Origin of the sequence: Aeromicrobium sp. YIM 150415, from assembly GCF_016918125.1 — a bacterium.
In the GTDB taxonomy this organism is placed as follows: domain Bacteria; phylum Actinomycetota; class Actinomycetes; order Propionibacteriales; family Nocardioidaceae; genus Aeromicrobium; species Aeromicrobium piscarium.
On sequence record NZ_JAERWM010000010.1, the window covers coordinates 167,947 to 224,032 of the forward strand.

Sequence of the window (56,086 nt, forward strand, 5' to 3'; positions counted from 1 at the left end):
TCAGGAAGACGATCGAGCCGGATGCTCCATCCTCGTGCTGCGCCGCGAAGGCCTGCGCCAGCAGGATCGACGCGCGCGCGTCGACCGCCCAATGACGGTCGAGCTCGACCGCCGTGAGCTCGCCGAGAGCACCGTCCGAGCCGCTGAGCGCCTGGTTGCACACCAGCGCGTCCACGCGCCCGAACTCCTCGACAGCGGCCGCGATCACGTGTTCCGGCACGCCCTCCTCGGCGAGATCGGCGTGCAGATCGACCACCCGCGCATCGCCGACGAGGTGAGTGCGCACACCGTCGAGCACGAGGCCGAGGTCATCGGAGCCCCACGGCTGCTCGTCGTCATGTGGCGAGAAGTGGTGGCAGAAGACGCTCGCACCATAGGCCGCGAGCCGGCAGGCGAGGGCGTAGCCGATCCCCGCGCGGCGGCTGACCCCGGTGACCACCACGGACCGGCCACGTAGAGGCAGTGGCTCGCGGGCCAGTTCGCTCGTGCGCGCGGGGTGCATGAGCCCAGTAGATCAGACGGGGATCGGCTACCGTCTCGAGGAATGGAGTCGCCTGTGGATGCCATCACCGAGAAGCTGATCGCGCCCGTCATCGACCATGTGCGACGGCATGATCCCGGGACGGTCGCCGGCTTCTACCTCTACGGTTCGGCGATCTCCCGGCTCCGCCCCGACAGCGATGTCGACCTGTTGCTGCTCACACGCCGCTCCCTCACCGCGGACGAGCGCGCCAATCTGATCACGCTGCTGCTGGCTCACTCCGGCTGGCCCGGCCACGCGGAGCGCTTCCCAGAAGCCGCGGACAGACGTCCGCTCGAGTTCACGAGCCTGGTCCTCGACGACATCGTTCCTCTGCTCGAATGGCCGTCGCGGGACTTCCAGTACGGCGAGTGGAAGCGCGCCGAGCTCATCGACGGAGCACTGTCACCGCCCACGAGGGATCCCGACATCGTCACACTGCTGGCCACTGCCCACGCCGGGCATCGAGCGCTGTTCGGCCCGCCCCTGGAAGAGCTCGTCCAAGCCGTCCACCCAGACATGCTGCGCCGCGCGGTCGTCGCCAGCATCCCCGGACTGCTCGACGACCTCGACGGCGACGAGCGCAATGTCCTGCTGACCCTCGCGCGCGCCGTGGTGACGGCCCGCGACGGCCGGATCGTGTCCAAGGACGCCGCGGCTGACCGGGTCGCCGCGCATCTCGACGGACATGACCGAGCACTGCTCGAACGGGCACGGGACGGCTATCGCGGCATCGTCGACGACGACTGGAGCGGTCTCACCGGCGAGGCCGCCTCGCTGGCGCGACGTCTGGCTGAGCTCGCGGTCGGCCTGGAAACCTAACGTTCGCGCTGGGCGAAGTCCGCGATGAGTTCCGCGAGAAGCTCGGGCCGGTCCTCTGCCACGAGCGTCGCCGCGTCCTCGATGACCTCCAGCCGGGAATCGGGGTAGAGCGCCTCGAGCCGGGGGCCGTGGACGGCGGGCATCAGCCGATCCTCGGCGGCCCAGACGATCAACACCGGCTTGGTGAACGATCTCCACTGCTGCGATAGCCGGAGCAGCTCGGCACGAGACGGGTTGCCGGTCGCGAAGGCGATGAAGTCACGCCGGATGCGCCGATCCGCCATCGCCGGACGGAACCAGTCGATGATCAGCTCATCGGGCAGACCGACGACCGACATACCACCGTAGCCGCGCTTCATCTGCCGGAAGACCCGCAGGCCCATCAACCGCAACAGCAGCCAGAAGCCACCAGGGATCCTGCCCGCGATGTTCATGATCTTCGCCGGACCGGGCGGGAAGTTGTCGAAGGCCTCGCAGGCCACCAGCACCAGGCCACCGATGCGGTCGCTGCGTCCGTCGTTGATGAGGAACTGACCCCCACCCCAGTCGTTCAGCACGAGCGTGACGTCGTCGAGGTCGAGCGCATCGAGGAAGTCCCCGAGGATACCGGCCACGCCACGCTGCGAGAGATCGGCACCGGAACGCATCGGCAGGCGATGACCACCGAGCGGCAAGGTGGGCGCGATGATCCTCATGCCCGGCAACAACGGGACGACCTTGCGCCAGACCCGGTGGTCCATCGGAACGCCGTGGCAGAGCACGATCACAGGGCCGTCTCCGCCGGTGTCCTCGTAAGCGAGGGGTCCGGCCTCCAGCTCGACGAACGGCATCGCTGCACCTCATCCGGTCGTTCTCTGAGTCGTCCACCATCCTCGCAGGCAACACGGCCGGCGCGGAAGGCTTCGCCCCGCAGCCACCTCGTGTTCACGCGAGCGCTGTCCGATCGTCGTCTGCCGTGCTTAGCGTCTCGCCACGTGCATCGACGACTTCTCTCCTTGACCGCCGCGGCGGCTCTGGTCCTCGGGACCTCCGCCGCGGGCGCAGCCACCACTCAGTACCCCGCCGACACCGATCCGGCCGGATCGCTGACCCCGCTCGGCACCCATCACAGCGGCCAGTTCGACGAGAGCGCCGCGGAGATCGTGGCCTTCCACGCCGGCACGCAGCGCACCTTCGTGGTCAACGCCTTGTCCGGCCAGATCGACGTGCTCGATGCCTCGGATCCGACTTCACCGGTCCAGGTGGGCACGATCGCGGCACCGGAGGGGGTGGTGAACTCCCTCTCGGTACGCGAGGACGGCCTCGTGGTCGCCGCGATCGAGGCACCGACGAAGACCGATCCCGGACACCTGCTGTTCGCCGACGCGACCACACTGCAGAACCTCGGCACCGTCGAGGTCGGCGCACAACCCGACATGGTCAGCATCTCGCCCGACGGCGCCTACGCAGTCTCGGCCGACGAGGGCGAACCCGCCGACGACTACAGCGCCGACCCGGAGGGGACGGTCAGCGTGGTCACGCTGCCCGATGAGCTCACCGCCCCGGGCCAGGAGGCCGTTCGCACCGCGACCTTCCACAACTGGGAGGAGAACGGCCCACGCGACCTGCCCGAGGAGGTCCGGATCTTCGGACCCGAGGTGAACGCCGATCGTCCCGTGTCGGCCAATCTCGAACCCGAGTACGTCGCCATCGACGGCACCACCGCCTACGTGACTCTGCAGGAGAACAACGCGATCGCGGTGGTCGACCTCATCGGCGCCCAGGTGACCGACCTCTGGCCGATGGGTTTCAAGGATCACAGCCAGCCGGGTATGGGCTTCGACGCCTCGGACCGGGACGACGCGATCGCGATCGAGCCTCAGCCGGTGCTCGGCATGTATCAACCCGACGGCATCGGTGCTTACTCCGCGGGCGGACAGACCTATCTCGTGACCGCGAACGAAGGCGACTCGAGGGAATGGGGCGACTACGCAGAAGGCGCCCGCGTCAAGAACCTCGGCAAGGACGGCCTGGCGCCGATCTGCGAGGATGCTCCCGCCGCCGCGTTGACCGGCGATGCCGACCTCGGCCGCCTGAACGTCACGCTGGAGAACGGTCTGCGTGAGGACGGCTCCTGCTACGAGCAGCTGTACTCCTTCGGCAGCCGGTCCTTCTCCATCTGGACCCCCGAGGGCGATCTCGTGTTCGACTCCGGCGATGAGTTCGAGCGGATCGTGGCCGAGGCGCTCCCGGAGCACTTCAATTCCAACCATTCGGAGTCGAACTTCGACGGCCGCAGCGACGACAAAGGTCCCGAGCCGGAGAACCTGGCGATCGGTCAGGTCGGCGACCGGACCTATGCCTTCATCGGCTTCGAGCGGGTCGGCGGGGTGATCGTCTACGACATCACCGACCCCACCGCACCGGAGTTCGTCCGCTACACCAATGAGCGCGACTTCTCCGTCTCGGCCGAGCAGGAGATCGACGGTGGAGCCGACCCCGCGGATGTGCTGCGACGCGCCGGCGACCTCGGACCCGAGGGGGTGGCCTTCGTGGACGCCACCGACTCCCCCACCGAACAGCCGCTCGTCATCACGGGCAACGAGGTCTCGGGCTCGACGACCTTCTTCGCCGTGACGGTCGACGACGAGGACGGGTCCGGTCCAGGACCGGACCCGGAGCCGACCGAGCCCGCGCCCACGGAGCCGGCACCGACCGAGCCGCCCTCCGAACCGGCGCCCACAGACGCACCGGGGACCGACCCGCCGGGAGACTCTCCCGCGAAGAAGCCCACCGGCGATCTGCCGGGCACCGGTGCCACGGTCTCGCCCTGGTGGTTCGCGCTCGGCGCTGCCCTACTCGCCGGCGGCGGTCTCCTCGCGCGGAGGCGGCTGGGCTCCTGACCTGAACGGATCGCTGACGATCCCACTTCCGCTCCCCGCGAGTGGTGCAATCCTGCCCGCGAGGAGCCGGTGACCTCTCGAGCCCGTGGAACGCGGGCAGGGGTCAGGACCAGGCGGAACGCACGAGAGTGTGCACGGCGGCGGGAGCGAGGCCCGCGCTGGCCGCCAGGGCCGCCTCTCCCTCCGGTGAGTCGGCAGCGTGCAGCGTGGACGGACCGAACCAGCGCGCCCAGCTCTGGGCGAACGCCTCGCGCCGATCGCGACGACGGGCGAACTCTCCGGGCACCGCGTACCAGGTGTGACCGACCGGACGGGCCCGCCCGAAGAACACCGCCCATCCGGCTGCCGCGCCGGCGGGCGGTGCGAGCTGACGAGCGACGAGGTAGCGCGGGACGGTGATCGGAGCGAGCAGCTCCTCGAGGGCCTGCGCGAAGATCCCGTCCTCGGGCTCGTCCCGCAGTGAGAAGCGGTAGGCCCCGGTCGCGTCGACCAGGACCTCGACTCCGGCGGCACCCGGCGCGTACAGACCACCGAGAGCGAGTGCGTCGGCGACGAGGTAGGCGTGCGCGACCAGGCCGTCGTCCCGCGCGGCCTCGCGGGCGGCGCGCCAGGGGTGCCGTCGCACCTTCTCGCCCTCGACGCCGTGCTCACCCATCCGGGCCCACGGAGGGGCCGGATCAGCTCGGGGAGCATCGACCATCGGGACGGACGCGCCCCCGTCCGCGACGACCCGAAGGACCGTGCGGGACCGGTCCTCATAGGGCTCACCCACCCGCCAGCGCCGGCCGATCACCTCGCGGTCCTGCGCACGTACCGCCATCGCGTCGTTGATCGCCGCCAGATCAGTGAGGTCCGGCGGCACGTAGGGAGAGAACCGGGCGTCCACATGGGGCACGCCCGAGACGATCTGACCGTCATCGTCGACACCGAAGTAGCCATCGTGCTTCCGCACGAAGCGCCGCCAGTCGCTGTCACCGCCGGGGTGATCGTGGGCGACGCAGACGACGCTCCAGGTGAGCGCCACCTTCCGGCTCCAGTCCGGGTCGATACGCAAGGCCCGGCCTCGGGTCTGGATGACCGCGGAGCTCGTGCTCGCCGTCGACAGATCGATCAACGTCGTGACCTGCTGGGCATCCCACCCCTCGCCGAGCAGCGCTCGGGTGCCGACCAGCACCTGACAGTGGCCCTCGCCGAAGAAGTCCGTGACCAGCGGCACCCACCGCCGACTCGTCCAGGGCCCGGCGAGTTCGACCAGATCAGGTGCACCCTCGATCTCCCTGGTCTCGAGCCGGCCCGCGATCTCCGGTTGCCGCGCGGCGATGAACGTCAGCAGGCGGTCGACGACGGGCGGTCGCGCAGCTACCGTGCGTCCGGTCATCAGCACCGCGTCGACGGGCGCATCAGCGAGGCCGGCCATCACCTCGAAGGCCGACCCGTGCTCGGCCGGCGCCCCTTGCAGAGCCGCCGCGGACGTCGCGCTCGCGCGTTCAAAGTCGCACACCACGACCGCCCGCAGCCGCTCCCCCAGCGCGATGTGCTCGATCCCCACGATCTCGGCAGCGGCGCGCATCTTGCTCACGCTCCGGCTCAGCACCCGGTCCACCCGCGACTGCGCGGGACGCGAGACCCCACGGCGTGAGGCCTGCAGCCCGATACCGGGCAGTGCGGCCCTCAGATCGTCGATCACTGCCTCGTCCACCGGGTCCTCACTGTGCCGGAGGCAGCCGCCGACCCAGTCGTCGAGGAGCGCGGACCAGTCATCGGTCGACAGCGGGACCCGGTGCTCCTCGGTGAGACGGGCACCCTCAGGAAGGGCCAGCAGACCCGCATGAACGAGGCGGAGCGCCGACCGCGCCAGCTCGGGCTCCTCCCGCGCGAAGGTGTTCCAGCCGACCGGCAGCTCGCCGAATCTGCGGTCACACCACATCAGGAGCGGTGTCGTGCCGTAATCCGGGTCCAGCAGCTCGGTCGTCAGCTCGGCGAAACGTCGCGAGGAGTCATCCAGCCAGCGGTCCTCGTCGGCATCGGGCGTGGTGAGCCACGCCAGTTCCGCGAAGGGCGCGAGATCGCCTTCGCGCACCGCGGCCGGGATCGACGCGCTGTAGACGATGTCGCCGAACAGCTCCTCCACCTGCGCCGCCTGCCGCTTCGACAGGGTGCCCGGAGGCGTGGCGGTGAGGCCGAGGACGTGCGCCTCCGGCATCTCCGCCAGCACCTCGGTGAGCAGTGCACCCCACGTCTCCAGCAGGTGATGGCACTCGTCCAGGACGACCGTCACCGGGCCGGCGGCGTGGAGCGCGGACACCAGCGCCTTGCCGTTCTCGTGCAGCCGGTCGACGAGGGGCGCTTCCTCCCCGGTCCGCTCGTCGGGGTCGAAGCTCGCGAGCGACTGGTAGGTGAGGGCGGTGAAGGGGCCGTCGAGATCGCGGGCCGTCGAGACCGGCCGTGAGTCATAGCGCTCCCAGGTCCGCGTCCACTGACCCTGGATGGCGGTATTGGGACAGAAGACGACGGCCGGCTGCTCCAGCTCGCGGAGGAACTCCATCCCCAGCACCGTCTTGCCCGCTCCCGGAGGCAGGGAGACCCAGAGACGGCGGCGGCCCTCGCGACGTCGTTCGGTCAACGTCGCGAGGGCCTCGCGCTGGAAGCGCCGGAGCGCGTAGGGCACCTGGCTCAGAGCTTGTAGTCCTTGAGCAGGCTGCGCCCGATGATCATCTTCTGGATATCGGACGTGCCCTCGCCGATCAGCATGAAGGCGGCCTCGCGGTACAGCCGCTCGATCTCGTACTCCTTGGAGTAGCCGTAGCCGCCGTGGATACGGAACGACGCCTCGACGACCTCATTGCAGTACTCGCTCGCGACCATCTTGGCCATGCCGGCCTCGACGTCCATCCGCTCGCCGGCGTCCTTGAGCCGCGCCGCCCGCACGACCATCGAATGCGCGGTCTCGACCTTGGTCGCCATCTCCGCGATCCGGAACAGCACCGCCTGATGCTGCGCGATCGGCTTACCGAAGGTCTCGCGCTGCTGCGCGTAAGCCACACCCAGCTCGAAGGCGCGATTGGCGATGCCCACCGCGCGGGCACCGACGTTGACGCGGCCGACCTCGACCCCGTCCATCATCTGGTAGAAGCCCTTGCCGGGCTCGCCGCCGAGAACCTGATCGGCACTGATCCGGTGCTTCTCCAGGATCATCTCGGTGGTGTCGATGCCCTTGTAGCCCATCTTGTCGATCTTGCCCGGGATCGTGATCCCCTGGGCCGTCTCGCCGAAGCCGGGCTCCTTCTCGATCAGGAAGGTGGTCATGTTCCGGTAGACGCTGTCAGCGCCCTCGTCGGTCTTGCACAGCACCGCGACGAGCGTCGACGAGCCGCCATTGGTCAGCCACATCTTCTGCCCGGTGATCTCATAGCCGTCGTCGACCTTCGTGGCCTTGGTGGAGACCGCCGAGACATCCGAGCCCAGCGACGGCTCGGACATGCTGAACGCGCCCCGCACCTCGCCTGTCGCCATCTTCGGCAGGTACTTCTGCTTCTGCTCCTCGGTGCCGTGCTGCATCAGCATGTACGCCACGATGAAGTGCGTGTTGATCACACCGGAGACGCTCATCCAGCCGCGCGCGATCTCCTCGACCACCAGCGCATAGGTGAGCAGCGACTCGCCGAGGCCCCCGTACTCCTCGGGGATCATCAGCCCGAAGATGCCCAGCTCCTTGAGCCCCTCGACGATGTCCGTCGGGTACTCGTCCTTATGCTCCAGGTCCGTCGCGACCGGCAGGATCTCCTTCTCCACGAACTGCCGTACGAGCTTGAGGATCTCCTCCTGCTCATCGGTCAGGCCTTCGGTACGGACAAGACGACCCATGGGGATCCTCCTCGGTGTCAGGTGTGATCGTCGCGACTGTACCGCGAGCGGCACCGCGAGTGACCGGCGAGTAGCGTGTTCCGCCTCACGCCTCGCCCACCTCGACCGAGATGTGCTCCCCGTTCGTCGACCACCGGAGCTCTCGGTTGACGAACGGGGAGCACGTCTCGGTTCTACGCCGGTGCCGGCGGCGGCACCCGTCTGCCCTGCGCGGAGATGACGACCACCAGTCCGCCGAGGATGAGCGCGAGCCCGACATAGGTGCCCCACGGCAACGCCTCACCGAGGAAGACGGCCGCGAGCATCGCCGCGGTGGGCACTTCGAGGAGCAGCGCCAAGGAGATCACCACCGGCGTCATCACCGCCAGCAGATGGTTGATGATCGAGTGGCCGAGGAACTGCGCGCAGAGCACCACACCGGCGATCAACCACCAGTCGCGCCCCGAGATCCCCGTCAGTCCCACCCCGAGAGCCACGCAGAGCGCGGCGGTCGTCACCGAGCACACCCCGTAGACGCAGAAGGTGTACGTCGTGGTGCTCATACTCGCTCGCGCTCGACCGCCGGCGACGACGTAGAGGGCCGCGAACAGCCCTCCCGCGAGCGCGAGCGCATCGCCGATCAGCGCATCGCGCGAGACACCGAGGTCGACACCGGTGATCGCGAGTACCCCGGCGATCGCCAGCGCGCACCCGGCGAGGACGACCGGTGCGGTGCGCGTGCCGCGGAAGGCCTCGATCACCACCACCCAGAGCACCTGCATGGAGACCAGCGCGATCGCGGCGGCCACCGAGGTCAGCTTGAGCGCGGCGATCCAGGTCGCGAAGTGTCCGGCCAGCATCACGCCGGCGAACACCACGAGCCCCCACCGTCTGCGTCCCAGGCGCATCAGGTCACGACGGCCGGCCGTCAGGGCGAAGGGCGCCAACAACACCGTGGCGGCCGCATTGCGCCAGAAGGCAATGGCCAGCGCCGGTGCCGCGATGGCCGCCATGAGCGGTCCCGAGGCCGAGACGCCGAGGATCGCCACCGCCAGCAGGAACACGCTCACGGGAACAGTCTCCCCGGCGCGCGCGGAGCACCGGATCCCGCCTCCTTCACATCGCCGCCCATCGGGACCCGTGGCTAGAGTTCTACCGTGAGTACGACCACCGGACGCATCTTCCTGTCCCGCATCGTCGGACAGGCGGTCTTCGACCCCGTGGGCGATCAGGTCGGCAAACTCCGCGATGTCGTCCTGGCGGTCCGCACCGCCCGCCAACGACCTCGTGTCCTGGGTCTCGTCGTCGAGATCCTGGGCCGCAGACGTGTGTTCCTGCCGATCATGCGAGTCACATCGATGGACTCCGGCCAGATCATCACCACCGGTGTCCTCAACCTGCGCCGCTTCGAGCAACGCCGCACGGAGACTCTCGCCGTCCACGAGCTGTTCGACCGAACGGTGTCCTTCGGCGAAGGGCTCGAGGGCACGGTCTACGATCTCGCGATCGAGTCCGATCCGCGACGAGACTGGTACGTCTCGGATGTCGCGGTGCAGGAGAAGGGCAAGCGCTTCAGCCGACGCGGTGCGAGCCACGTGCTGGAGTGGGACGAGGTGAGCGGTCTCGCCCAGGACGAGAGCGGGCAGGGTGCCACGCATCTGCTCGCGACCATGGACGAGATGCGGCCCGCCGACTTCGCAAGCGCCCTGCGCGATCTCACCCCCAAGCGCCGGCTCGAGATCGTCGCCGAGCTCGGGGACGAGCGCCTGGCCGATGTCCTCGAGGAGATGCCCGACGCTTTCCAGGCCGAGATCCTGGGCGTCCTCGATCCGGACCGCGGCGCCGACGTCCTCGGCGAGATGAACCCGGACGACGCGGCCGACCTGCTCGGCGGCCTGCCCGCGAAGACCGCCGAACAGCTGCTGCTGCTCATGGAGCCCGAGGACGCCGACGATGTCCGGCGACTGATGGAATACGAGGACCGCACCGCCGGCGGCATGATGACCACCGAGCCGGTCGTGCTGCTCCCGGACGCGACCATCGCCGAGGCACTCGCGCTGATCCGCGAGCCGGAGCTCCCGCCGGCGCTGGCGGCGATGATCTATGTGTGCCGTCCACCCGTGGAGACGCCCACGGGCAGGTTCCTGGGTGTCGTGCACTTCCAGGCGCTGCTGCGAGAACCGCCCTCCACCCTCGTGGGAGCGATCGTCGACAATGACATCGACTGGCCGCGCCCGGAGACGTCGCTGGCTCAGGTCTCGAGTCTGCTCGCGGCCTACGACATGGTGGCGCTCCCGGTGGTGGACGAGAACCAGCATCTGCTGGGCGCCGTGACCATCGACGACGTCCTCGACCATCTGCTGCCCGAAGGATGGCGCGAACAGGACGACACCGCACTGGAAGGGGGCCTGGTCCGATGACCGAACGAGAGCGCGCACGCCTGGACCAACCACGCGACCTGCGCCGGTCGCTGCGACCACGCCGCGACCCCGATCCCGAGCGCTTCGGTCGCTTCGCCGAGGGGGCCGCGCGATTCCTCGGCACGGCGACCTTCATCGCCTGGATGACGATGTTCATCGCGGCGTGGCTGGCATGGAATATCCTCACGCCGCCGTCCTGGCGCTTCGACTCCTATCCCTTCATCTTCCTGACATTGATGCTGTCCTTGCAGGCCTCCTACGCTGCCCCGCTGATCCTGCTCGCGCAGAACCGCCAGGAGGCGCGGGACCGGATCACCGCCGAACAGGATCGTGAGGCCGCCAGCCGCTCCCATGCCGACATGGAGTTCCTCACGCGCGAGGTCGCCAGCCTGCGACTCAGCCTCGGCGAGGTCGCGACACGCGACTTCCTGCGCGGCGAGCTCCGCTCCCTCATCGCGGAGATGAAGGAGCCCGAGGACGACGCCCCCGACACCCCGCGCTGACCGGGTACCCGTTGAGTGTGGGGCACCTCCCGCACCCTCAACGGGGTGTCGGGGCGGTTTCGGCGGCACGTACGATAGGAATCATGGCTGCCGTGACTGAGGACCAGGTCCGCGAGGCGCTCTCCGCCGTCAACGACCCGGAGATCAAGCGTCCCATCACCGAACTGGGGATGGTCGACACGATCACCATCACCGACGAGACGATCACCGTCCGTCTGCTGCTGACCGTCGCGGGCTGCCCCCTCAAGGACACGCTCAACCGTGACGTGACGGCCGCGGTCGCCAAGGTCGCCCCGGCGCACCTCGCCACCGTGGACATGGGCGTCATGACCGATGAGCAGCGCAAGGCCATGCAGGAGCACCTGCGCGGTGGCCGCGCCGAGCGCGAGATCCCCTTCGCCCAGCCGGGCTCGCTGACCAAGGTCTACGCCATCGCCTCCGGCAAGGGCGGCGTCGGCAAGTCCTCGGTGACCGTCAACCTGGCGCTCGCGATGGCACGCAGCGGACTCAAGGTCGGCATCGTCGATGCCGACATCTACGGCCACTCGATTCCCGACATGCTCGGGCTCGGCGACCAGCGTCCGACGCAGGTCGAGGAGATGATCATGCCCGTGCCCGCGGCCGAGGGCATGAAGGTCATCAGCATCGGCATGCTCAAGCCTCGCAAGGACCAGGTCGTCGCCTGGCGCGGACCGATGCTCGACCGCGCACTCGTGCAGATGCTGGCCGATGTGTACTGGGGCGATCTGGACGCGCTGTTCCTCGACCTTCCCCCCGGCACCGGCGACATGGCCATCAGCCTCGGGCAGCATCTGCCCGGTGCGGAGGTCATCGTCGTCACCACACCGCAGCAGGCGGCCGCGCAGGTCGCTGAGCGCGCCGGCACGATGGCCTCGATGATGCACCAGCGGGTCGTCGGCGTCATCGAGAACATGTCGTATCTCCAGCTGCCGAGCGGCGAACGCATGGAGGTCTTCGGATCCGGTGGTGCCGACGAGGTCGCCACCAAGCTGAGCTCTCGTCTCGGCTACGACGTACAGGTGCTCGGCCGGGTGCCGCTGGAGGAGAAGTTCCGCGAGGGCGGGGACTCCGGCGATCCCATCGTCGGAGCCGATCCCTCGGCCCCTTCGGCCGTCGTGCTGCAGGGCGTCGCCGATGCCCTCAGCGGTCGGCAGCGGGGGTTGGCGGGCATGCAGCTCGGGCTGTCCCCCGCCGGCCGGCTGTGACCCGCGGAGCCTGACCCGTGTTCGGGATGGGATGGCCGGAGATCGCGGTCATCCTCATCGTGGCGATGATCGTCTTCGGTCCGGACCGGTTGCCGGAGCTGGCCCGCCAGTCGGCCCGCTTCCTGCGGACCGTCAAGCAGATGGCCGACAACGCCAAAGCGGATCTGCAGCGTGAGGTCGGCGACGACTGGAAGGACCTCGACCCCCGCCAGGCGGTGCGCGAGGTCCTCGCCGAACAGGACCGCGATGCCACGCCGCCGCCGGTACCGCCCGCGCGGATCCTGCGCCCCGGAGAGATCCCCCCGTACGACGACGAAGCCACCTGACCTCGCTCACCTCCCCCGCCTGCTCACCTGTTGGCGGTAGGCCATCAACCCTTCCCTCGCGTGGGAGGTAGACAGTCAACCTCATCGAGCCTTGATGAGGTTGATGGTCTACCGCCCGGTGAGAGGTGAGGTTGATGGTCTACCGCTACCGGGGCGGAGGGTCACTCCTCGATGGAGGCGTCGAGGTCGGCGGCGACTCGACGCAGGACCACGCCGCAGGACTCGTCGAGCCTCTCGGTGTCTCGCAGATCGAGCATCAGCCGCGCCGTGGCGGCCTCCTCACGCATCCGATGCGCGACCTGGGCCGCCGTGCCGAAGTTGATGTGACCGTGCAGGCGGACGACGGTGGCGTCGTCGCGGTGATCGACATCCACGACCGGCGACGAGGTCTCCGGGCGGTCGGCGAGCATGTGCAGGCCGAAGCGACGCGAGATCTCCTCCAGCGCACGCACCCCGCGCACGCTGTTGCCGAACCGGTCGAGCCGCGGGCTGAACGCCGCGACACCGAACTCCGACGGATCGACGGCGATGATGCCGCCGGAGACGCCGCTCTTGGCGGGCAGTCCGACGCGGACCGTCCACCGTCCCGACGCGTCGTACATGCCGCAGGAGGACATCACGGCCACGACATCGCGGGTCACCTCGGGCGCCAGCACCTGCTCGCCCGTCGCCGGATTGCGCCCGCCGAAGGCCAAGGTGGCCGCCATCGTCGCCACATCCTTCGCATCGACCTGTATCGAGCACTGGCGGAAGTAGCTCTCGACGGCCGTGTCGACCCCGCAGTCGAAGGCCCGATAGGAGGCCAGCAGGTGCGCGATACCGCGATTGCGCTCCCCCGTCTCGGACTCCGAGGCGTAGACATCCTCGTCCACCTTCAGCTCCCGGCCCGCGCATGCCGACATCAGCGTCAGCAGGCTCGAGGTCTTCTCCTCGATGGTCTCGCCGGGTGCCATCGCGGTGGTGGCGATCGCCCCCGCGTTGATCATCGGGTTGTCGGGCTTGCCGCTCCCCGGCTCGAGGCTGATGGCATTGAACGGCTCGCCGCTGGGTTCGACGCCGACTCGTTCGAGCACCTCATCGCGGCCGAGGGTCTGCAGGGCGAGAGCGAAGGCGAACGGCTTGGAGATCGACTGGAGGGTGAAGCGGTGGCCGGCATCCCCGGCCGCATGGACGCCGCCGTGCGGTGAGACGAGCACCAAGGAGAGCGCATCGGCATCCGCTGACGCCAGTTCGGGGATGTAGTCCGCGACGTCGCCGGACGTGTCATCGCGAACGTCGTCGAGAACGGTGGTCAGGGCATCGACGATGGGATCATCGGTCATGCCGGCACCCGCCAAAGAAGAACCACACGATACGCGCGCACCGACATGACAACCCCCATCGTTCCCTCGCTGCGCTCGGTCATGCCGGCACCCGCCAAAGAAGAACCACACGATACGCGGGCACCGACATGACAACCCCCATCGTTCCCTCGCTGCGCTCGGTCATGCCCCCATCGTCACACGCTGACCGGACCCAGGAAGCGGGTGCGTCCCCTGCGCGGCTCGCGATGCGCGAGGGCCTCGCGCAGCTGCCCGCGACCGCGGTGGATTCGCGAGCGCACCGTGCCGAGCTTCACGCCCAGCACGTCGGAGATCTCCTCATAGCTGAGTCCTTCGACATCGCACAGGATCACCGCCACGCGGAAGTCGGCCGGCAAGGAGGCGAGCGCCGCCTCGACATCGGGGTCGAAGCCGGCGTCGTGGACGATCGACTCCGGCAGGATCTCCGCGCTGGGCAGGCGTTCCTCGGCGCCGTCGAAGAAGGGATGCGTCTTCTGGCGCTGAGCCTTGCGGGCCTTGTCCAGGAACAAATTGGTGGTGATGCGGTGGACCCAGCCGGCGAAGTTGCCCGGTTCGTAGGTCTCGAGGGAGTTGAACACGCGCACGAAGACGTCCTGCATGAGGTCCTCCGCGTCCTGGCGGTTGCCGGTGAGGCGGTAGGCCAGGCGGTAGACCTGCGCTGAGTGCTCCTGGACGATCGCGTCCCACTGCACGGTGTTCGACTCCATGGTTAGATCCTCGGCCCCGATGCTGAGAGCACCCCCAAAAACTCCTGACGGTTCGCCCTCAGCACTTGTGACGTTCTTCACGACCAGTCTGACACGACTATGCCCTCGCGCGCGAGTCCGTACGGCAGGACGGAAGCGGCACGCTAGGCTGAACCACGACAACGGTTCGGACGAGGAGAGCATCATCACCACCGCAGCGAGCCTGGCCTTCGCCGAAGACCTGCATCCCGAAGACGATCACCTGACCGCGGCACGCGCCCATGGCGAACACCTCGACGCCGTCCCCGTGAGCCCCGGTGCCGGTTCGGCGCTCACCTTCCTCGCGGCCGCCGTCCACGCCAAGGCCGTCGCCGAGATCGGCACCGGCGCGGGCGTCTCAGGACTCTATCTGCTGCGGGGCATGGCGGCCGATGGCGTGCTGACCTCCGTGGACCTCGAGGCGGAGCACCAACGGCTCGCACGTGAGGCCTTCGTCGCGGCCGGGTTCCCTCCGCAGCGCTACCGGCTGATCACCGGCTCGGCCCTCGACGTGCTCCCTCGGCTCATCGACCACGGCTACGATCTGGTCCTCATCGACGGGGACAAGGTCGAGTACGGCGAGTACTTCGACGAAGCCCTCCGCCTCATCCGCCCCGGTGGCATGATCGTGTTCGACAACGCCCTGTGGCACGACCGCGTGGCCGATCCGTCCCAGCGCGATCCGCAGACCACCGCGATCCGCGAGCTCATCGCCCGAGTCCAGGCCGACGAGACACTGCGCAGCGTCGTGATCCCGCTCGGCGACGGTCTCCTCGCGGTGCAGGTCGGGGCCTGAGCCGAACTCCTCCAACGCGGAGCAAGATCACACCACGTGACGTGGTCTCGATACGCTCAGTCGCTCCCTCGCACTCGACCACCGAGGTAAGAGATCGGTGGTTGAGTAGCGACCGCGAGCTCTGCGAGCAGGACGCGTATCGACACCACCGTTCCGCAAGCGTGGTCTCGATACGCTCAGTCGCTAGCGCTCCCTCGCACTCGACCACCGAACAACCGAGATCGGTGACGCCAAGGGGCGCAGCCGTCACGGAGCGAGATCACACCGACTCGAAGCGGGCCGCGGAGCGGAAGCCGGCCGGCCCGCGCACGACGGCCACGACTTCGAAGGGCTCGATCGTGGGGGTGACACCCAGCCGCTCGGTGGCCGGGGCCGTCGACGCCTTCGCCTCGAAATCCTGCTGGAAGGCCGCGCGAGCCTCATCGGAGACGAAGACATAGGTGCCCTCGAACCACTCGCCCTCACGGGCGCGCCAGGTCTTGAAGCGCAGGCCCTCGAGACCCGCGAACTTCGCGAAGGACTCCTCCTCCACGTAGCTGCGCAGGCCGTCGAGGGCCCGATCACCGGCGCCGGCCAGTGACCAACGGACCGAGAGTCCGAACATCCGAGCTCAGATGGCCTTGAGCTGATCGCCGAGGGTCTCGGCTTCGTCATTGGTGAGCTCGACGACCAGACGTCCGCCGCCCTCGAGCGGGACGCGCATGACGATGCAGCGTCCCTCCTTGGTGACCTCCATCGGTCCGTCGCCGGTCCGAGGCTTCATGGCCGCCATGTGTTCCCCTCTCGTCATCAACGTCCGGCGAATGCGCCGGACGTGTCGATCTATTATCGCTCATCTCGACGGCGATCGGCGACAGGGTTCGAGAAAATCAGCCGGACCCGCCGTCTCGTGGCCTGTCGTGGCTGATACATGGGGTATGGCGGCATTCGGATGCGTGCCCGGCGTCGCCAAGACCGTGCCTTGGCCGCGACGGACCGCTAACGGGCCACGCAGTCCGCCAGATGGTCGTTGACCATGCCGGTGGCCTGCATGAGGGCGTAGGCGGTGGTGGGCCCGACGAAACGGAAGCCAGCGCGCTTCAGCGTGCGTGCCATGGCCGTCGACTCCTCTGTCACGGCGGGGATCTCGCCCATGTCGCGTGGCACGACCGCGACCTCGGGACGGAACGACCAGAGCAGGGCGTCGAGACCTCCGTCCAACTCGTTCACCACGCGGGCATTGGCGATCGTCGCCTCGATCTTGCGCCGATTGCGCACGATGCCGGCGTCGTCCATCAGCCTCTCGACGTCCCGGTCACCGAAGCCCGCGACCGTCTCCGGGTCGAAGCCCGCGAAGGCGGCCCGGAACGCCTCGCGCTTGCGCAGGATGATCGACCAGCTCAGTCCCGACTGGAAGGCCTCGAGGCTGATCCGCTCGAACAGCGCCTGCTCACCGTGAAGCTCACGCCCCCATTCCTCGTCGTGGTAGGCCTGCATGAGCGGGTCGGAGCCCTCTGCCCAAGCGCACCGCGTCACCATCAGTCGTTCGCCACGAACCAGCGGACCGCGTCCTCGGGATCGTCGCAGAGGTGGACACGGTCCAGATCCTCCTCGGCGATCATTCCGGCGGGCAGCATCGTGTCGCGCAACCAGTCGACCAGGCCCCGCCAGTACTCCGAGCCGTAGAGCACTATCGGGAAGGTCGTGATCTTGCCGGTCTGCGAGAGGGTGAGCGCCTCGAAGAGCTCGTCCATCGTGCCGAAGCCGCCGGGCATGACGATGTAGCCCTGGGAGTACTTGACGAACATCGTCTTGCGCACGAAGAAGTACCGGAAGTTGATGCCGATATCGACCCAGTCGTTGAGGGTCTGCTCGTGGGGCAGCTCGATGCCGAGACCGACCGAGACGCCGCCGCATTCGCTCGCCCCGCGATTGGCGGCCTCCATGATGCCCGGGCCTCCCCCGGTGATGACGCCATAGCCCGCCGCGCACAGGCCCTCGGCGATGCGTCGAGCGGCGTCGTACATGGGATCCTCGGGCGAGGTGCGCGCCGAGCCGAAGATCGCGACGGAGGCGCCCAGCTCCGCGAGACCGCCGAATCCCTCGACGAACTCCGACTGGATCCGCATGACGCGCCACGGGTCGGTATGGAGCCAGTCGTGCGGGCCACGATGATCCAGCAGGCGCTGATCGGTCGTGGACTCGGGCACCGCGTCACGGCGCAGGCGCATGGGGCCGCGTCGCCACTCCGCGGGTCGCTGCTTGCTCATGGGGTCAACCACCTCGTCAATCGTTCGTGGACCGTGCGCAGATGCTCCACGGGGACGTGCTCATCGGCCTTGTGCGCGAAGGAAGGGTCGCCGGGACCGTAGTTGACGGCGGGAACTCCCAGCACAGTGAACTTCGCGACATCGGTCCAGCCGTACTTGGGGCCGACCTCGCCGCCGACGGCCTCGACGAAGTCCGCCGCGGCCGGCCGGTCGAGCCCGGGGAGGGCACCGGGGGCGCTGTCGGTCACCGTCAGCCCGAAACCCTCGAAGACCTCCTGCAGATGGGTGAACGCGTCATCCTCGCTGCGATCGGGCGCGAAACGGAAGTTCACCGTGACGACGGCTTCGTCGGGGATGACGTTGCCGCTCACTCCCCCACTGATGCCGACCGCGTTGAGCCCCTCGCGATAGACCAGGCCGTCGATCTCGACCTCACGCGGCGCATAGGAGGCCAGGGTGTCGAGCACCGGAGCGAGCGCGTGGATGGCATTGCTGCCCATCCACCAACGCGCCGAATGCGATCGCTCGCCCACCGTGCGGATGTCGACGCGCATCGTGCCCTGGCATCCGGCCTCGACACCGGCATTCGACGGTTCCATGAGGATGGCGAAGTCGCCCGCGAGCCATTCGGGATGTTCGCGGGCGAGCCGTCCGAGCCCGTTGTGCACAGCGGCGATCTCCTCGGCCTCGTAGAAGACGAAGGTGATGTCGCGGACCGGCTCGGTGAGCTGTGCGGCGAGCTTCAGCGCGATCGCGACGCCGCCCTTCATGTCGCAGGTGCCGAGGCCCCACAGCGTGTCGCCCTCCAGGCGCGACGGAAGGTTCCCGTTCTCCGGCACGGTGTCAAGATGCCCGGCGATTACGACGCGTTCGCTGCGTCCGAGTGACGTGGAGGCGACGATCGAGTGACCATCACGTTCCACCCGCAGATGTGGAAGCGCGCGCAGGGCCTGCTCGACCGCGTCAGCGATCTTCGCCTCGTGCAGGCTCTCGGAGGCGATGTCGACGAGCGCCGCGGTGAGGTCGACGACGTCCAGGGACAGGTCCAGTTCAGGCACGTGACCACCCTAGAGGCTCCCACCGTCAGCGGTGGTAGACCATCGACCTCACCTCATGGGTGGCGGTAGCTCATCAACCTCACCCCGCGGGTAGGGGTAGGCCATCAACCTCACCCCGCGGGTGGCGGTAGCTCATCAACCTCACCCCGCGGGTGGCGGTAGCTCATCAACCTCACCCCGCGGGTAGGGGTAGGCCATCAACCTCATCGACCGGTCATAACGTTGAGGATCTACCGCCCACCTCGTCGTCAGCGCTCGAAGACGCAGAACTCGTTGCCCTCGGGATCGGCCATGACGGTCCACTCCAGATCGTCGCCGCGTGGCCGTAGGATCCGGCCTCCGCGCTCGACGATGTCCTCGACACGGGCTCCGCCCCGCAGCCAGACGTCCCAGTGGACACGGTTCTTGACGGTCTTGGGCTCGGGGACCGGCACGAAGTCGAAAGACTCGACCGGCGCGCCGGGGATCTCGTCGAGGTACGTGTAGCCGTCATCGGTGCCGAGCACGCCGCCCCACACGTCCTGCCACCATGAGGCGATCGCGGCGTGATCGACGGCGTCCACCACGATGTCCTTCAGTCCCACCGGCTGCGCCGGATTGAGGAAGACGCAGAACTCGCCACCCTCGGGGTCGGCATAGACGATCCAGCCGAACTCTCCCTCCTCGCTGAGCCGGGGCGAGTCCTCGAAGGCAGAGAGGTCGCGCGCATTGAGGTCGAGGTGGACCCGATGCTTGGCCGCCTTGGGCTCCGGCACGGCGTTGAGCCAGATCGCCTGCTCGGGCCGTGCGCCGCGTAACAGCGCGTCGCCGTCGTTGAGCGCCTCCACCTCGAGATTCAGTCGTGAGGACCACCAGCGCCCCAGGGCGAGCGGGTCGACCGCATCGACGACAAGATCCTTGAACTCGACGAGAGGTGCCATAGTGCTCACCGTAGGCGCGACCTCTAGCCGCCGCCCGGGCGGTGAGCTATCCCGCACCCAGCGCGGTCAACTGCGGGATAACTCACCGCCCACCGTGAGAGTGCGGGATAACTCACCGCCCACCGCGAGAGTGCGGGATGACTCACCGCCCATCGCAGGTGGGGTCAGCGCAGGTGGTCGGCGATGCGGGGAGCGATGGCGCGCAGGGCGCGACCGCGGTGGCTGATGGCGTCCTTGTCTTCGCGGCTCAGCTCGGCCGTGGAGACCTCGTAGCCGTCGGCCGCGAACAGCGGGTCATAGCCGAAGCCGCCCGCTCCACGCTCCTCGTGCAGCACGCGACCCGGCATCTCGCCGATCTCCACGATCTCCACACCTGGCGCGCAGAACGCCATCGCACACCGGAACGAGGCGCTCCGGCGCTCGTCGGGCACATCGGCCAGCTGGGCCAGCAAGAGACGGTTGTTGGCCGCGTCGCCGCCGTCATCCTTCGGCACACCGGACCACCGTGCCGACAGCACGCCGGGCATGCCGTTCAGCGCGTCGACGCAGATACCCGAATCGTCGGCGAGCGAGGGCAGGCCGGTGGCGGCGAGCGCCGCGCGCGCCTTGATGAGAGCGTTGCCTTCGAAGGTCGGCTCCGTCTCGGCCGGCTCGTCGTAGTCGGCGACATCGCGCAGTCCGAGAACCTCGACCTCCGGGACGAGCGGCGCGAGGATGCGCCGCAGCTCATCGAGCTTCTTGGCGTTGTTCGACGCCAGCACGACCTTCATCGGGCGAGGGCCTCGCGCTGGAGAGCGGTCAGATCGGCGCAGCCCTTGCCGGCGAGCTCCAGGAGGGCATCCAGCTCGCCCTTGTCGAACGGCGCTCCCTCGGCGGTGCCCTGCACCTCGACGAAGCGGCCGTCACCGGTCATCACGACGTTCATATCGGTCTCCGCGCGGACATCCTCGACATACGGCAGGTCGAGCATCGGCGTGCCGTCGATGATGCCGACGCTGACCGCGGCAACCGACCCCGTGAGCGCGTCGCCGGTGAGGGCCCCCGCACGGCCGAGATGGGCCACGGCATCGGCCAACGCCACATAGGCTCCCGTGATGGCCGCGGTCCGCGTGCCCCCGTCGGCCTGGAGGACATCGCAGTCGAGGGCGATGGTGTTCTCGCCGAGCGCGCCGTAGTCGATCACGGCGCGCAGCGAGCGGCCCACGAGCCGGCTGATCTCGTGCGTGCGGCCACCGACCTTGCCCTTGACGGACTCACGCGGCGACCGCTCGTGCGTGGCCTGCGGCAGCATGGCGTACTCGGCGGTGACCCAGCCGAGTCCCGATCCCTTGCGCCAGCGCGGCACTCCCTCGCTCGCGCTCGCGGCACACAGCACGCGGGTGCGTCCGAACTCCACGAGGCACGAGCCCTGGGCGTGGTCGAGCCAGTTCCGGGTGATGGTGATGGGGCGGAGCTGATCGGGGGTACGGCCGTCTTCACGCGTCATACTCCGACCGTATCGGGTCGCGCTGTCGATCCCGCGCGGTGGCCGGGATCGACGAAGGCCCCGGACCGTGAGGTCCAGAGCCTTCGTGCGGAGTCCGTCAGCCGACGGGTGTCAGGGAGCTAGTGCTCAGGCTCCCGTGTCGACACGCTCGGGCTTGCGGGGCTGCTCGGGCCCGGGCTGCTCGGGAGCCGGCGGCTCCTCGGGGGCGTCGCCGCCCTCGACCACCCTGACGTAGTAGTTCACAGTGCCCGCCTCGCCGCTGGCCACCACGCGGAACTGCTGGCCCACGGAGGCACCGGTGATCGTCAGGACACCCTCGCCGGCACCGTCCTGGCCGAGCGGCTCGGTCTCGAAGTCGCCGATCGACTCCTCCTCGCCGGTGTCCTCATTGAAGAAGCGGATATCGCCGGTCACGACCTCACCGGAGTTGAATCCCGCGAACTGCAGGGGGATGCCGGCGGCCAGCTCGGCGACGGTCGCCTCCTCCGGACCGGTCACGGAGACGCCCTCGGTGATCGTCAACTCGATGCTCTCGTTGACGTACTGAGTCTCGCCGGCCTCATCCTCGTACTGGTATCCGACGCTCGCGGTGTACTTCGGCCAACCGTCGGCATTGGGCGCGACCGGGGGGTACTCGTCGCTCGGCCGGACAGTGCCGACCCACGAGCCGTCCTCCTGCTGCACGACCTCGGCCTCGTCAACGAGACCGCCGCCGTTCTCACCCATGGAGCCGATGGCGACCGTGAGCGTCTCGACCTCCTCGGGCACCTCCTCGACGGTGGCGGTGACGCCTTCGCCCCAGCTGCCGGCCTTGAAGGTGGTGTTTCCGAAATCGACGACGAGATCGTCGCCGAGCTCGGCAGCGGTCGCCGGAACTGCCACCAGACCCAGGCCGAGCGTCGCCGCTCCGGCCAGTGCCACGGCGGCGCGTGTGATGATGCGCATGTGGTCCTTTCGTGCGACCACACGTCACCGCGCGGCCGAGTTCAGCAAATGGACGAGGCCGGTCGTCGGACCGCACCCCGCGCACTTAGCAAAACATGAGGAAGCCGTCATATGCACATCGGGTCCATATCTTGGGACGACCGGACCACTATCAGGCGGCTCGTGTGGCCACGATGATGTCGTTCTCGTGGTACTCGCCGGTCTCCGGGTCGAGGATGCAGGTGATCACCACGAGCCGCGCCGGGTCGTGGGTCCAGATGTCCTGATCGGCGATCTCGGTCTTGGCGATCTCGAGCTTCTCCTCGACGACATACGGCTCGCCGCGATAGGTGAGCTCGTCGCCGGCATCGAGGGTACGCACCTCGTCGCCGGCGCATCCCTGGTCCTCGCACGCGTGCGCGAGCACATAGTCCGTCCCGCCGTCCTCGGGGTAGCCGTTCTCGGGATCGACGACCTGCCAGAAGTTCTCGCCGGCGTCCGGCGGATTCCACACCGGGCTGTAGGGCATGGTCTGGACGGTCTCGATGTCGACCTCCGGCTCCGGTGCGGGAGTGGTGGGCGTGGCGATCTCCGCCGAGGCGCGAGGAGCCGGTTCCGGTTCCGATGAGCTGAAGACGCCGGCGAGCGCGGCGACGAGCACCGCGATCACGACGACCGTGAGAAGTCCGCCGCCGGCGAACCAGGGCCAGCGGCGGGTCAATGTTTCCTTGAACGTCATGTCGGTCGCGGGTCCTCCCCCGTCATCGTGTGGTCGACAGCTCGAAGACCTGGCCGGCCGTGACCAGCTCGTAGTCGCCGTCATAGGTCGTCAACAGGTCGCGCTCGACCTCGGCCCGGTCGGTCCACGCCGGGATGTGGGTGACGAGCAGCCGTCCGACGCCCGCCTCCGCGGCGATCTGACCGGCCTCGGATCCGGTCAGGTGCAGGTGGGGTGGATTGGTGGCCGAGTCGACGAAGGACGCCTCGCACAGGAACAGGTCCGCTCCGTCGGCGAATCCGGCGAGCTCGTCCATCGGGCCGGTGTCGCCGGAGTAGACGATCGAGTGCCCTTCGTGCTCGAGGCGGACCGCATAGGCCGCGACAGGGTGGCTCGTCAGCATGGCGCGCAGCGTGAACGGTCCGATCGTCGTCTCGAGTCCATCGGTCAGATCGCGGAACTCGAAGGGCAGCGTCATGCCGTTCGGATTGGTCGTGCCATAGGCGTCGGACAGATGCCAGTCGCTCCCCGCGGGCGCGTACACCGGCAGCCGCGGCAGGAGCCCGGTCGGATGGTACTTGCGGACCACATAGAGCCCGCTCATGTCGAAGCAGTGGTCGGGATGCAGGTGCGAGAGGCTGATCGCGTCGATCTCCCGTAGATCGATGTAGGTCTGCAAGGGCCCGAGCGCACCGCTGCCGAGGTCGAGCAGCATACGGAAGGTGCGCCCCTCGTACGGCGCCTCGACGAGATAGCAGCTCGCCGCCGAGTCGGGACCGGGAAAGGAGCCCGAACAGCCGATGATCGTCAGTTTCACACTGTCACCCACGCAAACTGGTCGACGGAATCGATCTCGGGGCCGAGGAACCGGCGACCGAGCCGCGCGAACTCCTCCGGCTGTCCGGTAGTGAGGAAGCGGTGCCGCGGCGGCGCGAGGGAGCGATCGCGTTCGAGACCTTCCCGCACGAGCAGGCGGAAGACGTCTTTGGCCGTCTCCTCGGCCGAGGACACCAGGGTCACGCCGTCTCCCATGACGTAGGACAGTACCCCGGTCAGGAGCGGGTAGTGCGTGCACCCGAGCACGAGCGTGTCGACGCCGGACTCTTTCACGGGACGCAGATAGCTCTCCGCGACCGACATGAGCTCGGGCCCGCTGGTGACGCCGGCCTCGACGAAGTCGACGAAACGCGGGCACGGCTGGGTGATCACGTCGATCGCGGGGTTGGCGGCGAAGGCATCGTCGTAGGCCCGCGAGATGGCGGTGGCCTGGGTGCAGACCACGCCGATCCGTCCGTTGCGGGTGGCGTTCACGGCTCGCCGGGCGGCGGGCACGATCACCTCGATCACCGGCACGTCGTAGCGCTCGCGCGCATCGTGCAGCACGGCAGCGCTGGCGGAGTTGCAGGCGATGACGAGCGCCTTCACCCCTTCACGCACGAGATGGTCCAGGCAGTCGAGGGCGTATTCGCGCACCTCGGCGATCGGTTTGGGGCCGTAGGGCTGCCGGGCGGTGTCGCCGAGGTACACGATCGGCTCGTGCGGCAGCTGGTCGAGTACGGCTCGGGCGACCGTCAGTCCGCCGAAGCCGGAATCGAAGATGCCGATGGGTGCGTCCGCCACAACATCTGAGCGTACGACCCCGGGCACACGATGCGAAAATCGAGGCTCGCAGAACCATCGCGGGTGCTGGTCAGAGCGGCAACTTGGGCTGCGGCGGGGCGTGGGTCGGGTCCACGCCATCGAAGAGGCTGGAGACGGACTCGCCGGCGTGCACCCGCGCGATGGCCTCGGCGAACAGCGGTGCGACGGACCGGACCCGGAGCTCTGGCCAGTCATCGGGACGGGGAACCGTGTCGGTGGTCACCACCTCGCGGATGACCGGGTGGCCCCGCAGCCGCTCGACCGCTGAGCCGGTGAACAGCCCGTGTGTGCACGCCACACTGACATCGCTCACCTGTTGCTGCTCCAGCATCGCCACGAGCTCGACGATGGAGCCTCCGGTCGCGATCTCGTCGTCGAGCACGATCGCCCGCTTGCCGGCGACATCGCCGACGATCGCGTCGATGACGACCCGATCGTCGGCTTCGCGCTGCTTGCTGCCCGCCGCGACCGGGATACCGAGCAGACGAGCGAGCTGCGAGGCGGTCTTGGCGTTGCCGAAGTCCGGAGAGACGATCACCGCATCGGAGAGGTCCGTCCCGCGGTAATAGTCCGCGATCTCGCCGAGAGCGGTCAGATGATCGAGCGGAACGCCGAAGAAGCCGTGCACCTGGGGTGCGTGGAGGGTCATGGTCATCACCCGGCTCACCCCGGCGGTCATCAGCAGATCGGCGACGAGCTTGCCGCCGATCGAGATGCGAGAGGCGTCCTTCTTGTCCGATCGGGCGTAGGCGTAGTGCGGGATGACCGCTGTGACCGAGGCCGCCGAGGCGCCCCTCGCGGCATCGACCATGAGGAGCAACTCCATCAGATGGTCCTGGGTCGGCGGAACGAGCGGCTGGACGATGTAGACATCGCGCTGCCGGCAGTTGTCCAGCAACTGCGCCTGGAGGCAGTCGTTGCTGAAGCGTTGGGTATCGGCGGGCGACCGCGTGATCCCGAGGTTGTCGCAGATCGCGTCGGCGAACTGCGGATGGGCGCTACCGGAGAACACGGCGATCTGGTTCACGCTCCGAAGGCTAACGGAGCGGCCCGAGCACAGGAAGCGGGTGGACTCCCTCCGCACACGGCATCCTGTGACCATGGCCTACGACCTCGAACTCGCCGACCGTCTGCGCGATCTGCTGATCGCCGAGCCGGATCTCACCGAGAAGCGCATGTTCGGTGGTCTGGCCTTCCTCGTCGGAGGCGCCATGGCCGTCGCGGCGACCGATGACGGTCTGCTGCTGCGTGTGGATCCCGAGGAACGCGACGAGCTCGCGACCGATCCACTCGCGGGCCCGTGGATCATGCGCGGGAGCGAGCTCCGTGGCTGGCTGCGAATCGAGGCCGATGCCAGCACAGCGGCGGAGACCCTCGAGCCGTGGCTCGAGCGTGCCGTCCGCGCCGCCCGGGCCTCGCGCTGACGGAACCCGGCGACGCGAGATCAGGCCCAGAGCTGGCCGTCGAGGCGATCCTCGGCCTCGTCGAGGGTGCCCTCGTAGGCGCCGGTCGACAGGTACTTCCAGCCGCCATCGCACACGATGAAGCAGATCTCGGCCCGCTCCCCCGCCGTGACGCTCTTGGCCGCCTGGGCGAGCGCGGCGTGCAGGATCGCCCCCGTCGAGATGCCCGCGAAGATGCCCTCACGCTCCACCAGTTCCCGCACGCGCCGCACCGCGTCGCGCGGCCCGACACTGAACCGGGAGTCGATGAGCGACTCGTCGTAGAGCTCCGGCACGAAGCCCTCGGCGAGATTGCGCAGCCCGTAGACCAGCTCGCCATAGCGCGGCTCGGCGGCGACGATCCGGACCTCGGGCCGGTGCTCACGGAAGTAGCGGCCGACGCCCATCAACGTGCCCGTCGTCCCGAGCCCGCCGACGAAGTGCGTGATCTCCGGCAGGTCGGCATGGATCTCCGGTGCCGTGCCGCGGTAGTGCGCCTCCGCATTGGCCGGATTGCCGTACTGGTAGAGCATCACCCAGTCGGGATGCTCCGCGGCGAGCCCCTTCGCCACGCGCACGGCCTCGTTGGAGCCACCGGCTGCCGGGGAGGCGATGATCTCCGCGCCCCACATCCGCAGGAGCAGACGCCGCTCCTCGGAGGTGTTCTCCGGCATGACGCAGATCAGCCGGTAACCGCGCTGTGAGGCGACCATCGCCAGCGAGATGCCGGTATTGCCGCTCGTCGGCTCCAGGATCGTGGAGCCGGGCGTCAGCCGGCCGTCCGCCTCGGCCGCCTCGATCATCGCCAGGGCGGCCCGATCCTTGATCGAACCGGTGGGGTTGCGATCCTCGAGCTTGGCCCACAGCCGCACCTCCGGCGAGGGCGAGAGCGTCGGCAGACCGACCAACGGGGTGCGGCCGACCGAGTCGACCAGCGAGTCGTATCGCGACACGTCAGCGCGCGCCGCCGGCGACGGCCGGCAGGATGACGACGGTGTCGCCGTCGGAGAGCTCGGTGGACAGGCCACCGGTGAAGCGGATGTCCTCGTCGTTGACATAGATGTTGACGAATCGGCGCACCTCGCCGTCCTCCAGCAGACGCTCACCGATGCCCGCGTGGCGTGACTCGAGATCCTCGATCAACGCCTGGATCGAATCGCCCGACGCGTCGACGGCACGCTCACCGTCGGTGTAGGTGCGCAGGATCGTGGGGATACGGACCTCGATGGCCATCAGACTTCTGCCTTCTCTGTGGGTGCTGGACTACTCGGGGGTGCTGCTGTCGGTGTAACGCTCGACGACCTGGACTTCTTCCTCGGTCACCTCGCCGCCCGAGATCCGGTAGCTCCGGAAGTCGATCGGCGTGCCCTCGGCGTCGGCTCCGTCGCGGGTCGAGACGAGGACATAGTGCGCGCCCGGCTCGGCGGCGAGATTGATGTCGGTGCGCGAGGGATAGGCCTCGGTGGCCGTGTGCGAGTGGTAGATGACGACGGGTTCCTCGTCGTTGTCGTCCATCTCCCGGTAGAGCTTCAGCAGGTCACCGGAGTCGAACTCGTAGAACGTGGGCGACATCGCGGCGTTCAGCATCGGGATGAACCTCGCGGGACGATCGGACCCGATGGGGCCGGCGACGACACCGCAGGCCTCGTCGGGATGGTCGCGACGCGCGTGCGCGATGATCGCGTCGTAGGTGGCGCGGTCGATGGTCAACACATCGCCCAGCCTATCGGCGCCGAAACGGGCCCCGGCATCGTGTCCGCCTGCCGGACGCCGGACGAGGCCGGTGTCAGTCGGCGGCCTGGACCAGGGTCTCCTGGACGAACCCCAGCCAGTCGTAGACATCGGCCATGGCGGCCGTGGCGGGATCGTCGTCCTCGGCGAGGCGTTCGGCGTCCTCATCGCTCTCGATGCCCAATCGCACCGCCAGTGCGATGCGCACGTCGGTGAAGGCCCGCAACCAGGCAAGCGTCTGTCCTTCGTCCAGCTCCACCTCGACATCGACATCCTCGCCGGCTCCCATGCCGCCCTCGGCCAGGGTCCCGATGAGGGACTCGGCATTGGCGACCTTGGCCGAGGTCAGCGTCTGCTCGGTGTAACGCCGGAACTCCGCGGCGTCCTCGGGGTCATCGGCATACGCATCGGGCAGGAGGCGGGCGAGAACCGGGTCCTCGGGGGGCAGCACCGGTCCGTTCATGCCGACCATCGCGGCGAGCGGGTCCGCGGACGACTCTGACTCGCCATTGCGGTCGCGCAACAGCTCGACCACCTGCGCGGCCAGATTGGCCAGCAGCTGGGCTTCGTTCTGCTCGAAGCTCCCGACGACGCTACCCCGTCGCCTGATGAACGGAGTCACAGCTCTGCCCTCTCCAAGGTGGACCACAATCCGTACTCGTGCATCGCCTGGACGTGACGCTCTTGCTCCTCGCGCCGACCGCTGGAGACGATCGCCTTGCCCTCGTGATGCACCGCGAGCATCAGCTCGGTCGCCTTCTCCTCGGTGTAGCCGAAGTAGGTCCGGAACACGAAGGCGACATAGGACATCAGATTGACCGGATCGTTCCACACGATCGTGACCCAGGGATCCTCCAATTCGACGCCGAACTCGAGATCGGTGTCGGGAGCGATCTCCGCGGGCGCGGGGCCGGTGGCTGAGACGGTCACCACCCCATTGTGGCGGACGCGCGGTGACCACGGCGCCACCACCGCACGGCACACCGATCTATGCTCGGGCGCATGGGGACGCACCCGGACCGTTCGACGGCCTTGCTCACCGATCGCTACGAGCTGACGATGCTGCACGCCACGCTCGCCGATGGCCGCGCCTCCCGGCGCAGTGTCTTCGAGATGTTCACCCGGCGTCTGAGCGGCGGCCGACGGTACGGCGTCGTCGCCGGCACCGGAAGGATTCTCGAGGCGATCGCGGACTTCGGTTTCGGCGATGACGAGGTGCGGTTCCTGCGGGACAGCGGCGTGATCGACGCGACCACCGCTGCGTGGCTGGCCGATTTCCGGTTCGGCGGCGATATCTGGGGTTACCCGGAAGGCGAGCTCTACTTCCCCGGCTCTCCCGTCCTCGTCGTCGAGGGCACGTTCGCCGAGTGCGTCGTCCTGGAGACCCTGGTGCTGTCGATCCTCAACCACGACTCCGCAATCGCGACCGCCGGGGCACGGATGATCGCGAGCGCCGGAGACCGTCCCTGCATCGAGATGGGCTCACGACGCACGCATGAAGATGCCGCTGTCGCCGCTGCTCGCGCGGCGTATATCGCCGGTTTCGCGGCGACCTCCAATCTCGAGGCCGGCCGCACCTACGGAATACCCACCACGGGCACCGCGGCCCATGCCTTCACCCTCGTGCACGACACCGAGCGCGAGGCCTTCGAGGCGCAGATCGCCGCATTGGGCAGCGACACGACGCTGCTGGTCGACACCTACGACATCGCCGAGGGCGTCCGCAACGCGATCGCCGCCGGCGGGACCGGATTGGGGGCGGTGAGGCTGGATTCGGGAGATCTCGCCCAGGTCGCCGCGGAGGTCCGCGCACAGCTCGACAGGCTCGGCGCGACCTCGACCCGCATCACGGTGACCAGCGATCTCGACGAGCACGCGATCGCGGCTCTGGCGGTGGCACCGATCGACGGCTACGGGGTCGGCACGTCCCTCGTCACCGGCTCGGGGGTCCCGACGAGCGGCTTCGTCTACAAGCTCGTGGCCCGCGAGGACGACGGGGGCACCATGGTTCCTGTGGCCAAGAAGAGCAAGGACAAGATCTCCGTCGGCGGACGCAAGTACGCGGTCCGCCGGCGCGAGAACGACGTGGCCACCGCCGAGGTCATCGGCATCGGCGAGCCGCCGGCCACGGATCACGACGACCGCGAACTGCTCGTGCCGCTGGTGCGCGGCGGAGTGCCGCAGGATCTCGGCACGCTCGATGACGCGCGTGCCCGACGCCACGCCGCACTGCACGAGCTGCCCGCCACCGGTCTGCGCCTGAGCAAGGGCGACCCCGCCATCCCCACCCAGTACGAGGAGCGCTGACATGCCCACCAAGGCCCTCATCGTCGTCGATGTCCAGAACGACTTCTGCGAGGGCGGCTCACTCGCCGTGACCGGCGGGGCCCAGGTCGCCCAGGATGTCGCCGGGCTGATCGACGAGTCCCGGGCGGACTACGCCACCGTCATCGCCACCCGCGATCACCACATCGATCCCGGCCCGCACTTCTCAGAGCACCCGGACTTCGTCGACTCATGGCCGCCGCACTGTGTCGCGGACACTGCGGGAGCCGATCTGCATGCGCCCCTCACTTCACGGAGCTTCGACGCGATCTTCGACAAGGGCGAGTACTCCGCGGGCTATTCGGGTTTCGAGGGAGTCACGTCGACCGGAACCGAGCTCCCGACCTATCTGCGAGCGCACGGGATCGAGGCGGTCGACATCGCCGGGATCGCCACCGACTATTGCGTGCGGGCGACAGCGCTGGACGCCGCGAAGGCCGGGCTAGCGGTCACGGTGCTGCGCGACTACACCGCGGCCGTCCATCCCGATCGTCTCGACCGGGTCGAGGCCGAATGGGCCGAGGCCGGCATCGCCTTCACGTGAGCGACGCGCTTACCAATCGGGGCCGTACGCGCGCAGGAAGGTTCTGCAGCCTGCGGCGATGGTCTCGACGAGTTCGGTCTCGTCGAGGGGCGACGACACGGCGAACATCGCCTGGTTGCTGGGAATCCATAACAGGACCCCCGCGAAGTGGTGGGCCGCGAGACGCGCGTCCGGCACCTCCAGCATGCCTCGTTCGTCGAGGACCGATAGGCAGCGGGCGACCGAATCCACCACACGGAGGAATCCCTCCTCCCAGTACAGCTGCCCCAGGCGCGGGAACCGGGTCGCTTCGGCGATGACCAGACGACGTAGTCGCTGTACGGAGGGCGACATGATCGACCGCGTGAACTGCGCCGCCATCAACTGCACTGCCTCGTCGGCGGAGGCGATGCTGCGCAGCTGGTCGATCAGCGGAGCGAACGGGTCATCGACTCGGTCGCAGGCGAACTGGATCAAGGCGGCGAATACACCCTCCTTGTCGCCGAACTCCTTGTAGAGCGTCTGCTTGGAGACCGATGCGGCGGCGGCGAGCTGGTCGGTGGTGGCGCCCACGTAGCCGTGCTCGACGAACACCTCGAGCGCACGCTCGAGGATGAGCTCACGCTTCTGAGCCGAATCCACCCAAGGCCTCCCGTCGGATCGATGACATCGCTTGACACCAGTACCGAACAGTACCGTACACTCCGAGTACCGATCAGTACTCAACCAGGGAGGCGGCGGCCTTCCGCCGTGAAGCAGGAGCCATCAGATGTCATTCCAGGCCTATCTCGACACGATCGAGGACAAGACAGGGCTCACTCCCCGCGAACTCCTCGATATCGCCACGAGTCGCGGCTACGACGCCCCCGATGTCAAAGCCGCCGTCATCCTCGATTGGCTGAAGGACGACTACCAGCTCGGACGCGGCCACGGCATGGCGCTCGTGCATGTCATCAAGAAGGGTCCGAAGATCGACAGCACACACGTCGGCACCACCGGCTCGCACCGGGACGACTCAGACACGCTCTGGCTCGACGGAAAGGCGACCAGGCCGCGGTGACCCGCTACTCACCGCACGGCGATGACGGTGGCGTCGCTCCATCGTGCGTGCGAGGAGGCGTCATCGAGGTGCCGCGCACGCACCTCGACGGCGCCGGGCTCGTCCAGGCGGACGTTGACGCTCGCGGTACCGACCACGAGCTCCCTCGTCACGACCCGGTCCCCGATCCGCAGCTGTACCTCGCCGTCGGGACGCGCGCCCTCGGCGCTGACCCCGACGACGAACCGGGCCGTGCCGCCCGCCTCGATCCGGGGAGTGAGCACCTGCACCCTCACGGTCGACGATCCGTCGACGTCCGTGGGGGAAGCTTGCTCGGCATAGGCCTTGGCCGGATTTACCGTGAGGAGCGCGGCTGCGGCCATGGCGGTCGCTCCTGAGACTGCGAGCAGCATGCCCGTGCGGGAGGCCCGGGCGATATGACGATGACGGATGCCGGTCATGCTCACATCCTGGCGAGCTCGGACGAACGCGCGGCGATGGCCAGGTGAACGGGAGCAGAAGACTCCCGCAAGGCTCGCCCGGATCGATCAGGCCAGGGCGTCGGCGAGGAGTCGCAGGGTCTCGACCCGCGCCGGCGAGGACCGCGGGTCGGTGCCCTCGTGGGCGGAGGCGACCGGATGGATCATGACCTCGTCGACCTCGAAGCGCTCGGCAAGGTCGCGTGTCTGTGCCGCGGCCTGCTCCGGCGTCCCCATGACGGCGCGAGCGAGGCCCGCGTCGACGACCGACTGTTCGACCTCCGACAGCTCCATCGCCCGCGCCTCCTCGACGAGTTGCAGCGGGATCAGCGGCTTACCGGTGCGCAGGCGCGCCATCGTGATGAGATTCGGGAGCATGAGCGCGGCGGCCTCCTCCTCGGTCGCCGCGACCGCCGCGTTGACGGTCAGGAAGGTCCGGGGCTCGCTCGCGTAGTCGCTCGGGCGGAACTCGCTGCGGTACGTCGCGAGCGCCTCGGCCGTGCCCTGTCCGGAGAAGTGGTGGGCGAAGACATAAGGCAACCCCTTGGCGGCGGCGAGATGTGCCGAGTACATGGAGGAGCCGAGGAGCCACATCACCGGCCGGCCCGAGGCGGCGGGCGTGGCCTTGAGGATGTACTGCTGACGCGGCACCGGGACCCGCACCCCGTCGGGACCCATGAGGGCCATGACATCGTCGAGGTACTGGGGGAACTTCTCGATATCGGAGTCATCGCGACCGGCGGCGCCACGCAAGGCCCAGGAGGTCACGGGGTCCGAACCGGGCGCGCGGCCGATGCCGAGGTCGATCCGTCCGGGATGCGCGGCCTCCAGCAGTGCGAACTGCTCCGCGACCGCCAGAGGAGCGTGATTGGGCAGCATCACACCGCCGGATCCGAGCCGGATCCGCTCGGTGTGGGCCCCGAGGTGGGCGATGAGGACCGGCGGCGAGGTCGCCGCGACCGCCGGCATGTTGTGGTGCTCCGCCACCCAGTACCGCTCGAATCCCGCGGCATCGGCGGCTCGGGCGAGCTCGACCGTCGCGGCGAGCGCGTCGCCGGAGGTCTGATCGCTGCGGACGGGAACGAGATCCAGGACCGAGAGCTTCACCCCTCCACTCTCCCACCGAGCACCAACGCTCCACCCTCGCCACCTGGACGGTGACGTACACACCTCTCCCGACCCCTCCTCACGTCGAGCGGTGACCTACGCACCCCTCCCGGGCCCCTCCCCACGTCGAGCGGTGACCTACGCACCCCTCGACCGCCGTGAGAGGTGCGTAACCCACCGCCCACCGTGACGAGAGGTGCGTAACCCACCGCCCTGGGAGGGTGGGGCCATCAGCCGACGACGAGGTGCTCGGCGAGATACTCCGTGACATCGTCGAGCGCCGCGTGAGCCGGGCCGCGCATGAGACCCGGCAGGCTGACGAACCCGTGGATGGCCGCATCGTATTCGCGGTACCGGACCTGCACTCCGGCGCGGCGCAGGGCATCGCGGTAGTGAACACCGTTGTCGAGCAACGGATCAGCGGAGGCGGTGAGGATGAACGCCGGCGGCAGAGCTTCATGCGAGCCCGCCCGCAGCGGCGAGGCCTGCTGGTCGTCGGTGCCGTAGGCGTCCTGCAGATACAGCCGCACGAAGGCACGCATGTTCGCCGATGTGAGCACGGGAGCATCGGGCATCGCGATCTCCGAGGCGTACTTCTCGTACATCTCGACCGCCGGGTAGATCAGGATCTGCGCACCCACCTCCGGGCCGCCTTTGTCACGCGCCGTCATCGCGGTCACGGCGGCGAGATTGCCGCCCGCGCTGTCGCCCATGACGGCGACCCGGCCGGCGTCGACGCCGAGCCGCTCGGCATGCTCGACGATCCAGCACAGCGCCTCCCATGCGTCGTCCACGGCCGCCGGATAGGGGTACTCCGGCGCGAGCCGATAGGACGGCGAGATGACGACGGCACCCGTCCGCGCGGCGACCCGGCTGGCGAACCACTCGGACTGCTCCGGCTCACCCTGAACCCATCCGCCCCCGTGGTAGTTGACCACCACGGGACGGAGCCCGTCACCCACACCGCTCGGCCGGTAGACCCGCGCTCGCAAGGTGCGACCGGGCAAGGCGATATCGAGATCCTCCACCGTGACGCGGCTGTCGGCCCGGCCGAAGACGGCGGCGCCGGCGGGCGAGGCCCAGAGCTTGCGGCGACGCGCTCGAGCGGCGGCGTGGTCGGTCACCTCCTCGACCGGCTCGGCGGCCCGGTTGAGGACCGCCCCGAGGACGCGCAGACGCCAGGGCATGTTCATGGCGGTCACCCTAGCGGCTCGCCCGGCGGACTGATGACGATGCATTCTGGTCGCTATAGGAACCTCAACGCATCATCATCAGTGCCACACCGGACGGATGGCGATGCATCGAGGTCGTCCCGACGACCCCGATGCATCGAGATCACTGCCGCGTCAGCCGGAGGCGCGCAGGGCCCACTCGCGGAGGCGGTCGATGCGGTGCTGTAGCTGTTCGGTGGTCGCGGCGGCGGCCGGCGGGCCACCGCACTCCGATCGCAGCTTGTTGTGCACCACCCCGTGCGGCGTGCCGGTGCGGTGATGCCATGACCCGACGAGGGCGTTCAACTCGCGTCGCAATTCCGAGCGTCGCTCGAAGGCGACGTCCTCATCGGCCGGGCTCGGTGCAGCGGCGCGCTGGGCGATCTCGTCGCGCGCCTTCTTCGAGCGAGCCGATCGCAGCAGCTCAGCCACCTGGTCGGGTTCGAGAAGACCGGGGATGCCGAGGAAGTCGAGCTCCTCGGGGTCGTCGGCGATCGCGTCGTACCCGAACTCGCCGCCGTCGTAGACCACACGATCGAAGGACGCATCGCTGCCGAGCGCGCGGTAGGTGCCGAGCTCCTCGGGCATCGCCGGCTCCTCGCGATTGGCCCGGGCCAGCAACTCGGCCTCGGCGGCGAAGAGGTCGGCCTCGTCCTTGACCGGACGGCCGATCACGTGGTCGCGCTCGGCCTCCAGGTCGGCAGCGAGCCCGAGCAGTCCCGGAACACTCGGCACGAAGATCGACGCGGTCTCGCCCCGTCGGCGCGCTCGCACGAAGCGGCCTACCGCCTGAGCGAAGAACAGCGGTGTGGCGGTGGTGGTCGCGTAAACGCCGACCGCGAGCCGGGGCACGTCGACACCCTCACTGACCATGCGCACCGCAACCATCCACGGGTCCGAGCCCGCCGAGAAGTCCTGGATACGCTGGCTCGATCCGGCCTCGTCGGACAGGACGACGGTGGGGTCACTGCCGGTCAGCTCACGCAGAATCGCCGCATAGGCGCGGGCGGTCGTCTGATCGGTGGCGATGACGAGGCCACCGGCGTCGGGGATGTCCCGACGCACCTCCTGCAGCCGCCGATGGGCCGCCTGGAGCACCGCGGGAATCCAGGAGCCCTGCGGATCGAGTGCCGTACGCAGCGCATGCGCCATCTGGTCGCGGGTGAGCGGTTCGCCGAGCCGAGCACTGACCTCGTCGCCGGCGCTCGTGCGCCACTGCATCTGGCCGGAGTAGGCCATGAACAACACCGGGCGCACGACCGAGTCGCGCAGCGCGGCGCCGTAGCCGTAGGAGTAGTCGGCCACGCTCGCCATCGAGCCGTCACCCTGCGGGGCGTACGTGACGAACGGGATCGGATTGTCATCGGAGCGGAACGGCGTGCCGGTCAGGGCGAGTCGTCGTTCGGCGGGCTCGCAGGCCTCCTGCACGGCCTCGCCCCAGCTCAGCGCGTCGCCGGCGTGGTGGATCTCATCGATGATGACGAGAGTCCGTTGGCGTTCGACACGCACGCGATGGGCGATCGGATTGGTGGCGAGGCCCGCATAGGTCACGGCGTAGCCCTGGAACTGCGGAGCCAGGGCGCCGGTCAGGTCCGGGTCGAGGGAGATGCCCATCGCGGCCGCCGAGAGCGCCCACTGGGTCTTGAGATGCTCGGTCGGCGCGACGACCACGACGCGCTCGACGACACGACGGTGCAGCAGATCGGCGGCGATGGTCAGCGCGAAGGTCGTCTTACCGGCACCGGGCGTCGCGACCGTGAGGAAGTCTCGCGGCTGCGTGCGCTGGTACTGCTCGAACGCCTCACGCTGCCATGAGCGCAGCGGGCGCGCGCTCACTCGTCGGAGGAGTCGTCGTCGTTGTTCTTATCGGAGAAGGACTCCCAAATGTCCTTGCACTCCGGGCAGACGGGATACCGCTGCGGATCACGGCTGGGAACCCATACCTTGCCGCACAGGGCGACGACCGGTGTTCCCATGACCATCGCCTCGGTCAGCTTGTCCTTGGGGACGTAGTGACTGAAGCGCTCGTGATCGCCGTTGTCCGTGCGCTGTTCAGTGCGCTCGTCATGAACGGTCTGCGTTCCGCGTCCGAAGAATCCCACGGACCCATCCTAAGGGGTTGACCCGACAGCGGTCTCCCTCGTTCGACTCGCCTGCGGTCGCGGCGCGGTACATCCTGCGTCGCGATCACCAGCGGACCCGCGTGGGCGGTGAGCTGTCACGCACCAGACAGCCGCGGGTGCGTGATAGCTCACCGCCCGACGAGCTTCGGGACCTGGATACGGGATAACTCACCGCCCGTGGGAGAACCCTCAGTTCAGCGTGGGGTCGTCGGGGAAGGTCGCCCACAGGCGCAGCTCGTCGCGCTGACGACGCAGGACCTGCGCCCACAAGAGGTCCGGGCACGGTGAGACGACATCGTGGTCGCGCGCCTCGACGACGAGCCACGCGCCCTCATCGATCTCCTCCTCGAGCTGCCCGGCGGACCATCCGGCGTAACCGGCGAAGACACGGAGCCCACGCAGCACGCCATGGGCCGGCACCGGGCCGTCCAGATCGACCAGGCCGATATGTCCGGACATGTGCCGCCATCCCTGCGGCGGGACGTCGAACCCGTCGACGACCCCGACGGCCAGCGCGGAGTCCATCGCGACCGGGCCTCCGTCGAACAGACACCCGGGCGCGTCGACCGCTCCGCCCCATTCGGGCAGGACCTCCTCGACACCAGAGTCCAGCGGGCGGTTGACGATGACGCCCAGCGCACCCTCCTCGTCATGGTCGAGCAGAAACACGACGCTGCGGCGAAACGGCCCGTCATCGATCGCGGGCGTGGCGACGAGGAGCGAACCTCGCATGCTCACCGGTTCCATGCCCCCATGATGCCTCGTTCGATCACCCTCGCTCGCCGATCGACGCGCGCGACGGCGGGTCGGGAGATCGGAGAGGGCGGAGCCGTCGCCTATGATCGCGACCATGAGTGAACCCACGCTCCATGCCGAGGAGTTCACCGTCGACGAGCTCGCGCAGCGCGCCAATATGACGGTGCGCAATGTACGGGCCTACGCCAGCCGGGGTCTGATCGACCCCCCGCGGCTGGAAGGCCGCACCGGCTACTACACACTGGCGCACCTGCAGCGTCTGCAGTTGATCCGGCAGCTCCTGGACCGCGGCTTCACCCTCGCGGCCGTCGAGGACGCGATCCTGCGCTCGCCGACCACCGCTCCCGGCCACGCGCTCGAGTTGATGACGCTGCTCGAGACGGGCGACGACGCCGACGATCCCAGTGTGCTCATGCCCCGCGCCGACCTCGCGGCCCTGGCCGGGGTACCGCAGGACGACGAACTCATCGACGCCCTCGTCGATCTCGACCTCATCGAGAAGGTCGATGACACGATGCTGCGGATCCTCGACCCGGCGGTCGTCCGCCCCGGTGCCGCCGCTGTCGCCCTCGGCCTGTCGCCGGAGACGGTCATCGGCGCCGTGCCGCTGCTGCGCGAGCACCTCGGCGTGGCCGCCCGCTACCTGGTGCACCGCACGTCGGAGGAGATCGTCCAGCCCTTCCTCGACGAGGGCCTCCCCGAGCAGGACTGGCCGCGGGTGTTCGGCGCCGTCGAGGAGCTGCTGCCGATCGCGAGCCAGGTGATGCTCGCGATCTTCCGCTCCGAGCTGCGTGCCTCGATCGAGACCGAGATCGGCGACAAGCTGCAGCAGATGGGCGACTAGAACGACCATCGAGGGGTCAGATCGGTGGTCCGAGTAGGAAGCTCGCTTCCATCGCGGCTACGACCGTCGCGCGATGGCTCCATGCGAGCGACGCGTATCGAAACCGCCTCACCCGAGCGTGGCCTCGATACGCGGCTCGTTCCTCGCCGCTACTCGACCACCGAGGGCGGGGACCGGGGCATCGGTGATCGAGTAGGCACGGCGAGCCTCCAGCGCGGCTACGCCCCTTGGCTACTCGACCACCGACTGCTCGGGACCGGTGGTTGAGTAGCGACCGCGAGCTCTGCGAGCAGGACGCGTATCGGAACCACCCCAAACGCGGCCTGGCTACTCGACCACCGACGGCTCGGGATCGGGGATCGCGTTCCGAGAGTCTCCCGGCTAACCCCAGCTGACGTCGGCGGTGCTGTTGTTGACCAGCTCGATCCAGGACTTGCCGGGGGCGAGCTGGATCGCATTGCCCTCGCCGTCGGCCAACTGGATCTGCGATCCGTGGTCCTCCTTGGACCACGCGCCCTCGATGACCGAGCCGCCGGCGAACACCACGGCCCGTCCCTCGCCGACGAAGTCGGTCTCGGGCACCGGGTTGCCCGCGGGGTCGGTATAGCCGGCGTCCCGCTCATCGGCGAACAGCACGATCAGATTGCGTGCGGTGAACTCCGGATCCGCGATGCCATTGGAACGCGTCCAGCCGCCATCGCCGTGGGCCCACTCCGTCGTGTGGAACGGAGCGAAACGCACCGTGGCGGTCGTCGCCGCCGTCTCCGAGGAGGTCGCGTCCTCCTCGTTCTCGGCCCACGGCAGGTACGGGACGGTCGGGGCGATCGGGCCGAGGTCCCCGCTGATCTGCGCGAGATTCGCCAGCACGTTGTAGGGCGCAGCCTTGCCGGGCTGGCGGCTGAAGCCGCCGTTGCCGCCGTCCTCACTGACCACGGGCACCTCGGCCTGACGCATCCGGTCCATGGTCTGTCCGGCGCCGCCGGAGGCGACGACGTGCGCGTTGGCGGGCTTGGCGATACCGATATCGGTGGCGCGCAGCGAGCGCACGTGGCCCACTTCCTCGGGCATATCGGAGTAGAAGATCGCTGCGAGCCGGGTGGCGCCGCCCTCGACGGTCTCCTCGACCACGAGGTCGGCCCGATCGAGGCCGACCTGGGGAGCACCGGCCGACGTGTTGTCGATCTTGACCGCCAGCGGGGCGTTCTGAGGCAATCCGTCCTCGAGGCGCTCACCGGTCAGCGGAGAGGACTGCACGAGTTCGGATCCGTCCTTCTGATCCGGGTCGGGCTCGGAGTCGTCGCCGGACGAGCAGGCCGCCAGCAGCAGGGCAGCCGTCGACGCGGCGATCACAGCACGCAACTTCATAGGCGCCAGAATGCCGCACCCCTGGTGACGGATGCGGTAGCCGGTCGACTTTCAGGGGCGAGTGTCGGACCCTCCTGCCACGATGGGAGCCATGACCGAGGCCGGGCTGCAGCACCTGGGGTTCACGCCCGCCACCCAGGAGTGGTTCGCCGACTCCTTCGCCGCGCCTACCCCTGCGCAGCGTGGCGCGTGGGAGGCGATCGGGGCCGGTCAGCACACGCTCGTGGTCGCACCGACCGGCTCGGGCAAGACCCTCGCCGCCTTCCTCTCGGCCATCGACCGGCTGCTCCGGCCACGTCCCGACGATGCGCCCGCCGGTGTGCGCGTGCTGTACATCTCCCCGCTGAAGGCGCTCGCGGTCGATGTCGAGCGCAACCTGCGATCTCCGCTCGTGGGCATCTCCAATACCGCCGTGCGGCGCGGCGAGCCGTTCCGCGAGGTGACGGTGGGGCTCCGCTCGGGCGACACGCCTCCCTCGGAACGTCGCCGGCTGCAGTCGCACCCGCCCGATGTCCTCATCACCACGCCGGAGTCGCTGTTCCTGATGCTGACCGCATCGGTGCGCGAGACACTGCGCACGGTCGAGGTCGTCATCGTCGACGAGATCCATGCCGTCGCCGGCTCCAAGCGCGGCGCGCATCTCGCGCTCTCCCTGGAGCGGCTCGACTCGCTGCTCGAACGTCCGGCTCAGCGCATCGGCCTGAGTGCCACGGTGCGCCCCCACGACGAAGTCGCCCGCTTCCTCGGCGGTCAGTCCCCCGTCCGCCTCGTGGCGCCTGCATCACCCTCGCGCCTGGAGCTCGACATCGTGGTGCCGGTCGAGGACATGACCGAGATCGCGCCTCGCCACGAGACCGGGCCGCCGGAGGGCTCGGCCGCGCAATCGCTCCTCGACCCGGAGGCCGACCGTCAGGCCGGCAACACCATCTGGCCCCATGTCGAGGAGGCGGTGGTCGACCGAGTGCTCGAGGCCCGATCCACGATCGTGTTCGCCAATTCGCGCGGTGTCGCCGAGCGTCTCACCGCTCGGCTCAACGAGGTCTACGTCGAGCGGATCGAGGGCGAACGGATCGAGCCGGAGACCCGCAGTCCCGCACGCATGGGCGGATTGTCCGGGCAGTCGGACGGCGCGCCGCCCGCCTTCGCCCGCGCTCACCACGGATCGGTCAGCAAGGAGCAGCGCGCGCTCATCGAGGACGACCTCAAGTCCGGTCGGCTGCGCTGCGTCGTCGCCACCTCGAGCCTGGAGCTGGGCATCGACATGGGGGCGGTCGATCTCGTCATCCAGGTCTCCTCTCCCCCGTCCGTGGCCGCGGGCCTGCAGCGCGTGGGCCGGGCCGGACACCAGGTCGGGGAGGTCTCGCGCGGGTCGGTCTTCCCCACCAACCGGCACGATCTCCTCGCCGGCGCGGTGACGGCCGAACGCATGCGCGAAGGAGCGATCGAACGACTGCGCGTGCTGGCCAATCCTCTCGATCTCCTCGCCCAGCAGACGATCGCCGCGACGGCGCTCGAGCCCCTCGACGTCGAGGAGTGGTTCGATATCGTGCGGCGCAGCGCACCCTTCGCCGCACTGCCTCGCTCGGCCTTCGACGCCACGCTCGATCTCATCAGCGGCCGCTACCCCTCCGACGAGTTCGGCGAGCTACGGCCGCGGGTCGTCTGGGACCGCGACGCGGGCACGCTCACCGCAAGACCCGGGGCGCAGCGGTTGGCGGTGACCAGCGGCGGCACGATCCCCGATCGCGGCATGTTCAGCGTCGTCCTCGCGGGCGAGGACGACCGAGGAGGCCGCAAGGTCGGCGAACTCGACGAGGAGATGGTCTACGAGTCGCGCGTCAATGACGTGGTCGCGCTCGGTGCCACGAGCTGGCGGATCCAGGAGATCACCCACGATCGCGTCATCGTCACCCCGGCCTTCGGCCTGCCGGCCCGTCTCCCCTTCTGGCGCGGGGACGCGGTCGGGAGGCCCTACGAGCTGGGGGCGGCGATCGGCGCCTTCCTGCGGCGGCTCGAATCCGGCTCGGGTGCCGTCGACGCGGGCCTCGGCCTCGATGACAATGCCCGCGGCAATCTGAACGAGCTGGTGGCGGCGCAACGCGAGGCCACCGGCCGCGTGCCCACCGACACCACGCTGGTGGTCGAGCGGTTCCGCGACGAGCTAGGCGACTGGCGAGTGGTCCTCCTGTCGCCCTATGGCCGCTCGGTCCACGCACCGTGGGCGTTGGCCGTCGGCGCTCGGATCCAGGAGCAGTACGGGATCGATGGATCGGTCGTGGCCGGCGACGACGGCATCGTGGCTCGCGTACCCGATACCGACGCCGAACCGCCGGGGACGGAACTCTTCGTCTTCGAGCCCGATGATCTCGAGCGCATCGTCACCGAGGAGGTCGGCGGGTCAGCGTTGTTCGCCTCGCGCTTTCGCGAGTGCGCCGCCCGTGCCCTGCTGCTGCCTCGGCGTAATCCCGGTGCCCGTGCGCCGCTGTGGCAACAGCGGCAGCGGTCCGCACAGCTGCTCGACGTCGCCCGTAAACATCCGACCTTCCCGATCCTGCTGGAGACCGCTCGCGAGGTGTTGCAGGACGTCTACGATCTGCCGGCGCTCACCGGGCTGGCACGGAGCATCCAGAGCCGGGAGGTCGCAGTCGTCGATGTCATCACCGAGCGCGCCTCCCCCTTCGCGCAGACGCAGCTCTTCGGTTACGTGGGTGCCTTCCTGTACGACGGCGACCTTCCGCTCGCCGAGCGGCGAGCGGCCGCGCTCTCGCTCGACCCCGACCTCCTCGCCGAGCTGCTGGGCCGCACCGACCTGCGCGAGCTGCTCGATCCCGAGGTCGTCGCCACCACCGAACGCGAGTTGCAGCGACTCGTGCCCGAGCGCGCCGCACGATCGCTCGAGCACGTGGCAGACCTGGTCCGCACGATCGGCCCCCTCAGCGCCGAGGAGATCACCGCCCGCACGGACATCGAGCACCGCGGCGAGGTCTCCGACTGGCTGAGCTCCTTGCGCGATCAGCGGCGTCTCATCGAGGTACCGATCGCCGGGGAACCGCGCTGGGCGGCCGTCGAGGACGCCGCTCGATTGCGCGACGCGCTCGGCACAGCACTGCCGATGGGCATCGCAGCCGCGCATCTGGAGAGTCCGGAGGATCCGCTCGGCGACCTCGTGGCCCGCTACGCACGCACCCACGGTCCCTTCACCGCCGAGGGCGTCGCCGGCCGGTACGGTCTGGGACGCGCTGTCGCCGAGACGGCGCTCGCCCGGCTGGCCGAACACCGCAGAGTGGTGGCCGGTGAATTCGATCCGACCGCCTCAGGACGTGAGGAATGGGTCAACGCCGAGATCCTGCGTCGCTTGCGCGCGCGTTCCCTCGCCGCGGCCAGGCATCAGGTCGAACCGGTCGATCGGCAGACCTTCGCCCGCTTCCTGCCGGCCTGGCAGCAGGTCGGGTCACGTCATCGTGGCCCCGATGCGCTGCTGGCAGCGATCGATCAGCTGGCCGGCGTGCCGATCCCCGCCTCGGCCTGGGAGACCCTCGTCCTGCCTCAGCGGGTGGCCGACTATCAGCCGCCGATGCTCGATGAGCTCCTCGCCTCCGGAGAGGTCTGGTGGTCCGGTGCCGGGACCCTTGCCGGCAATGACGGGTGGGTACGGATCTTCCCCGCAGACGTCGACCCGGTCGCCGAGCCGGCGGCCGATGCCCCGGCAGCGGACTCGATGGCGGGTCGACTGCTCTCCGCGATGCGCGGATCCGGAGCCTTCCTATTCGGGCAGTTGCACGATCTCGTTGATACCTCCGAGGACGAATCGCTCGTCGACGCCCTCTGGCAGTTGACGTGGTCGGGCGCAGTCTCCAATGACACCTTCGCCCCGATCCGCGCGCTGCTGCGTGGAGGGGGTGCCCACCGCGGTCAGCGGCCGCCGCCGCGGGCTCGCCTCCATCGAGGGCGGCGCGTCCGTCCGACGCGTCCGGTCTTACCGCCGGTCGCCGCGGGCCGGTGGTTCGCCCTCGAGCCGTCCGCCGAGAGCACCCAGGCGGCCCTGCTGCGCACCGAGCTCGCGCTCGGCCGCCACGGCATCATCACTAAGGGAGCGGTCGCCGCCGAGCAGCAGCCGGGCGGGTTCGCGGCGATGTATCGCGTGCTGCGAGAGCTCGAACAGTCGGGAGGCGCCTTGCGCGGGTACTTCGTCGACGGCCTCGGCGGCGCTCAGTTCGCTGCCAACGGGGCCATCGACCGGCTCCGTTCGCTGCAACGCGATGACGACGAGCCCAGCGATGACGATGCGGTCGTCCTCGCCGCCACCGACCCGGCCAACCCCTATGGTGCCGCTCTCCCCTGGCCCGAGCGGGAGCTCGGCCATCGTCCGGGACGCAAGGCGGGGTCGATCGTGGTGCTCCACGACGGTGCGCTCGTGTTCTTCCTCGAACGAGGAGGTAAGACGATGCTGACCTTCACCGACGACCCCGAGCGCCTCGAGCGCGCAGCCCAGTCCTTCGTCGCCACTGCGCGACGGCTGCGTCTCGGACGGTTCACCGTCCAGACCGCCGACGGCGAGCCGGTGGCCTCCACGCCGGCCGGCGGCGCGCTCGCCGCCGCGGGCTTCGAGGCGCATCTGAAGGGTCTGCGATTCGATGCCTGAGGGCGACACCGTCTGGCGCACAGCGCACCATCTCCATGCGGCCTTCGCCGGCACTGAGCTGACCGTCACCGACTTCCGGGTCCCGGCCTACGCGACCGTCGACCTACGAGGGCAGCGCGTGGAGGACGTGGTCAGCCGCGGCAAGCACCTGCTGCTGCGGACACCGGAATACGTGGTGCATTCGCATCTGAAGATGGAGGGCGCCTGGCATCTGTACCGGCTGCCACGGCCCCGGTGGCGCCGCCCGGCACACTCGGCGCGTGCCGTGCTGGAGAATGCCGACTGGCAGGCAGTCGGGTTCTCGCTGGGGCTCCTGGAGGTGCTCCCGCGCGAACGCGAACTGGACGCGATCGGGTATCTCGGGCCCGATCTGCTCGGCGAGCGCTTCGATGTCACGGACGCAGTCGAACGCCTCGGGCGCGATCCGCTGCGTCCGGTGTTCCTCGCGCTGCTCGACCAGCGCAATCTCGCGGGTCTGGGCAATGAGTACGTCAACGAGCTGCTGTTCATGCGGCGCGTCGCCCCGACCTGTCCCGTCGGCGAGGTCGATGACCTCACGGGCCTCGTCGCGCTGGCTCAACGCGTGATCGGCGCGAACGCCCGCAGGGTCGAGCGCTCCTTCACCGGCAGCACCCGGAACGGCGAGGAACGCTGGGTCTACCGACGAGCCGGGCTGCCCTGTCGCCGGTGCGGCACGCCGATCGCCGAGGGCGACTACGGTGACGCCCCCACCCGCGAGCGCATCTGCTTCTGGTGTCCGAACTGCCAGGCCGAGCGAGACCCTCACGCATCGGTGATTGAGTAGCGCAGGTCGCTCAGCGACCGGAGCGTATCGAAATCACTCCCGCCGATCAGCCCGCGGCGACTCCCTCGCGGGCCGGCAGCTCGCGCCGGCTCACCCAGACCATCTCCTCGTCGAGATCGGTGGTCCGCGCGTCCCACGCGTCCAGGAACCAGTTCTGCCGGATCTTCCACGGCTTACGGGAGCCGGCCTGCGGGAGCTTGTCGGCGACGCGCTGGATGTAGCCGGAATCGAGGTCGAGGATCGGCGCCGAAGGTCCGCTCTCGCCCTCGGGGTTGGGCATGCCGTAGGCGTAGCCGTTCGCGTCGAGGTGGTTGAGAAAGCGTGCGACGTATTTCCACGTCAGATCGGCGCGCAGCGTCCACGAGGCGTTCGTGTATCCGACGCACCAGGCCAGATTCGGCAGGCCGCTGAACATCAGGCCCTTGTAGGTGTAGACATCGTGCGGGTCGATGGCACGCCCGTCGACCGAGATGTCGATCGAGCCCATCGCGACCAGCTGCAGACCGGTCGCGGTGACGACGACATCGGCATCGAGATGCTCGCCGGAGGCCAGGGCGATGCCCTTGGGCGTGAACTCCTCGATGTGGTCGGTGACGATCTCTCCCTTGCCTTCACGCACGACCCGCCACAGGTCCCCGCCGGGCACCACGCAGAGCCGCTGGTCCCAGGGCTTGTAACGCGGGGTGAGGCTGACCGGATCGACGCTGGGCGCCTGACGCTGGGCAAGGCCGAGCAGGATCTTGCGCGCCAGCGCCGGGAAGGCCCGGCAGAAGACGTAGAAGCCCACGGTCATCACGGCGTACCTCAGCCGCGTCGCCTGGTGCACGATGCTCTTCGGCAGCACCCGGCGAGCGATATTCGCCACCGGGTCCTTACCCGGCTGCGAGAGGATGTAGGTGGGCGATCGCTGCAGCATCGTCACCTTGGCGGCATCGCGCGCCATCGACGGGAGCAACGTGATCGCCGTGGCACCCGAGCCGATGATGACGACATTCTTGTTCGTGTAGTCGAGATCTTCGGGCCAAAACTGCGGGTGGACGACCTCACCCTCGTAGTTCTCGAGGCCGGGGAAGTCCGGGGTGTAGCCCTCGTCGTAGCTGTAGTACCCGCTGCAGAGGTAGAGGAACGAGGCCTCGGTGGTCTCGGTGGTGCCGTCGGACAGGCGCGAGGTGACCGTCCAGGTGGCGTCCTCGCTGGACCAGTCGGCGGTCAGCACCCGGCGCCCGAAACGGATGTGCCGGTCGATGCCGTTCTCGCGCGCGGTGTCGGCGATGTACTGGCGGATGTCACCGCCGTCGGCGATCGCCTTCTCATTGGTCCACGGACGGAACGGGTAGCTGAGCGTGTACATGTCGGAGTCCGACCGCACGCCCGGGTACCGGAACAGGTCCCAGGTGCCACCGGTCCGTTCGCGCTGCTCGACGATGGCGTAGGTCTTGCCGGGGCTCATCTGCTGCAGGCGGTAGGCGGCTCCGATCCCCGAGAGGCCGGCGCCGACGATCAGGACGTCCACGCGGTCTGTGCTCATGTGCCTCGTTCTCCCTCCACGGGGTCCGATCCATCGGACTTATGTGACATCGTCAATGTCACGTTAACAGATACCGAGAGTATCGGGAAGTCCTTCGATGTGGCCCGCGATGACCCCTCAGTGCCTAGGATGTGCACATGACGACGGCAACGGAACCCACTACGCCGGAAGGCGGCGCCGCGGTGGAGAGCTCCTCGCGGCCCGGCGGGCACCGCGTACTCGGCGCCTTCCTGGCGATCGCCGGCGCGATCGGCGTGCTGGCGTCGTCGATCCTCACGATCGACAAGATCACCTTGCTGCAGTCCCAGGTCGATGGCGAGGACCTGAGCCTGGGATGCGATCTCAGCGCCTTCGTCAGCTGCAGCGGCGTCATCGCCTCCGATCAGGCCTCGGCCTTCGGTTTCCCCAACCCGTTGATCGGCATCGCCGGATTCGCCGTCGTCACCACACTGGGCGTGCTGCTGGCCTCGGGCACGCGACTGCCCGGCTGGGTGTGGGGAGGCCTGCAGGTCGGCGTGATCTTCGGCATCGGGTTCGTGACCTGGTTGCAGTACCAGAGCATCTTCAATATCGGCAAGCTCTGCCCGTGGTGCATGGTGGTCTGGGCGGTCATGATCCCGACCTTCGTCCTGGTCACCGCCCGCAACGTCCCCGGGCGCTTCCTGCGCAACTGGTCGGGGTTGATCATCGCGCTGTGGTACATCGCGCTCGCCGCGACCATCTTCTTCGTCTTCGGCGACACCCTCTGGGCCTGATCATCCGGCCCAGCTCCGCGACCGGCGCGGATCTCGGGCGCCGGGTAGCGTCGAGCCGGTGACCGCTGAACCCCGTCGTCTCCCCTCGCTCATCGTCGCCACGGTGCTCGCGATCGTCATCGCGCTGAGTCAGCTGCCGGCGATCCTCCCGTCCTCCTGGCTGCAGCCGCTGCTGGCTTCGCCGTGGTCGCAGTACGGCATCGTCTCGATCTCGGTGGCACGCGACGAGCTCGGCGGGTGGGTGGTGCTGCTGGCGATCGTCGCGGCACTTCTGGCCTGGAGAGCGCTCCGCGCGCGCCGGTCCCTCGTGCGGAGGTCGGTGGGTGCCGTGGCCGGCCTCGCTCTTCTGGCATCAGCCGTCACCTCGGGGCTGCTCCTCTACACCTCGATCGACCAGGGAGCGGGCTTCCGCCCCTTCGCGCCGCTGGTCCCGACCGCCGGTGGCCACGGTGGTCCCGATGAGACGCTCACCGTCGGGAGCGCCGATGGCGAGGCTCTCCGCGCCGACCTGTACCGTCCCTCCGGCGACGAGGACGCCCCGGTCGTGCTCTACATCCATGGTGGCGGTTTCGACGGCGGTGCCCGCAATCCGAATGCTCTCAACCGCTACCTGGCCGATCGCGGCTACGCGGTGCTCGATGTCGACTACCGGCTGGCGCGGCCGGATCGACCGACCTGGGATCTCGCCACGGCTGATATCGGCTGCGCGCTCTCGTGGTTGGGACGCGAGGGGCCGGCCTTCGGGCTCGACACCGACCGGGTCGCCCTGCTGGGCGAGTCGGCGGGCGGCAATCTCGCGCTCAACGCCGCCTATCGGAGCCAGTCCGGCGATCTCGAACCCTCATGCGGATCGGCGGACGACCTTCCCCAGGTGAGCGCGGTGATCGGCGGCTATCCCGTCGTCGACCTCGCCGGTGATGAGGCGCGGACCGGTCTCGGCCGGCTGATGGGCGAGGTCTACATCGGCGGCGCTCCCGATGAGTTCCCCGACCGCTATGCGGCCATCGATCCGGCCTCGCACGTCGCGGCCGACTCCCCACCGACCCTCGTCTATCACGGCACGCGCGACCATCTCGTCCTTCCGGGACCGGTGGAGGACTTCGTAGCGAGGATCCGCGAAGCGGGGGTGACGACGCGGTACACCGCGATCCCCGCCACGGACCACGGCGCCGGGAGTCTGCTCGGCACGTCGACATGGGGCACGGGCATCATCCAGGCGGTCGTCGTGCAATGGCTCGACGACCACGTGGCCTGAGCGTCTGGTCAAGTACCGTCGCCGATCATCCGGATCAGCAGCGCGATCATGAGGTCCTTCTCCCGCGGATCGCTCATGGCGACCAGGAGCGTGAGGGCGGTAGGTACCCGGCGAGCACATCGGCGACTCCGGCCACCAGTTGGTCACTGGAACGACCGAGGATCCGCACGATGGAGCCGAGCTGTTCCAGCCGCTGCTCGTTGATCGCATAGCCCCGCACCAGGTAGTCGCGCAGACGTTCGGTCGCCCAGATGCGGAACTGCGTGGCGACTTTGCTCTTGACCCGGTAGCCGACCGAGATGATGACATCGAGGTTGTAATGGGTCACCTTCCGCTGGACGGTGCGTGTGCCCTCTTGTCGAACCCGTAAGAAATCCTTACAGGTTGCCGCCGGATCGATCTCGCCTTCGTCGAACACATGGCGCAGATGCATCGTGATGTTCTCGCGCGACGTCCCGAAGAGGTCCGCGATCTGCTGTTGATTCAGCCAGACGGTCTCCTCATCGAGCCGCACCTCCAACGCCGGCACGCCGTCGTCGCGCTGGTAGAGCAGTACCTCCCCGGACGGTTGCTCAGTCATCACCCACTCGCCTTCTGTGCCTCGATCGCCGTGCTTCGTCGCTACAAGGACAACCTATCGCCGGCCACCGACATGTTGCGGTCGGGCGCGATTCACTCTGCCTGATTCACGGCATTACCCGGCACCCCGGACACAGCACGGCACCCCACCTCGCAAGGAGGTGGGGTGCCGGGTAATGCCGTGGAGCTGCCGGGATCCCCGGCTCGCAGAGCTCGCCGTGGGCCCACTCGATTCACTCTGCCTGATTCACGATGGGACACAGCACCCCGGACACAGCACAGCACCCCACCTCACGAGGAAGTGGGGCGCTGTGTCCCATCGTGGAGCTGCCGGGAATCGAACCCGGGTCCTCTGGCGCTGAGCTAGGTCTTCTCCGGGTGCAGTTTGTCGGTAGTCGTTTTCTCAGCCCCGGTGCTCGGACAAACACGTCACCGACGGGCTCAGCCGTACTTGAGTCCCGATCACCGCCTACGGCAGGCAGTGATCAGCAAGTCCCCTTGATGAGACAGACGATCCGGAACGGGGACGCTCCCGGGTCTGCCCTTCACCAATCGCTGTCAGGCAGCGAGGGCGAAGTCAGTGCGCTTGGAATCGGCACTTATTGGTTTGCAACGATCGTTTAAGAGATGACGTTGCCTTCTCTACCCGCTTCTCCTAGGTCGAACGACCACAGTCGAAACCGATCAGCCCCTCTTGAGTTATCAACACCGGCGAACCGGCTCTCCTAGTCTACAACCCACGGCGTGCGCCGACTATTCCTCACCCGGCTGGACTCGGTCCGCGCGTCCCGGTGTCCGTACGAGTGCGGCCGAGACCATCGCACCGGCGACGAGCAGTCCCGCGCACACCACGATCCCCGCCCGGAAGCCCGGGGCGAAGACCTCCGGGCGGGCGAAGTCCGGGCCGGCGATCCCCACGAGCGGTGGGATCGCGGCCACCGCCAGCAGGCCTGCGGTGCGCGAGACCGCGTTATTGATGCCAGAAGCGATGCCCGTCTGATCCGGCGGTGCCGAGGCGAGAACCGCGGTCGTCAGTGGGGCGACGAGAGTCGTCAAGCCTACGCCGAACACGACAGTGCCCGGAAGCACCTCTGTCAGCAGGTCAGCATCGCGGCCGATCCGCAGATAGAGCAAGAGCCCGCATGCCGCCACCAGCGGGCCGACGGTCATCGGCAGCCGCGGACCGATCCGCGAGCCGATCTCACCGGCGGTGGCTGAGAACAACAGCATGAGGATCGTCACCGGGAGGGTCGCCAGCCCCGCCCGCAGCGGTGTGTAGCCGGCGACATACTGCAGGTGCAGCACGAGCAGGAACATCGAGCCGCTCAACGCCGCATAGATCGCGAAGGTGGACAGATTGGCGGCCGCGAAGACACGGTCGGCGAACAGCGTCATCGGCACGAGCGGTGCGGGCGCCCGCACCTGGTGCCAGACGAAGACCATGAGGACGATCACGCCGACACCGACGAGCCACCAGTTCTGGTCGACGAACCCGAAAGTCAGCGCCGAGAGACTGACGATCGTCAACGCCGCACCGGCGAGATCCAACCGTGAGACGCCGCCGCGTGACTCCGGGACGTGGCGCAGAGTGATCGCGACGACCACGACCGCCAGCGGTACGTTGACCCAGAAGACCGAGCGCCAGCCGACCGCGTCCACGAGCCATCCGCCGAGCAGCGGTCCGATCGCGGTCGTCACGCCCGACAGCCCAGACCACAGGCCGATCGCCTTTCCCCGGTCGTCGGGATGGATCGAGGCGGTGATGATCGCGAGGCTCCCCGGCGTCAGCAGCGCCCCGCCGATGCCCTGCAGCGCTCGCGCGAGCACCAGGACGTCGGCCGACCACGCCAGAGCGCACAGCACGGACGCCGTCGCGAACAGCATGGTGCCGACCACGAACACCCGGCGCCTGCCCCAGCTGTCACCCAACGACCCGCCGACCAGGATGAGTCCGGCGAGCATCAGCGTGTAGCCGTTGACCACCCACTGGAGCCCCGCTACGCCCGCGTCCAGCTCGCGGTCGATCGCCGGCAGTGCGAGCGAGACGATCGAACCGTCGAGGAAGACGATGCCCGAGCCGAGGACCATCGCGGCGACGAGCCACCGGCCCTGGGCCGATGCGAGCCTCATGGGTCGATATCGAAGAGATCGGCGCCGTTACCCCAGAGCACTGCCCGCATCCAGTCATCGCCGAGGCCGAGACGATCGAGTGCCTCGATCTGGTGGGCGTAGGCGTAGGGGATGTTCGGGAAATCGGTGCCGAACAGGATCCGGTCACGGAGCGCGTCGAGCCGTGGGACCACTCCGTCGGGGATCTGCCGGTCGGTGAAGAAGTCGACGAAGGTCATCGTGGTGTCGAGACGAATCTCGTCGTACCGCTCCGCGAGGTCCAGGAACTCGTGGACCTCCGGCATGCCGAGGTGAGCGATGATCAGCTTCAGCCGGGGATATCGCTCGAGCACGGCTGCCACTCCCGCCGGTCCCGTATGAGGCCCGGGCGCGGGTCCAGATCCGGCGTGCAGCACGATCGGAGTTCCCGACGCCTCCAGCTCCGTCCACACCGGGTCCAGGAGCGGATCGTCGGCCGCGAACTCACCGACCTGCAGATGGGCCTTGAACACGCGTACCCCCGCCTCGATCAGCTCGGGCACATAGCCGGCCGCCTCGGGCTCGGGGTAGAAGGTGCCCGACCACAGGCTGTCGGGCACCTGTCGCGCGAAGTCTCGGTTCCAGTCGTTCATGAACTCCGCGACGCCCGCTTTGTGGGCGTACGACAGAGCGCCGAAGGCCTTGACCCGCATCGAGCGGAGACGTTCCACCCGCTCCTCATCGCTCCACCGATAGGTGATCGGCCACGGGCGACCCAGTAAAGGCCCGGCCGCGTCGAAATAGGCCCAGACCTTCTTCAGCACCTGAGGCGCCATGAAGTGCACGTGCACATCGACGATGCCCGGCAGCCCGAGAGCGTCGAGATACGCCGCAACGTCCTCGTCGCGCATCACATGCCCTTGAACTTGCGCCCGAACTCCCGCTCCACATCGCGCTTCGCCTGGCGCTCGGCGATCGCCTGGCGCTTGTCGTACTCCTTCTTGCCTCGGGCCAGCGCGATCTCGACCTTGGCCCGGCCGTCCTTGAAGTACAGCGAGAGCGGCACGAGGGTCAGGCCCTTGGCCTGGGTGCGCTGCTCGATCTTGTCGATCTCGGAACGGTGCAGCAGCATCTTGCGCCGGCGGCGCGTCTCATGGTTGGTCCAGGTGCCGTTGTCGTACTGCGGGATATGCACCTGCAGCAGCCAGGCCTCGCCGTTCTCGATGTCACCGAACCCGTCGACCAGCGACGCACGACCGGCCCGCAGCGACTTGACCTCGGTTCCGGTCAGCACCAAGCCCGCTTCGAAGGTGTCCTCGATGTGGTAGTCGTGACGTGCCTTCTTGTTCTGCGCGATCAGCTTGCGACCGGTCTCCTTGGCCATACCCACCATTCTCTCAGAGAGGCCCAGGCCGCGAAGCCCGCCTCACCACGAAGACCTCGGCGGCGAGCATGGGGCCTGGATCGCTCGCTACCTACCCCCACCCGAGGGCGGTGAGCGGTCAACCACCGGGAGCCGGTTCACCTGGTTGATGAGTCACCGCCTGGTGTCTCGGCATGATCGCGGTGCATGAACCACCATCAACGGTCACGACGTGGTTGACCACTTACCGCGATCCGCCTCAGCCTCGAAACGGTGCGTCATCAACCGCTGTCACCCAGGAACCGTGGTTGACTGCTCACCGCGCCGGGGTGAGGCGATGGATCAGAGCCAGCCCATCGGGTTCACGGTCTGACCGTTCTGCAGCACCATGAAGTGCAGGTGGCAACCGGTCGAGTAACCGGTCGTGCCGACGTAGCCGATGACCTGGCCGCGCTGCACCTGCGAGCCGACGCCGATCGGCGACGGGGAGTTCATGTGGTTGTAGGTCGTGATGACGCTGACACCACGCATGACGCCGTGGTTGACGATGACACGGTTGCCGTAGGCGCCGTTGAAGTAGGACTGGATGACCGTGCCGGATGCGGCAGCGCGGATCGGCGTGCCGCAGCCGACGCCGAAGTCGGTGCCGTCGTGCAGCTTGTACACACCCGTGACCGGATGACGGCGCATGCCATAGGGCGAGGTGATCGGCCCGCTGACCGGGTGGCTCAGGGTGTTGCCACCACCGCCGCCGCCTCCGCCGCCGCCCCCACCGGGGTTGCCGCCGCCTCCTCCGCCGCCACCTTGGTTCTGGGCCGCTTCGCGTTCGCGCTGCTTGCGCAGCTCCTCGGCCACGATCGCCTGCATCTGACGTTCCAAGGACGCGCGCTCGGACTCCAGTGCCGCCGCCAGCTGCTCGTCCTCGGCCTTGGCCGAAGCCGCCTCACGCTCAGCCGAGCGACGCGTGTCGACGAGTTCGGCGACCTCGGCCGCCTGCGCCTCGGCCGCAGCGGTCAGCTCCTGCATCCGCGCGACATTGGCCTCAGCTTCCTTCTTCTGCGCGGCGACCTGGTCACGCAGCTCCTCCACGCGCTGCCGCTCGAGTTCGAGCATGACGCGCGAAGCATCGAGCTCCTGCATCTTGCCGATCTGCGCATCGCCGACCGAGTCATTGGCTTGGACGCGGTTGGAGAAGGTATTGGGGTCCTCGCCCTGTAACAGCTCACTGAAGGCGCGCAGACCGCGATCGCCCTCCATGACGCTGTCGACGGCGAACTGCTCGACCTCGGACTCCGACGCCGCCAAGTCCTTCTCCGCCTTATCGACGCGCGCCTCGGCGGCCTCGAGATCGGCTTCGGCCTTGGCCAGCTGCTCACGCAGCTCGGCATCGCGTGCCTGGGCGACCGCGAGCTCACCGCGGGTGGTGCTGAGCACGCCCTCAGCCTCGGCGAGACGAGCACTCGCGGCGTTCAACGCCGAACTGGCATCTTGGTAACGCTGGGTGGAGTGCTCGAGGGCGGCCTGCGCCTGCTGGCGCTTCTGATCGTTCTGACCCTGTTGACGACGGACATCGTCCTTGGAGTCGGCGAAAGCCGACGGCGCCGTGAACCCGACCAGAAGGCCGAGCACCAGCACCGCCGCGAGCAACGGTTTGCGAGCAGTCGCAAGCATCGTCTGAACATCCTCGATCCGGGGAAGGTCCCTCGCGGGACGGAATCGAACTCGTGTGACTGGTGTGACTCTACGTCATCACCACCCCCTGACGTCCAGGGGCGCGCGGAAACTCTCTACCCGAGATTGAGACCTGCGGTCAGACGTTGAGGTACTTGCGCGTCATCACCAGGGTCGGGATGAGCGCCAGCAGGATGGACAAGGCGGTGGTCCAGCCCATGACCACGAAGGCGTCCTGCCATCGGACCCAGGTCGTGATCGTGCCGAGGGTGTCGCGCAGATAGCCGTAGACCACGAAGTACATGAAAGCCGCCATCCCGCTTGCGGCCAGCGCGGCCGAGACGAGCGCGGCCACCAGCGATTCCAGCACGAAGGGCAACTGAATGTGCCAGCTGGAGGCACCCACGAGACGCATGATGCCGATCTCGCGACGGCGGGCGAAGGCGGTCATGCGGATCGTGTTGGAGACCTGCAGGATCGCCGCGATGATCAGCAGCAGTGCGGTGCCCAGCGAGGCCCACTGCAGCTTGTCGAGCATCTCGAACAGCGGGCCGAGGAGCTCACGCAGCGAGTTGACATTGCCCACGCCGTCCATGCCGGACACCTGGCTCACGACGCCGTCGAAGTCCTGCGGATCGGTGAGCGTGACGTAGTAGGACTCGGGGAACGAGTCGGGTCCGAGGGTCTCCAGCTGACGCTGGCCGGTCTCGGTCTGCCCGAGGAGCTCACGGGCCTGCTCGTAGTTCTGCTCGGGGCTGCGCACCTCGAAGCTGCGCACCTCGGGATTGGAATCGAGGGCGTCCTGCACCGCCTGCTGCTGCTCCTCGGTGGCCACGCCGTTGACGCAGGTGGCCGCCGGTGAGTTCTGCGTGCAGAGGTTCACCTGCAACTGCAGGCGATCGCCGAAGTACTGCTCGGTGCGATCGGCCTGGGCCTGGATCAGCAGGCCCAGCGATGCCAGGAGCAAAGAGACGGACATGGTGACGATCAGCGAGATCGTCATGGACGCGTTGCGGGTCAGACTCGCGCGCAGTTCGGAAAGGATCGCTCGCATGGTTCTCAGTTCTGGTAGCCGTAGATGCCGCGTGCCTCGTCGCGGACGAGGCGACCCTCGTCGAGCTCGATGACGCGCTTGCGCATCTGGTCGACGATCGAGGAGTCGTGCGTGGCCATGATCACGGTGGTGTCGGTGCGGTTGATGCGGTCCAGCAGCTTCATGATGCCGACGCTCGTGGTCGGATCGAGGTTGCCGGTCGGCTCATCGGCGATGAGGATCTTCGGCCGGTTGACGAAGGCGCGTGCGATCGCGACGCGCTGCTGCTCGCCGCCGGAGAGCTCCTCCGGCATCCGGTGGCCCTTGCCCTCCAGGCCCACCATCTCGAGCGTCTCGGGGACGAGCTGGTCGATCTCAGCGCGCGGCTTGCCGATCACCTGCAGCGCGAAGGCGACATTCTCGGTGACGGACTTGTTCGGCAGCAGCCGGAAGTCCTGGAAGACCGTGCCGACCTCGCGGCGGAGCTTGGGGACCTTCCACGACGAGAGCTTGTCGATCTCCTTGCCGGCGACGTAGACGTGTCCGGTGCTGGGACGCGTCTCGCGCAGGATCAGTCGCAAGAAGGTGGACTTGCCCGATCCGGAGGCGCCGACGAGGAAGACGAACTCGCCCTTGCTGACCTCGAGGTCGATGCCGTCGAGGGCCGCGCGCTTCTGCCCGGGATAGGTCTTGCTGACCTTGTCGAAGCGAATCACCCGACCGAGTGTAGGTGGACGACCTGAGAAAACGACGCAGGCGCGGAACGTCCGTGGCGTCCGCGGGCTCGATGTGACGACCGTCTCGCGCGGTGCCGCGTCGTCGAGGGACTCCCGATCACGCGTCTCGACGGATCAGCTGTAACGCCCCGGCCGCCGTCACCACGACGACCCAGGCGAGCAGGACCGCTCCCCCACCGACGGGCCCGAGCACGCGGTCGGAGAACTCGAATAGCAGCTCGCCGGCGCTGCTCGGCAGCCATCGCGCGTGCTCGGTCACCTGCTGGAGCAGCGGCGGGATGAG

Annotated in this window: 58 protein-coding genes and 1 other RNA gene (2 of these 59 running past the window's edge); 16 read left to right on the forward strand and 43 right to left on the reverse strand. The window is 68.5% G+C overall.

Annotated elements, in window-relative coordinates:
* A protein-coding gene (locus tag JL108_RS06500) for an SDR family oxidoreductase (RefSeq protein ID WP_205197572.1) crosses the window boundary here: on the reverse strand, positions 1–502 show its 5' portion. Its footprint begins 329 nt before the window's first position; the window shows 502 of its 831 coding nt (coding positions 1–502); it begins with the start codon at positions 500–502; its stop codon lies off the left edge, out of view.
* A gap of 42 nt (positions 503–544) precedes the next feature.
* On the opposite strand from JL108_RS06500, the gene JL108_RS06505 reads away from it, so the two are divergent.
* A complete protein-coding gene (locus JL108_RS06505; RefSeq protein WP_205197573.1) occupies positions 545–1,342 on the forward strand; it encodes an aminoglycoside adenylyltransferase domain-containing protein in 798 nt (265 codons plus the stop codon).
* On the opposite strand, the gene JL108_RS06510 is transcribed toward JL108_RS06505, so the two are convergent.
* Positions 1,339–2,172 carry an alpha/beta fold hydrolase gene (locus JL108_RS06510; RefSeq protein ID WP_205197574.1) on the reverse strand — a complete coding sequence of 278 codons (834 nt, stop codon included), beginning with the start codon at positions 2,170–2,172 and terminating at the stop codon, positions 1,339–1,341. The genes JL108_RS06505 and JL108_RS06510 overlap by 4 nt on opposite strands.
* A 144-nt stretch (positions 2,173–2,316) precedes the next feature.
* On the opposite strand from JL108_RS06510, the gene JL108_RS06515 reads away from it, so the two are divergent.
* Positions 2,317–4,224 carry a choice-of-anchor I family protein gene (locus tag JL108_RS06515; protein ID WP_307837207.1) on the forward strand — a complete coding sequence of 636 codons (1,908 nt, stop codon included), beginning with the start codon at positions 2,317–2,319 and terminating at the stop codon, positions 4,222–4,224.
* 103 nt (positions 4,225–4,327) lie between these two features.
* Here JL108_RS06515 and JL108_RS06520 read toward each other — a convergent pair whose 3' ends face one another.
* The 3 genes from JL108_RS06520 to JL108_RS06530 form a co-directional block, all read right to left on the reverse strand.
* Entirely contained in the window at positions 4,328–6,892 is a 2,565-nt protein-coding gene (locus tag JL108_RS06520) for a DEAD/DEAH box helicase family protein (protein ID WP_205197575.1), read from the reverse strand.
* A gap of 5 nt (positions 6,893–6,897) precedes the next feature.
* Positions 6,898–8,088: an acyl-CoA dehydrogenase family protein gene (locus JL108_RS06525; RefSeq protein WP_205197576.1), complete on the reverse strand. Its 1,191-nt coding sequence runs from the start codon at positions 8,086–8,088 to the stop codon at positions 6,898–6,900.
* 173 nt (positions 8,089–8,261) lie between these two features.
* Positions 8,262–9,137, reverse strand: coding sequence for a DMT family transporter (locus tag JL108_RS06530; RefSeq protein WP_205197577.1), 876 nt, complete (start codon positions 9,135–9,137; stop codon positions 8,262–8,264).
* Between the two features lie 87 nt (positions 9,138–9,224).
* Between JL108_RS06530 and JL108_RS06535 the strand changes: the two genes are divergently transcribed.
* The 4 genes from JL108_RS06535 to tatB all read left to right on the forward strand — a co-directional run bounded on the left by JL108_RS06535 (position 9,225) and on the right by tatB (position 12,542).
* Positions 9,225–10,487: a magnesium transporter MgtE N-terminal domain-containing protein gene (locus JL108_RS06535; protein WP_205197578.1), complete on the forward strand. Its 1,263-nt coding sequence runs from the start codon at positions 9,225–9,227 to the stop codon at positions 10,485–10,487.
* Positions 10,484–10,990: a DUF1003 domain-containing protein gene (locus tag JL108_RS06540; RefSeq protein WP_143914446.1), complete on the forward strand. Its 507-nt coding sequence runs from the start codon at positions 10,484–10,486 to the stop codon at positions 10,988–10,990. Before JL108_RS06535 ends, JL108_RS06540 begins: the two co-directional genes overlap by 4 nt.
* 83 nt (positions 10,991–11,073) lie before the next feature.
* Positions 11,074–12,216 carry a P-loop NTPase gene (locus tag JL108_RS06545; protein WP_143914447.1) on the forward strand — a complete coding sequence of 381 codons (1,143 nt, stop codon included), beginning with the start codon at positions 11,074–11,076 and terminating at the stop codon, positions 12,214–12,216.
* Between the two features lie 26 nt (positions 12,217–12,242).
* Positions 12,243–12,542 carry a Sec-independent protein translocase protein TatB gene (gene tatB / locus JL108_RS06550; protein WP_240190764.1) on the forward strand — a complete coding sequence of 100 codons (300 nt, stop codon included), beginning with the start codon at positions 12,243–12,245 and terminating at the stop codon, positions 12,540–12,542.
* Positions 12,543–12,703: 161 nt separating this feature from the next.
* Here the strand turns inward: tatB and glsA are convergent, their stop codons facing one another.
* Together glsA and sigE are read right to left on the reverse strand one after the other, a co-directional pair.
* Positions 12,704–13,864, reverse strand: a complete 1,161-nt coding sequence (gene glsA, locus JL108_RS06555; protein WP_205197579.1) for a glutaminase A — start codon at positions 13,862–13,864, stop codon at positions 12,704–12,706.
* A 176-nt stretch (positions 13,865–14,040) separates the two neighbouring features.
* On the reverse strand, positions 14,041–14,592 hold the full coding sequence (gene sigE / locus JL108_RS06560; protein WP_205197580.1) for an RNA polymerase sigma factor SigE: 552 nt from the start codon (positions 14,590–14,592) through the stop codon (positions 14,041–14,043).
* A 67-nt stretch (positions 14,593–14,659) separates the two neighbouring features.
* On the opposite strand from sigE, the gene JL108_RS06565 reads away from it, so the two are divergent.
* Positions 14,660–15,406, forward strand: a complete 747-nt coding sequence (locus JL108_RS06565) for an O-methyltransferase (protein WP_307837209.1) — start codon at positions 14,660–14,662, stop codon at positions 15,404–15,406.
* A gap of 259 nt (positions 15,407–15,665) precedes the next feature.
* Here the strand turns inward: JL108_RS06565 and JL108_RS06570 are convergent, their stop codons facing one another.
* The 13 genes from JL108_RS06570 to JL108_RS06630 all read right to left on the reverse strand — a co-directional run bounded on the left by JL108_RS06570 (position 15,666) and on the right by JL108_RS06630 (position 25,429).
* Positions 15,666–16,010: a hypothetical protein gene (locus JL108_RS06570; RefSeq protein WP_143914452.1), complete on the reverse strand. Its 345-nt coding sequence runs from the start codon at positions 16,008–16,010 to the stop codon at positions 15,666–15,668.
* 6 nt (positions 16,011–16,016) lie between these two features.
* Positions 16,017–16,178: a DUF3117 domain-containing protein gene (locus tag JL108_RS06575; RefSeq protein WP_170931393.1), complete on the reverse strand. Its 162-nt coding sequence runs from the start codon at positions 16,176–16,178 to the stop codon at positions 16,017–16,019.
* Between the two features lie 206 nt (positions 16,179–16,384).
* Complete coding sequence (locus JL108_RS06580) at positions 16,385–16,882, reverse strand: DNA-3-methyladenine glycosylase I (RefSeq protein ID WP_240190719.1); 498 nt, start codon at positions 16,880–16,882, stop codon at positions 16,385–16,387.
* 41 nt (positions 16,883–16,923) lie between these two features.
* Positions 16,924–17,655 (reverse strand): TIGR00730 family Rossman fold protein, encoded by a 732-nt coding sequence (locus tag JL108_RS06585; protein ID WP_143914454.1) that lies wholly within the window; start codon positions 17,653–17,655, stop codon positions 16,924–16,926.
* Positions 17,652–18,713: a succinyl-diaminopimelate desuccinylase gene (gene dapE, locus JL108_RS06590; protein WP_205197583.1), complete on the reverse strand. Its 1,062-nt coding sequence runs from the start codon at positions 18,711–18,713 to the stop codon at positions 17,652–17,654. Before dapE ends, JL108_RS06585 begins: the two co-directional genes overlap by 4 nt.
* Positions 18,714–18,961: 248 nt before the next feature.
* On the reverse strand, positions 18,962–19,633 hold the full coding sequence (locus JL108_RS19805; RefSeq protein ID WP_240190720.1) for a VOC family protein: 672 nt from the start codon (positions 19,631–19,633) through the stop codon (positions 18,962–18,964).
* A 164-nt stretch (positions 19,634–19,797) separates the two neighbouring features.
* Positions 19,798–20,403: an RdgB/HAM1 family non-canonical purine NTP pyrophosphatase gene (gene rdgB / locus JL108_RS06600; RefSeq protein WP_205197584.1), complete on the reverse strand. Its 606-nt coding sequence runs from the start codon at positions 20,401–20,403 to the stop codon at positions 19,798–19,800.
* A complete protein-coding gene (gene rph, locus JL108_RS06605) occupies positions 20,400–21,119 on the reverse strand; it encodes a ribonuclease PH (RefSeq protein WP_143914458.1) in 720 nt (239 codons plus the stop codon). The genes rdgB and rph overlap by 4 nt, the downstream gene beginning before the upstream one ends.
* 126 nt (positions 21,120–21,245) lie before the next feature.
* On the reverse strand, positions 21,246–22,064 hold the full coding sequence (locus JL108_RS06610; RefSeq protein WP_143914459.1) for a hypothetical protein: 819 nt from the start codon (positions 22,062–22,064) through the stop codon (positions 21,246–21,248).
* Positions 22,065–22,215: 151 nt separating this feature from the next.
* Entirely contained in the window at positions 22,216–22,782 is a 567-nt protein-coding gene (locus tag JL108_RS06615; protein WP_143914460.1) for a hypothetical protein, read from the reverse strand.
* A gap of 22 nt (positions 22,783–22,804) precedes the next feature.
* On the reverse strand, positions 22,805–23,578 hold the full coding sequence (locus JL108_RS06620) for an MBL fold metallo-hydrolase (RefSeq protein ID WP_143914461.1): 774 nt from the start codon (positions 23,576–23,578) through the stop codon (positions 22,805–22,807).
* Positions 23,575–24,381, reverse strand: coding sequence for a glutamate racemase (gene murI, locus JL108_RS06625; protein WP_143914462.1), 807 nt, complete (start codon positions 24,379–24,381; stop codon positions 23,575–23,577). Before murI ends, JL108_RS06620 begins: the two co-directional genes overlap by 4 nt.
* 70 nt (positions 24,382–24,451) lie before the next feature.
* On the reverse strand, positions 24,452–25,429 hold the full coding sequence (locus JL108_RS06630; RefSeq protein ID WP_205197586.1) for a ribose-phosphate pyrophosphokinase: 978 nt from the start codon (positions 25,427–25,429) through the stop codon (positions 24,452–24,454).
* Positions 25,430–25,502: 73 nt separating this feature from the next.
* On the opposite strand from JL108_RS06630, the gene JL108_RS06635 reads away from it, so the two are divergent.
* Positions 25,503–25,826: a TfoX/Sxy family protein gene (locus JL108_RS06635; RefSeq protein WP_205197587.1), complete on the forward strand. Its 324-nt coding sequence runs from the start codon at positions 25,503–25,505 to the stop codon at positions 25,824–25,826.
* Between the two features lie 20 nt (positions 25,827–25,846).
* On the opposite strand, the gene JL108_RS06640 is transcribed toward JL108_RS06635, so the two are convergent.
* The 5 genes from JL108_RS06640 to clpS all read right to left on the reverse strand — a co-directional run bounded on the left by JL108_RS06640 (position 25,847) and on the right by clpS (position 28,505).
* Positions 25,847–26,797, reverse strand: coding sequence for a cysteine synthase family protein (locus JL108_RS06640; protein ID WP_307837210.1), 951 nt, complete (start codon positions 26,795–26,797; stop codon positions 25,847–25,849).
* 1 nt (position 26,798) lies between these two features.
* The gene (locus JL108_RS06645; RefSeq protein WP_087624303.1) at positions 26,799–27,077 is read right to left on the reverse strand and encodes a MoaD family protein; all 279 of its coding nucleotides are present in this window, start codon (positions 27,075–27,077) and stop codon (positions 26,799–26,801) included.
* Between the two features lie 30 nt (positions 27,078–27,107).
* Positions 27,108–27,557: a M67 family metallopeptidase gene (locus tag JL108_RS06650; RefSeq protein WP_307837211.1), complete on the reverse strand. Its 450-nt coding sequence runs from the start codon at positions 27,555–27,557 to the stop codon at positions 27,108–27,110.
* 73 nt (positions 27,558–27,630) lie between these two features.
* Entirely contained in the window at positions 27,631–28,197 is a 567-nt protein-coding gene (locus tag JL108_RS06655) for a DUF2017 domain-containing protein (RefSeq protein ID WP_205197590.1), read from the reverse strand.
* Positions 28,194–28,505 (reverse strand): ATP-dependent Clp protease adapter ClpS, encoded by a 312-nt coding sequence (clpS, locus tag JL108_RS06660; RefSeq protein ID WP_140400134.1) that lies wholly within the window; start codon positions 28,503–28,505, stop codon positions 28,194–28,196. Before clpS ends, JL108_RS06655 begins: the two co-directional genes overlap by 4 nt.
* A 72-nt stretch (positions 28,506–28,577) precedes the next feature.
* On the opposite strand from clpS, the gene JL108_RS06665 reads away from it, so the two are divergent.
* Complete coding sequence (locus tag JL108_RS06665; protein WP_205197591.1) at positions 28,578–29,882, forward strand: nicotinate phosphoribosyltransferase; 1,305 nt, start codon at positions 28,578–28,580, stop codon at positions 29,880–29,882.
* A gap of 1 nt (position 29,883) precedes the next feature.
* Positions 29,884–30,444, forward strand: coding sequence for an isochorismatase family protein (locus JL108_RS06670; RefSeq protein WP_205197592.1), 561 nt, complete (start codon positions 29,884–29,886; stop codon positions 30,442–30,444).
* A 9-nt stretch (positions 30,445–30,453) separates the two neighbouring features.
* On the opposite strand, the gene JL108_RS06675 is transcribed toward JL108_RS06670, so the two are convergent.
* Entirely contained in the window at positions 30,454–31,065 is a 612-nt protein-coding gene (locus JL108_RS06675; protein ID WP_205197593.1) for a TetR/AcrR family transcriptional regulator, read from the reverse strand.
* A 127-nt stretch (positions 31,066–31,192) separates the two neighbouring features.
* Here JL108_RS06675 and JL108_RS06680 point away from each other — a divergent pair, with 127 nt between their 5' ends.
* Positions 31,193–31,483 carry a DUF4287 domain-containing protein gene (locus JL108_RS06680; protein ID WP_205197594.1) on the forward strand — a complete coding sequence of 97 codons (291 nt, stop codon included), beginning with the start codon at positions 31,193–31,195 and terminating at the stop codon, positions 31,481–31,483.
* Positions 31,484–31,491: 8 nt separating this feature from the next.
* On the opposite strand, the gene JL108_RS06685 is transcribed toward JL108_RS06680, so the two are convergent.
* The 6 genes from JL108_RS06685 to JL108_RS06710 all read right to left on the reverse strand — a co-directional run bounded on the left by JL108_RS06685 (position 31,492) and on the right by JL108_RS06710 (position 37,129).
* On the reverse strand, positions 31,492–31,923 hold the full coding sequence (locus tag JL108_RS06685; protein ID WP_205197595.1) for a hypothetical protein: 432 nt from the start codon (positions 31,921–31,923) through the stop codon (positions 31,492–31,494).
* Between the two features lie 87 nt (positions 31,924–32,010).
* Positions 32,011–33,048 (reverse strand): LLM class flavin-dependent oxidoreductase, encoded by a 1,038-nt coding sequence (locus JL108_RS06690; protein ID WP_205197596.1) that lies wholly within the window; start codon positions 33,046–33,048, stop codon positions 32,011–32,013.
* A 230-nt stretch (positions 33,049–33,278) separates the two neighbouring features.
* Complete coding sequence (locus tag JL108_RS06695) at positions 33,279–34,241, reverse strand: alpha/beta hydrolase (RefSeq protein WP_205197597.1); 963 nt, start codon at positions 34,239–34,241, stop codon at positions 33,279–33,281.
* Between the two features lie 153 nt (positions 34,242–34,394).
* Positions 34,395–36,095 (reverse strand): DEAD/DEAH box helicase, encoded by a 1,701-nt coding sequence (locus JL108_RS06700; protein WP_143914474.1) that lies wholly within the window; start codon positions 36,093–36,095, stop codon positions 34,395–34,397.
* Positions 36,092–36,361 (reverse strand): DUF3039 domain-containing protein, encoded by a 270-nt coding sequence (locus JL108_RS06705; RefSeq protein WP_143914475.1) that lies wholly within the window; start codon positions 36,359–36,361, stop codon positions 36,092–36,094. The genes JL108_RS06700 and JL108_RS06705 overlap by 4 nt, the downstream gene beginning before the upstream one ends.
* 210 nt (positions 36,362–36,571) lie before the next feature.
* Positions 36,572–37,129, reverse strand: a complete 558-nt coding sequence (locus JL108_RS06710; protein WP_143914476.1) for a YqgE/AlgH family protein — start codon at positions 37,127–37,129, stop codon at positions 36,572–36,574.
* Between the two features lie 103 nt (positions 37,130–37,232).
* Between JL108_RS06710 and JL108_RS06715 the strand changes: the two genes are divergently transcribed.
* The gene (locus JL108_RS06715) at positions 37,233–37,982 is read left to right on the forward strand and encodes a MerR family transcriptional regulator (protein ID WP_185973183.1); all 750 of its coding nucleotides are present in this window, start codon (positions 37,233–37,235) and stop codon (positions 37,980–37,982) included.
* Positions 37,983–38,363: 381 nt separating this feature from the next.
* On the opposite strand, the gene JL108_RS06720 is transcribed toward JL108_RS06715, so the two are convergent.
* Positions 38,364–39,347 (reverse strand): DUF3048 domain-containing protein, encoded by a 984-nt coding sequence (locus JL108_RS06720; protein ID WP_205197598.1) that lies wholly within the window; start codon positions 39,345–39,347, stop codon positions 38,364–38,366.
* Positions 39,348–39,438: 91 nt separating this feature from the next.
* Between JL108_RS06720 and JL108_RS06725 the strand changes: the two genes are divergently transcribed.
* Both JL108_RS06725 and JL108_RS06730 read left to right on the forward strand, forming a co-directional pair.
* On the forward strand, positions 39,439–43,989 hold the full coding sequence (locus tag JL108_RS06725) for an ATP-dependent helicase (protein WP_205197599.1): 4,551 nt from the start codon (positions 39,439–39,441) through the stop codon (positions 43,987–43,989).
* The gene (locus tag JL108_RS06730) at positions 43,982–44,794 is read left to right on the forward strand and encodes a DNA-formamidopyrimidine glycosylase family protein (protein WP_205197600.1); all 813 of its coding nucleotides are present in this window, start codon (positions 43,982–43,984) and stop codon (positions 44,792–44,794) included. Before JL108_RS06725 ends, JL108_RS06730 begins: the two co-directional genes overlap by 8 nt.
* Before the next feature lie 46 nt (positions 44,795–44,840).
* On the opposite strand, the gene JL108_RS06735 is transcribed toward JL108_RS06730, so the two are convergent.
* Complete coding sequence (locus JL108_RS06735; protein ID WP_205197601.1) at positions 44,841–46,322, reverse strand: NAD(P)/FAD-dependent oxidoreductase; 1,482 nt, start codon at positions 46,320–46,322, stop codon at positions 44,841–44,843.
* 137 nt (positions 46,323–46,459) lie between these two features.
* Here JL108_RS06735 and JL108_RS06740 point away from each other — a divergent pair, with 137 nt between their 5' ends.
* Positions 46,460–47,077: a vitamin K epoxide reductase family protein gene (locus tag JL108_RS06740; RefSeq protein ID WP_205197602.1), complete on the forward strand. Its 618-nt coding sequence runs from the start codon at positions 46,460–46,462 to the stop codon at positions 47,075–47,077.
* Positions 47,078–47,135: 58 nt separating this feature from the next.
* On the forward strand, positions 47,136–48,332 hold the full coding sequence (locus JL108_RS19810; protein WP_205197603.1) for an alpha/beta hydrolase: 1,197 nt from the start codon (positions 47,136–47,138) through the stop codon (positions 48,330–48,332).
* Between the two features lie 73 nt (positions 48,333–48,405).
* On the opposite strand, the gene JL108_RS06750 is transcribed toward JL108_RS19810, so the two are convergent.
* From JL108_RS06750 to JL108_RS06790, 9 genes are all read right to left on the reverse strand, one after another.
* A complete protein-coding gene (locus JL108_RS06750; RefSeq protein WP_205197604.1) occupies positions 48,406–48,912 on the reverse strand; it encodes a virulence RhuM family protein in 507 nt (168 codons plus the stop codon).
* A gap of 318 nt (positions 48,913–49,230) precedes the next feature.
* Positions 49,231–49,603: a transfer-messenger RNA gene (gene ssrA / locus JL108_RS06755) on the reverse strand.
* Positions 49,604–49,664: 61 nt separating this feature from the next.
* On the reverse strand, positions 49,665–51,041 hold the full coding sequence (locus JL108_RS06760) for an MFS transporter (RefSeq protein ID WP_205197605.1): 1,377 nt from the start codon (positions 51,039–51,041) through the stop codon (positions 49,665–49,667).
* Positions 51,038–51,910, reverse strand: coding sequence for an amidohydrolase family protein (locus tag JL108_RS06765; RefSeq protein WP_205197606.1), 873 nt, complete (start codon positions 51,908–51,910; stop codon positions 51,038–51,040). The genes JL108_RS06760 and JL108_RS06765 overlap by 4 nt, the downstream gene beginning before the upstream one ends.
* Positions 51,910–52,383, reverse strand: a complete 474-nt coding sequence (gene smpB, locus JL108_RS06770; RefSeq protein WP_087624363.1) for an SsrA-binding protein SmpB — start codon at positions 52,381–52,383, stop codon at positions 51,910–51,912. The genes JL108_RS06765 and smpB overlap by 1 nt, the downstream gene beginning before the upstream one ends.
* A 321-nt stretch (positions 52,384–52,704) precedes the next feature.
* Positions 52,705–54,033: a M23 family metallopeptidase gene (locus tag JL108_RS06775; protein ID WP_205197607.1), complete on the reverse strand. Its 1,329-nt coding sequence runs from the start codon at positions 54,031–54,033 to the stop codon at positions 52,705–52,707.
* Positions 54,034–54,172: 139 nt separating this feature from the next.
* A complete protein-coding gene (gene ftsX, locus JL108_RS06780; RefSeq protein WP_143914368.1) occupies positions 54,173–55,087 on the reverse strand; it encodes a permease-like cell division protein FtsX in 915 nt (304 codons plus the stop codon).
* A gap of 5 nt (positions 55,088–55,092) precedes the next feature.
* Complete coding sequence (gene ftsE, locus JL108_RS06785) at positions 55,093–55,782, reverse strand: cell division ATP-binding protein FtsE (protein WP_143914367.1); 690 nt, start codon at positions 55,780–55,782, stop codon at positions 55,093–55,095.
* 118 nt (positions 55,783–55,900) lie between these two features.
* A protein-coding gene (locus JL108_RS06790; RefSeq protein WP_205197608.1) for a hypothetical protein crosses the window boundary here: on the reverse strand, positions 55,901–56,086 show its 3' end. Its footprint extends 510 nt past the window's final position; 186 of the gene's 696 nt are visible here — the last part of the coding sequence; the start codon falls outside the window, past its right edge; it ends in the stop codon at positions 55,901–55,903.

Excerpts from the sequence above, each read along its gene's own strand:
- JL108_RS06505 (WP_205197573.1), top strand. The coding sequence starts at position 545 with ATGGAGTCGCCTGTGGATGCCATCACCGAGAAGCTGATCGCGCCCGTC.
- JL108_RS06510 (WP_205197574.1), bottom strand. The coding sequence starts at position 2,172 with ATGCCGTTCGTCGAGCTGGAGGCCGGACCCCTCGCTTACGAGGACACC.
- JL108_RS06525 (WP_205197576.1), bottom strand. The coding sequence starts at position 8,088 with ATGGGTCGTCTTGTCCGTACCGAAGGCCTGACCGATGAGCAGGAGGAG.
- JL108_RS06540 (WP_143914446.1), top strand. The coding sequence starts at position 10,484 with ATGACCGAACGAGAGCGCGCACGCCTGGACCAACCACGCGACCTGCGC.
- JL108_RS06545 (WP_143914447.1), top strand. The coding sequence starts at position 11,074 with ATGGCTGCCGTGACTGAGGACCAGGTCCGCGAGGCGCTCTCCGCCGTC.
- tatB (WP_240190764.1), top strand. The coding sequence starts at position 12,243 with ATGGGATGGCCGGAGATCGCGGTCATCCTCATCGTGGCGATGATCGTC.
- glsA (WP_205197579.1), bottom strand. The coding sequence starts at position 13,864 with ATGACCGATGATCCCATCGTCGATGCCCTGACCACCGTTCTCGACGAC.
- sigE (WP_205197580.1), bottom strand. The coding sequence starts at position 14,592 with ATGGAGTCGAACACCGTGCAGTGGGACGCGATCGTCCAGGAGCACTCA.
- JL108_RS06570 (WP_143914452.1), bottom strand. The coding sequence starts at position 16,010 with ATGTTCGGACTCTCGGTCCGTTGGTCACTGGCCGGCGCCGGTGATCGG.
- JL108_RS06575 (WP_170931393.1), bottom strand. The coding sequence starts at position 16,178 with ATGGCGGCCATGAAGCCTCGGACCGGCGACGGACCGATGGAGGTCACC.
- JL108_RS06580 (WP_240190719.1), bottom strand. The coding sequence starts at position 16,882 with ATGCAGGCCTACCACGACGAGGAATGGGGGCGTGAGCTTCACGGTGAG.
- JL108_RS06585 (WP_143914454.1), bottom strand. The coding sequence starts at position 17,655 with ATGAGCAAGCAGCGACCCGCGGAGTGGCGACGCGGCCCCATGCGCCTG.
- JL108_RS19805 (WP_240190720.1), bottom strand. The coding sequence starts at position 19,633 with ATGGCACCTCTCGTCGAGTTCAAGGATCTTGTCGTCGATGCGGTCGAC.
- rdgB (WP_205197584.1), bottom strand. The coding sequence starts at position 20,403 with ATGAAGGTCGTGCTGGCGTCGAACAACGCCAAGAAGCTCGATGAGCTG.
- rph (WP_143914458.1), bottom strand. The coding sequence starts at position 21,119 with ATGACGCGTGAAGACGGCCGTACCCCCGATCAGCTCCGCCCCATCACC.
- JL108_RS06610 (WP_143914459.1), bottom strand. The coding sequence starts at position 22,064 with ATGCGCATCATCACACGCGCCGCCGTGGCACTGGCCGGAGCGGCGACG.
- JL108_RS06615 (WP_143914460.1), bottom strand. The coding sequence starts at position 22,782 with ATGACGTTCAAGGAAACATTGACCCGCCGCTGGCCCTGGTTCGCCGGC.
- JL108_RS06635 (WP_205197587.1), top strand. The coding sequence starts at position 25,503 with ATGGCCTACGACCTCGAACTCGCCGACCGTCTGCGCGATCTGCTGATC.
- JL108_RS06645 (WP_087624303.1), bottom strand. The coding sequence starts at position 27,077 with ATGGCCATCGAGGTCCGTATCCCCACGATCCTGCGCACCTACACCGAC.
- JL108_RS06665 (WP_205197591.1), top strand. The coding sequence starts at position 28,578 with ATGGGGACGCACCCGGACCGTTCGACGGCCTTGCTCACCGATCGCTAC.
- JL108_RS06670 (WP_205197592.1), top strand. The coding sequence starts at position 29,884 with ATGCCCACCAAGGCCCTCATCGTCGTCGATGTCCAGAACGACTTCTGC.
- JL108_RS06680 (WP_205197594.1), top strand. The coding sequence starts at position 31,193 with ATGTCATTCCAGGCCTATCTCGACACGATCGAGGACAAGACAGGGCTC.
- JL108_RS06685 (WP_205197595.1), bottom strand. The coding sequence starts at position 31,923 with ATGACCGGCATCCGTCATCGTCATATCGCCCGGGCCTCCCGCACGGGC.
- JL108_RS06695 (WP_205197597.1), bottom strand. The coding sequence starts at position 34,241 with ATGAACATGCCCTGGCGTCTGCGCGTCCTCGGGGCGGTCCTCAACCGG.
- JL108_RS06710 (WP_143914476.1), bottom strand. The coding sequence starts at position 37,129 with ATGGAACCGGTGAGCATGCGAGGTTCGCTCCTCGTCGCCACGCCCGCG.
- JL108_RS06715 (WP_185973183.1), top strand. The coding sequence starts at position 37,233 with ATGAGTGAACCCACGCTCCATGCCGAGGAGTTCACCGTCGACGAGCTC.
- JL108_RS06720 (WP_205197598.1), bottom strand. The coding sequence starts at position 39,347 with ATGAAGTTGCGTGCTGTGATCGCCGCGTCGACGGCTGCCCTGCTGCTG.
- JL108_RS06725 (WP_205197599.1), top strand. The coding sequence starts at position 39,439 with ATGACCGAGGCCGGGCTGCAGCACCTGGGGTTCACGCCCGCCACCCAG.
- JL108_RS06730 (WP_205197600.1), top strand. The coding sequence starts at position 43,982 with ATGCCTGAGGGCGACACCGTCTGGCGCACAGCGCACCATCTCCATGCG.
- JL108_RS06735 (WP_205197601.1), bottom strand. The coding sequence starts at position 46,322 with ATGAGCACAGACCGCGTGGACGTCCTGATCGTCGGCGCCGGCCTCTCG.
- JL108_RS06740 (WP_205197602.1), top strand. The coding sequence starts at position 46,460 with ATGACGACGGCAACGGAACCCACTACGCCGGAAGGCGGCGCCGCGGTG.
- JL108_RS06750 (WP_205197604.1), bottom strand. The coding sequence starts at position 48,912 with ATGACTGAGCAACCGTCCGGGGAGGTACTGCTCTACCAGCGCGACGAC.
- JL108_RS06760 (WP_205197605.1), bottom strand. The coding sequence starts at position 51,041 with ATGAGGCTCGCATCGGCCCAGGGCCGGTGGCTCGTCGCCGCGATGGTC.
- JL108_RS06765 (WP_205197606.1), bottom strand. The coding sequence starts at position 51,910 with ATGCGCGACGAGGACGTTGCGGCGTATCTCGACGCTCTCGGGCTGCCG.
- smpB (WP_087624363.1), bottom strand. The coding sequence starts at position 52,383 with ATGGCCAAGGAGACCGGTCGCAAGCTGATCGCGCAGAACAAGAAGGCA.
- JL108_RS06775 (WP_205197607.1), bottom strand. The coding sequence starts at position 54,033 with ATGCTTGCGACTGCTCGCAAACCGTTGCTCGCGGCGGTGCTGGTGCTC.
- ftsX (WP_143914368.1), bottom strand. The coding sequence starts at position 55,087 with ATGCGAGCGATCCTTTCCGAACTGCGCGCGAGTCTGACCCGCAACGCG.